General features: G+C 64.7%; 54 protein-coding genes, 1 tRNA gene and 1 pseudogene (1 of these 56 only partly in view). 26 read left to right on the top strand and 30 right to left on the bottom strand.

Going from position 1 to position 55,704, the window contains the following annotated elements; translation table 11 throughout:
- Positions 1-131 precede the first annotated feature (131 nt).
- A complete protein-coding gene (locus tag AC05QJ_RS14520; protein ID WP_476747512.1) occupies positions 132-2,327 on the bottom strand; it encodes an OsmC domain/YcaO domain-containing protein in 2,196 nt (731 codons plus the stop codon).
- Positions 2,328-2,453: 126 nt separating this feature from the next.
- Positions 2,454-2,744, bottom strand: coding sequence for a DUF3144 domain-containing protein (locus tag AC05QJ_RS14515; RefSeq protein WP_476747511.1), 291 nt, complete (start codon positions 2,742-2,744; stop codon positions 2,454-2,456).
- Positions 2,745-2,889: 145 nt separating this feature from the next.
- Between AC05QJ_RS14515 and AC05QJ_RS14510 the strand changes: the two genes are divergently transcribed.
- Complete coding sequence (locus tag AC05QJ_RS14510) at positions 2,890-3,510, top strand: DNA-3-methyladenine glycosylase family protein (protein ID WP_476747510.1); 621 nt, start codon at positions 2,890-2,892, stop codon at positions 3,508-3,510.
- An 83-nt stretch (positions 3,511-3,593) separates the two neighbouring features.
- Positions 3,594-4,664, top strand: a complete 1,071-nt coding sequence (gene ada, locus AC05QJ_RS14505; protein ID WP_476747509.1) for a bifunctional DNA-binding transcriptional regulator/O6-methylguanine-DNA methyltransferase Ada — start codon at positions 3,594-3,596, stop codon at positions 4,662-4,664.
- A 34-nt stretch (positions 4,665-4,698) separates the two neighbouring features.
- Here the strand turns inward: ada and AC05QJ_RS14500 are convergent, their stop codons facing one another.
- The 3 genes from AC05QJ_RS14500 to AC05QJ_RS14490 all read right to left on the bottom strand — a co-directional run bounded on the left by AC05QJ_RS14500 (position 4,699) and on the right by AC05QJ_RS14490 (position 7,635).
- Complete coding sequence (locus AC05QJ_RS14500; protein ID WP_476747508.1) at positions 4,699-6,375, bottom strand: MFS transporter; 1,677 nt, start codon at positions 6,373-6,375, stop codon at positions 4,699-4,701.
- A 239-nt stretch (positions 6,376-6,614) separates the two neighbouring features.
- The gene (locus tag AC05QJ_RS14495) at positions 6,615-6,929 is read right to left on the bottom strand and encodes an AzlD family protein (RefSeq protein ID WP_476747507.1); all 315 of its coding nucleotides are present in this window, start codon (positions 6,927-6,929) and stop codon (positions 6,615-6,617) included.
- Positions 6,919-7,635, bottom strand: a complete 717-nt coding sequence (locus AC05QJ_RS14490) for an AzlC family ABC transporter permease (protein WP_476747506.1) — start codon at positions 7,633-7,635, stop codon at positions 6,919-6,921. The genes AC05QJ_RS14495 and AC05QJ_RS14490 overlap by 11 nt, the downstream gene beginning before the upstream one ends.
- Before the next feature lie 144 nt (positions 7,636-7,779).
- Here AC05QJ_RS14490 and AC05QJ_RS14485 point away from each other — a divergent pair, with 144 nt between their 5' ends.
- Positions 7,780-8,643, top strand: a complete 864-nt coding sequence (locus AC05QJ_RS14485; RefSeq protein WP_476747505.1) for a LysR family transcriptional regulator — start codon at positions 7,780-7,782, stop codon at positions 8,641-8,643.
- 124 nt (positions 8,644-8,767) lie between these two features.
- Here AC05QJ_RS14485 and AC05QJ_RS14480 read toward each other — a convergent pair whose 3' ends face one another.
- Entirely contained in the window at positions 8,768-9,208 is a 441-nt protein-coding gene (locus tag AC05QJ_RS14480) for an NUDIX hydrolase (RefSeq protein WP_476747504.1), read from the bottom strand.
- A gap of 120 nt (positions 9,209-9,328) precedes the next feature.
- Here AC05QJ_RS14480 and AC05QJ_RS14475 point away from each other — a divergent pair, with 120 nt between their 5' ends.
- The gene (locus tag AC05QJ_RS14475; RefSeq protein ID WP_476747503.1) at positions 9,329-10,009 is read left to right on the top strand and encodes a B3/B4 domain-containing protein; all 681 of its coding nucleotides are present in this window, start codon (positions 9,329-9,331) and stop codon (positions 10,007-10,009) included.
- Positions 10,010-10,062: 53 nt separating this feature from the next.
- Here the strand turns inward: AC05QJ_RS14475 and AC05QJ_RS14470 are convergent, their stop codons facing one another.
- The 8 genes from AC05QJ_RS14470 to AC05QJ_RS14435 form a co-directional block, all read right to left on the bottom strand.
- Complete coding sequence (locus AC05QJ_RS14470; RefSeq protein WP_476747502.1) at positions 10,063-11,097, bottom strand: type II asparaginase; 1,035 nt, start codon at positions 11,095-11,097, stop codon at positions 10,063-10,065.
- A gap of 124 nt (positions 11,098-11,221) precedes the next feature.
- Complete coding sequence (locus AC05QJ_RS14465) at positions 11,222-12,634, bottom strand: aspartate ammonia-lyase (RefSeq protein WP_476747501.1); 1,413 nt, start codon at positions 12,632-12,634, stop codon at positions 11,222-11,224.
- Complete coding sequence (locus AC05QJ_RS14460; RefSeq protein ID WP_476747500.1) at positions 12,621-13,610, bottom strand: LysR family transcriptional regulator; 990 nt, start codon at positions 13,608-13,610, stop codon at positions 12,621-12,623. The genes AC05QJ_RS14465 and AC05QJ_RS14460 overlap by 14 nt, the downstream gene beginning before the upstream one ends.
- A 27-nt stretch (positions 13,611-13,637) precedes the next feature.
- Positions 13,638-14,996, bottom strand: coding sequence for an MFS transporter (locus tag AC05QJ_RS14455; RefSeq protein ID WP_476747499.1), 1,359 nt, complete (start codon positions 14,994-14,996; stop codon positions 13,638-13,640).
- 296 nt (positions 14,997-15,292) lie between these two features.
- On the bottom strand, positions 15,293-15,604 hold the full coding sequence (locus AC05QJ_RS14450; RefSeq protein WP_476747498.1) for a hypothetical protein: 312 nt from the start codon (positions 15,602-15,604) through the stop codon (positions 15,293-15,295).
- A 42-nt stretch (positions 15,605-15,646) separates the two neighbouring features.
- On the bottom strand, positions 15,647-16,348 hold the full coding sequence (locus AC05QJ_RS14445) for a helix-turn-helix transcriptional regulator (RefSeq protein ID WP_476747497.1): 702 nt from the start codon (positions 16,346-16,348) through the stop codon (positions 15,647-15,649).
- A gap of 4 nt (positions 16,349-16,352) precedes the next feature.
- On the bottom strand, positions 16,353-17,204 hold the full coding sequence (locus AC05QJ_RS14440) for a TIGR03915 family putative DNA repair protein (protein ID WP_476747496.1): 852 nt from the start codon (positions 17,202-17,204) through the stop codon (positions 16,353-16,355).
- Entirely contained in the window at positions 17,195-18,415 is a 1,221-nt protein-coding gene (locus AC05QJ_RS14435) for a putative DNA modification/repair radical SAM protein (RefSeq protein WP_476747495.1), read from the bottom strand. The genes AC05QJ_RS14440 and AC05QJ_RS14435 overlap by 10 nt, the downstream gene beginning before the upstream one ends.
- A 447-nt stretch (positions 18,416-18,862) precedes the next feature.
- Here AC05QJ_RS14435 and AC05QJ_RS14430 point away from each other — a divergent pair, with 447 nt between their 5' ends.
- Positions 18,863-20,362, top strand: coding sequence for a tail fiber protein (locus AC05QJ_RS14430; RefSeq protein WP_476747494.1), 1,500 nt, complete (start codon positions 18,863-18,865; stop codon positions 20,360-20,362).
- Between the two features lie 82 nt (positions 20,363-20,444).
- On the opposite strand, the gene AC05QJ_RS14425 is transcribed toward AC05QJ_RS14430, so the two are convergent.
- Positions 20,445-21,221, bottom strand: coding sequence for an IclR family transcriptional regulator (locus tag AC05QJ_RS14425; protein WP_476747493.1), 777 nt, complete (start codon positions 21,219-21,221; stop codon positions 20,445-20,447).
- Positions 21,222-21,566: 345 nt separating this feature from the next.
- Here AC05QJ_RS14425 and AC05QJ_RS14420 point away from each other — a divergent pair, with 345 nt between their 5' ends.
- The 8 genes from AC05QJ_RS14420 to AC05QJ_RS14385 all read left to right on the top strand — a co-directional run bounded on the left by AC05QJ_RS14420 (position 21,567) and on the right by AC05QJ_RS14385 (position 31,388).
- Positions 21,567-22,937 (top strand): aminotransferase, encoded by a 1,371-nt coding sequence (locus AC05QJ_RS14420; RefSeq protein WP_476747492.1) that lies wholly within the window; start codon positions 21,567-21,569, stop codon positions 22,935-22,937.
- A complete protein-coding gene (locus AC05QJ_RS14415) occupies positions 22,934-24,088 on the top strand; it encodes an ABC transporter ATP-binding protein (RefSeq protein WP_476747491.1) in 1,155 nt (384 codons plus the stop codon). Before AC05QJ_RS14420 ends, AC05QJ_RS14415 begins: the two co-directional genes overlap by 4 nt.
- A 79-nt stretch (positions 24,089-24,167) precedes the next feature.
- Positions 24,168-25,217 carry an ABC transporter substrate-binding protein gene (locus AC05QJ_RS14410; protein WP_476747490.1) on the top strand — a complete coding sequence of 350 codons (1,050 nt, stop codon included), beginning with the start codon at positions 24,168-24,170 and terminating at the stop codon, positions 25,215-25,217.
- Positions 25,218-25,236: 19 nt separating this feature from the next.
- Positions 25,237-26,454: an ABC transporter permease gene (locus AC05QJ_RS14405; protein WP_476747489.1), complete on the top strand. Its 1,218-nt coding sequence runs from the start codon at positions 25,237-25,239 to the stop codon at positions 26,452-26,454.
- Positions 26,454-27,251 carry an ABC transporter permease gene (locus AC05QJ_RS14400; RefSeq protein WP_476747945.1) on the top strand — a complete coding sequence of 266 codons (798 nt, stop codon included), beginning with the start codon at positions 26,454-26,456 and terminating at the stop codon, positions 27,249-27,251. The genes AC05QJ_RS14405 and AC05QJ_RS14400 overlap by 1 nt, the downstream gene beginning before the upstream one ends.
- 314 nt (positions 27,252-27,565) lie before the next feature.
- Positions 27,566-28,897, top strand: coding sequence for an MFS transporter (locus AC05QJ_RS14395; protein ID WP_476747488.1), 1,332 nt, complete (start codon positions 27,566-27,568; stop codon positions 28,895-28,897).
- A 25-nt stretch (positions 28,898-28,922) separates the two neighbouring features.
- The gene (locus AC05QJ_RS14390; RefSeq protein ID WP_476747487.1) at positions 28,923-30,059 is read left to right on the top strand and encodes a class II histone deacetylase; all 1,137 of its coding nucleotides are present in this window, start codon (positions 28,923-28,925) and stop codon (positions 30,057-30,059) included.
- 108 nt (positions 30,060-30,167) lie between these two features.
- Positions 30,168-31,388 carry an OprD family porin gene (locus AC05QJ_RS14385; RefSeq protein ID WP_476747486.1) on the top strand — a complete coding sequence of 407 codons (1,221 nt, stop codon included), beginning with the start codon at positions 30,168-30,170 and terminating at the stop codon, positions 31,386-31,388.
- A gap of 83 nt (positions 31,389-31,471) precedes the next feature.
- Here the strand turns inward: AC05QJ_RS14385 and AC05QJ_RS14380 are convergent, their stop codons facing one another.
- Together AC05QJ_RS14380 and AC05QJ_RS14375 are read right to left on the bottom strand one after the other, a co-directional pair.
- Positions 31,472-32,659 (bottom strand): NnrS family protein, encoded by a 1,188-nt coding sequence (locus tag AC05QJ_RS14380; RefSeq protein WP_476747485.1) that lies wholly within the window; start codon positions 32,657-32,659, stop codon positions 31,472-31,474.
- Positions 32,660-32,672: 13 nt separating this feature from the next.
- Complete coding sequence (locus AC05QJ_RS14375) at positions 32,673-33,116, bottom strand: CopD family copper resistance protein (RefSeq protein WP_476747484.1); 444 nt, start codon at positions 33,114-33,116, stop codon at positions 32,673-32,675.
- A gap of 144 nt (positions 33,117-33,260) precedes the next feature.
- Between AC05QJ_RS14375 and AC05QJ_RS14370 the strand changes: the two genes are divergently transcribed.
- The 4 genes from AC05QJ_RS14370 (at position 33,261) to AC05QJ_RS14355 (ending at position 36,994) form a co-directional block, all read left to right on the top strand.
- Positions 33,261-33,872: an NAD(P)H-binding protein gene (locus AC05QJ_RS14370; protein WP_476747483.1), complete on the top strand. Its 612-nt coding sequence runs from the start codon at positions 33,261-33,263 to the stop codon at positions 33,870-33,872.
- 3 nt (positions 33,873-33,875) lie between these two features.
- Entirely contained in the window at positions 33,876-34,220 is a 345-nt protein-coding gene (locus AC05QJ_RS14365; RefSeq protein WP_476747482.1) for a hypothetical protein, read from the top strand.
- Positions 34,221-34,634: 414 nt separating this feature from the next.
- Entirely contained in the window at positions 34,635-35,732 is a 1,098-nt protein-coding gene (locus AC05QJ_RS14360; protein WP_476747481.1) for a carboxynorspermidine decarboxylase, read from the top strand.
- A gap of 26 nt (positions 35,733-35,758) precedes the next feature.
- Complete coding sequence (locus AC05QJ_RS14355; protein WP_476747480.1) at positions 35,759-36,994, top strand: saccharopine dehydrogenase family protein; 1,236 nt, start codon at positions 35,759-35,761, stop codon at positions 36,992-36,994.
- A gap of 505 nt (positions 36,995-37,499) precedes the next feature.
- On the opposite strand, the gene AC05QJ_RS14350 is transcribed toward AC05QJ_RS14355, so the two are convergent.
- Entirely contained in the window at positions 37,500-38,000 is a 501-nt protein-coding gene (locus tag AC05QJ_RS14350) for an SRPBCC family protein (protein ID WP_476747479.1), read from the bottom strand.
- A gap of 86 nt (positions 38,001-38,086) precedes the next feature.
- Here AC05QJ_RS14350 and AC05QJ_RS14345 point away from each other — a divergent pair, with 86 nt between their 5' ends.
- Together AC05QJ_RS14345 and AC05QJ_RS14340 are read left to right on the top strand one after the other, a co-directional pair.
- Positions 38,087-39,025 carry a LysR family transcriptional regulator gene (locus AC05QJ_RS14345; protein ID WP_476747478.1) on the top strand — a complete coding sequence of 313 codons (939 nt, stop codon included), beginning with the start codon at positions 38,087-38,089 and terminating at the stop codon, positions 39,023-39,025.
- A 63-nt stretch (positions 39,026-39,088) separates the two neighbouring features.
- Positions 39,089-40,252, top strand: a complete 1,164-nt coding sequence (locus AC05QJ_RS14340; RefSeq protein ID WP_476747477.1) for a GGDEF domain-containing protein — start codon at positions 39,089-39,091, stop codon at positions 40,250-40,252.
- Positions 40,253-40,261: 9 nt separating this feature from the next.
- Here the strand turns inward: AC05QJ_RS14340 and AC05QJ_RS14335 are convergent, their stop codons facing one another.
- The 6 genes from AC05QJ_RS14335 to AC05QJ_RS14310 all read right to left on the bottom strand — a co-directional run bounded on the left by AC05QJ_RS14335 (position 40,262) and on the right by AC05QJ_RS14310 (position 46,171).
- A complete protein-coding gene (locus tag AC05QJ_RS14335) occupies positions 40,262-42,670 on the bottom strand; it encodes a TonB-dependent siderophore receptor (RefSeq protein ID WP_476747476.1) in 2,409 nt (802 codons plus the stop codon).
- 100 nt (positions 42,671-42,770) lie between these two features.
- Entirely contained in the window at positions 42,771-43,604 is an 834-nt protein-coding gene (locus tag AC05QJ_RS14330; RefSeq protein ID WP_476747475.1) for a FecR family protein, read from the bottom strand.
- Positions 43,601-44,134, bottom strand: a complete 534-nt coding sequence (locus tag AC05QJ_RS14325; protein ID WP_476747474.1) for an RNA polymerase sigma factor — start codon at positions 44,132-44,134, stop codon at positions 43,601-43,603. Before AC05QJ_RS14325 ends, AC05QJ_RS14330 begins: the two co-directional genes overlap by 4 nt.
- 90 nt (positions 44,135-44,224) lie before the next feature.
- Positions 44,225-44,845 carry a LysE family translocator gene (locus AC05QJ_RS14320; protein WP_476747473.1) on the bottom strand — a complete coding sequence of 207 codons (621 nt, stop codon included), beginning with the start codon at positions 44,843-44,845 and terminating at the stop codon, positions 44,225-44,227.
- Positions 44,846-44,857: 12 nt separating this feature from the next.
- Positions 44,858-45,265: a DUF2000 family protein gene (locus AC05QJ_RS14315; RefSeq protein WP_476747472.1), complete on the bottom strand. Its 408-nt coding sequence runs from the start codon at positions 45,263-45,265 to the stop codon at positions 44,858-44,860.
- 51 nt (positions 45,266-45,316) lie between these two features.
- Complete coding sequence (locus tag AC05QJ_RS14310; RefSeq protein ID WP_476747471.1) at positions 45,317-46,171, bottom strand: AraC family ligand binding domain-containing protein; 855 nt, start codon at positions 46,169-46,171, stop codon at positions 45,317-45,319.
- 43 nt (positions 46,172-46,214) lie between these two features.
- On the opposite strand from AC05QJ_RS14310, the gene AC05QJ_RS14305 reads away from it, so the two are divergent.
- The 4 genes and pseudogenes from AC05QJ_RS14305 (at position 46,215) to AC05QJ_RS14290 (ending at position 49,337) form a co-directional block, all read left to right on the top strand.
- On the top strand, positions 46,215-46,706 hold the full coding sequence (locus tag AC05QJ_RS14305; protein WP_476747470.1) for a MaoC family dehydratase: 492 nt from the start codon (positions 46,215-46,217) through the stop codon (positions 46,704-46,706).
- Positions 46,707-46,827: 121 nt separating this feature from the next.
- Positions 46,828-47,673: pseudogene (locus AC05QJ_RS14300) on the top strand (LysR family transcriptional regulator); the annotation flags it as partial.
- 66 nt (positions 47,674-47,739) lie between these two features.
- On the top strand, positions 47,740-48,162 hold the full coding sequence (locus AC05QJ_RS14295; protein ID WP_476747944.1) for an NUDIX hydrolase: 423 nt from the start codon (positions 47,740-47,742) through the stop codon (positions 48,160-48,162).
- Positions 48,163-48,296: 134 nt separating this feature from the next.
- A complete protein-coding gene (locus AC05QJ_RS14290) occupies positions 48,297-49,337 on the top strand; it encodes a hypothetical protein (protein ID WP_476747469.1) in 1,041 nt (346 codons plus the stop codon).
- Positions 49,338-49,341: 4 nt separating this feature from the next.
- Here AC05QJ_RS14290 and AC05QJ_RS14285 read toward each other — a convergent pair whose 3' ends face one another.
- A complete protein-coding gene (locus AC05QJ_RS14285; protein ID WP_476747468.1) occupies positions 49,342-49,548 on the bottom strand; it encodes a DUF3079 domain-containing protein in 207 nt (68 codons plus the stop codon).
- A gap of 102 nt (positions 49,549-49,650) precedes the next feature.
- The gene (locus AC05QJ_RS14280; protein WP_476747467.1) at positions 49,651-50,520 is read right to left on the bottom strand and encodes a helix-turn-helix domain-containing protein; all 870 of its coding nucleotides are present in this window, start codon (positions 50,518-50,520) and stop codon (positions 49,651-49,653) included.
- A gap of 286 nt (positions 50,521-50,806) precedes the next feature.
- Between AC05QJ_RS14280 and AC05QJ_RS14275 the strand changes: the two genes are divergently transcribed.
- Positions 50,807-50,881: transfer RNA gene (locus AC05QJ_RS14275), tRNA-Gln, on the top strand.
- Positions 50,882-50,905: 24 nt separating this feature from the next.
- Here AC05QJ_RS14275 and AC05QJ_RS14270 read toward each other — a convergent pair.
- On the bottom strand, positions 50,906-51,181 hold the full coding sequence (locus AC05QJ_RS14270; RefSeq protein WP_476747466.1) for a hypothetical protein: 276 nt from the start codon (positions 51,179-51,181) through the stop codon (positions 50,906-50,908).
- 5 nt (positions 51,182-51,186) lie between these two features.
- Between AC05QJ_RS14270 and AC05QJ_RS14265 the strand changes: the two genes are divergently transcribed.
- Complete coding sequence (locus tag AC05QJ_RS14265; protein ID WP_476747465.1) at positions 51,187-52,890, top strand: amidase; 1,704 nt, start codon at positions 51,187-51,189, stop codon at positions 52,888-52,890.
- A gap of 99 nt (positions 52,891-52,989) precedes the next feature.
- Here the strand turns inward: AC05QJ_RS14265 and AC05QJ_RS14260 are convergent, their stop codons facing one another.
- Entirely contained in the window at positions 52,990-53,253 is a 264-nt protein-coding gene (locus tag AC05QJ_RS14260) for a hypothetical protein (RefSeq protein WP_476747464.1), read from the bottom strand.
- Positions 53,254-53,370: 117 nt separating this feature from the next.
- Complete coding sequence (locus AC05QJ_RS14255) at positions 53,371-54,231, bottom strand: hypothetical protein (protein ID WP_476747463.1); 861 nt, start codon at positions 54,229-54,231, stop codon at positions 53,371-53,373.
- Between the two features lie 97 nt (positions 54,232-54,328).
- Here AC05QJ_RS14255 and AC05QJ_RS14250 point away from each other — a divergent pair, with 97 nt between their 5' ends.
- On the top strand, positions 54,329-55,396 hold the full coding sequence (locus tag AC05QJ_RS14250; RefSeq protein WP_476747462.1) for a helix-turn-helix transcriptional regulator: 1,068 nt from the start codon (positions 54,329-54,331) through the stop codon (positions 55,394-55,396).
- Positions 55,397-55,553: 157 nt separating this feature from the next.
- On the opposite strand, the gene AC05QJ_RS14245 is transcribed toward AC05QJ_RS14250, so the two are convergent.
- On the bottom strand, positions 55,554-55,704 hold the 3' portion of the coding sequence (locus AC05QJ_RS14245; RefSeq protein ID WP_476747461.1) for a hypothetical protein. 866 nt of this gene lie beyond the right edge of the window; 151 of the gene's 1,017 nt are visible here — the last part of the coding sequence; its start codon lies beyond the right edge, outside the window; its stop codon occupies positions 55,554-55,556.

The raw sequence follows: 55,704 nt of genomic DNA, 5'->3' as shown, positions 1-55,704 counted from the left end.
GTGGGGATTCGACGGTTAAGACAGTCTGGACCAGAAACGGTTGAGCGCCAGAATAGCAGGAAGGATCAGGAGGAAATTGCCGCAAGGCAAGGTAACGGTGGTTGGGGCCGCACAGCGGCCCCGGCAGGTACTCAGCCCGCTACCCGAGCCCGCAGCGCATGCAGCTTCTTGTAGCTGTCGACCAGCCGCAGGTGGCGGTCCAGCCCTTCCAGCTTCATGCTGGTCGGCGTCAGGCCGTGGAACCGCACGCTGCCTTCGACCGAACCGATCACTGCGTCCATCCGCTCGTTGCCGAACATGCGGCGGAAGTTGGTTTCGTAGTGCTCCAGCGCAAGCTCGTTGTCCAGCTCCACTTCCAGCACCACGTTGAGCGCCTGGTAGAACAGCCCGCGCTCGACGGTGTTGTCGTTGAACTGCAGGAACATCTCCACCAGTTCCTTGGCATCGTCGAACTTCTTCAACGCCACCTGGATCAGGATCTTCAGCTCGAGAATGGTCAACTGGCCCCAGACGGTGTTGTCGTCGAATTCGACACCGATCAGCGTCTTGATCTCGGTGTACTCGTCCAGCTCGGATTCCAGCAGGCGCTCCAGCAGCGCATCGAGGGCGTCGTCGTCGAGGCGGTGCAGGTTGAGGATGTCCTCGCGGAAGAACAGCGCCTTGTTGGTGTTGTCCCAGACCAGGTCGTCCACCGGGTAGATTTCCGAGTAACCCGGCACCAGGATCCGGCAGGCCGGCGCGCCAAGGTGCTCGTACACGGCCATGTACGCCTCTTTTTCCATACCTTCGAGAATGCCGAACAGGGTCGCGGCTTCCTCGGCGTTGGAGTCTTCGCCCTGGCCGGAGAAGTCCCACTCGACGAAGTCGTAGTCGGCCTTGGCGCTGAAGAAGCGCCACGACACCACACCGCTGGAGTCGATGAAGTGCTCGACGAAGTTGTTCGGTTCCATCAGCGCATGGCTTTCGAAGGTCGGCTGCGGCAGGTCGTTGAGGCCCTCGAAGCTGCGGCCCTGGAGCAGTTCGGTGAGGCTGCGCTCCAGCGCCACTTCGAAGCTTGGGTGTGCACCGAAGGAGGCGAACACGCCGCCGGTGCGCGGGTTCATCAGGGTGACGCACATCACCGGGAATTCACCGCCCAGCGAGGCGTCCTTGACCAGTACCGGGAAGCCCTGCTCTTCCAGGCCCTGGATGCCGGCGACGATGCCGGGGTACTTGGCCAGCACCTCCTGCGGCACATCCGGCAGGGCCAGTTCGCCTTCAAGGATCTCGCGCTTCACTGCCCGCTCGAAAATCTCCGACAGGCACTGCACCTGCGCTTCGGCCAGGGTGTTGCCGGCGCTCATGCCGTTGCTCAGGTAGAGGTTCTCGATCAGATTGGACGGGAAGTACACCACCTCGCCGTCGGACTGGCGCACGAACGGCAGCGAGCAGATACCGCGCTCGACATTGCCGGAGTTGGTGTCGTACAGGTGGGTGCCCAGCAGTTCGCCGTCCGGGTTGTAGATGGCGCGGGTGTAGTCGTCGAGGATTTCCTTCGGCAGCGCGCCCGTGCGGCCCGGCTGGAACCAGCGCTCGTTCGGGTAATGGACGAACTCGGCGTTGGCGATGTCCTCGCCCCAGAACTGGTCGTTGTAGAAGAAGTTGCAGTTCAGGCGCTCGATGAACTCGCCCAGGGCCGAGGCCAGCGCGCCTTCCTTGGTCGCGCCCTTGCCGTTGGTGAAGCACATCGGCGACTGCGCGTCGCGAATGTGCAGCGACCAGACATTGGGCACGATGTTGCGCCACGAAGCGATCTCGATCTTCATCCCCAGGTCCGCGAGGATCGCCGACATATTGGCGATGGTCTCTTCCAGCGGCAGGTCTTTGCCTGGAATGACGGTGCGTGCGCCCTCGGCAGCAGCCGGCATCAGCAGCGCCTGGGCGTCGGCGTCGAGGTTGTCGACTTCCTCGATGATGAACTCGGGGCCGGTCTGCACCACTTTCTTCACGGTGCAGCGGTCGATGGAGCGGAGAATGCCCAGGCGGTCCTTCTCGGAAATGTCCGCCGGCAGTTCGACCTGGATCTTGAAGATCTGGTTGTAGCGGTTCTCCGGGTCGACGATGTTGTTCTGCGACAGGCGGATATTGTCGGTGGGGATGTCGCGGGTCTGGCAGTACAGCTTGACGAAGTAGGCCGCGCACAGCGCCGACGACGCCAGGAAGTAGTCGAAGGGCCCCGGGGCCGAGCCGTCGCCCTTGTAGCGGATCGGCTGATCGGCGATCACCGTGAAGTCATCGAACTTGGCTTCAAGTCGGAGGTTGTCGAGAAAGTTGACCTTGATTTCCATGCGGGGATTACCAGGAGCGAAACGAAATGGCCGCTAGTATCCGGGTTTTTCCGCGCGATGCCAGCGAGATCGGCCCGATGGCCCGGCGCAGTGGCTCGGACCAAGGGGCTGAAATCGCCGTCTGGATCACCGAGGGGCCATGTAGCGTTCGAAGTTCTGGATGTGATCGTCCAGGTTGTCTTCCAGCATCATCCGGTACTGCTCGCAGAAGTACTTCAGCAGTTCCTCCCGCGCTGCGGCCATTTCCTCGCCGGACTTGAAGCTGCGGGCGCTCATCCAGGCGTTGAAGCGGGTAGTGCCGAATGTCATCGAGGCGCTGACCTTGCCGAGGTCCTCGCGCTTTTCGATCTGCTGGTTGGCCAGTTCGATGTGCGCGTCGGCGCGGTCGTAGAATGCCTGGTCGGTGGCTTGGGCCATTGCGGTGTACCTGTGAGGACGATCGGAAAAGGCGGCAAGGATGCCACACCCGGCACAGAATTCGAGCGCAAGAAAGCGAGTGAACGACGCGCCGGCCTTGCGCTATAACTCATCACACTGCCAACAGGAGCCAAAACCGCCTTTCATGCCAGCACACACACCCACCCCGGCCGAAGCCTTCCTCGCCAACCTTGACGATGACTGGGCCCGCCATGTCGCCGCCCTCGGCCCTTGCCTGCACGAGACCAAACCCGCCCGCGAGCCCTACGAGGCGCTGGTGCGGGCCATCGCCTACCAGCAGATCCATGCCCGCGCCGCCGAGGCGATTCTTGGCCGGTTGCTGGCGCTGTACCCGGGCAGCGGCTTTCCCGAGCCCGCGCAACTGCTGGCGACCGACCCCGAGGTCCAGCGCGCCTGCGGCCTGTCCAACGCCAAGCTGACCAGCATTCGTGGTCTTGCCCAGGCCCGGCTCGACGGAGTGATTCCGTCGCTGAGCGAGGCGCGAACGCTTTCGGATGCCGAGCTGATCGAGCGCCTGGTCAGCTTGCGGGGCGTCGGTCGCTGGACCGTGGAGATGTTCCTGATCTACAGCCTGGAGCGCACCGACATCCTGCCGATCGACGACTTCGGCGTGCGCGAGGGCTACCGCCGCCTGAAAGGCCTGGAGAAGGCCCCGACGCCCCGCCAACTGGGCCTCATCGGCGAAGCCTGGAGCCCGCACAGGACCACGGCGGCCTGGTATTTGTGGCGAGTGCCCGCTCGCTGAGAATTCAAGCGCAAGAAGCGGAGTGCTTGCGCCTTGCCAGCCGCCTAACCTGACACCCTCGCCCTTCGAACCGGACCCACGCCATGTCAACCGCCCCGTACCACACTGACGAGCAACGCTGGAGCGCCGTGCAAACCCGCGACAGCGCCGCCGACGGTCACTTCGTCTATGCCGTGCGCACCACTGGCGTGTATGGTCGCCCGAGCACCTGCGCCCGCCTGCCCAAGCGCGAAAACGTACTGTTCTTCCCCAGCGCCGAACAGGCCGAGGCCGCCGGCTTCCGCCCCAGCCGCCGCGCCGCCGCCGATCAGACCCACGCCGGCGAACAGCGGGCCGCCCTGGTGGCCAGCGCCTGCCGCGTGATGGACGAGGCCGAAACCGCTCCGAGTCTGGATGAACTCGCCGCTCATGCGGGCATGAGCCCGTTTCATTTTCACCGCGTGTTCAAGGCCGAAACCGGCCTGACGCCCAAGGCCTACGCCTCGGCGGCCCGGGCCCGGCGTTTGCGCGAAGAACTCGGACAGCCCTCGGCCTCGGTGACCGAAGCCATCTACGGCGCAGGCTTCAACTCCAACAGCCGGTTCTACGAAACCTCCGACCAGTTGCTCGGCATGCGTGCCCGCGACTACCGCGACGGTGGCACCGGTGCGGTGATCCGCTTCGCGGTCGGCGAGTGCTCGCTGGGTTCGATCCTGGTCGCCCAGAGCCAGCGGGGCATCTGCGCCATCCTGCTGGGCGAGGATCCGGACATGCTGGTCACCGACCTGCAGGACCAGTTCCCCAAGGCGCACCTGGTCGGCTGCGACCACGACTTCGAGCAACTGGTGGCGCAGGTGGTGGGCTTTATCGAAGCACCGTCCCTGGGCCTGAACCTGCCGCTGGACGTGCGTGGCACGGCGTTTCAGGAGCGGGTCTGGCAGGCGCTGCGGGAGATTCCGCCGGGCACCACCGCCAGCTATACCGAGATCGCCGAACGCATCGGTTCGCCCACGGCGGTCCGCGCCGTGGCCCAGGCCTGCGGCGCCAACCGCATCGCCGTGGCCATTCCCTGCCATCGGGTGGTGCGCCGCGATGGCGATCTTTCGGGTTATCGCTGGGGCGTGGAGCGCAAGCGCGTGCTGATCGATCGCGAGTCCGCCGAACGGGGCGCCTGATGAACATCAGGCACCCCTGGACGACGCGCCACACTCAGGTGTGAGTGATATCCCGGTCCTTGGTTTCCGGCATGAACAGAATCCCCAGCACCGCCGTCATCACCGCAATGACGATCGGGTACCAGAGCCCGTAGTAGATATCCCCGGTGGCCGCAACCATGGCAAAGGCCACGGTGGGCAGGAAGCCGCCGAACCAGCCGTTGCCGATGTGGTACGGCAGCGACATCGAGGTGTAGCGGATACGCGCCGGGAACAGCTCCACCAGCCAGGCGGCGATCGGCCCGTAGACCATGGTCACGTAGAGCACCAGGATGGTCAGCAGCAACAGCACCATCGGGTAGTTGGTCTTGGCCGGATCGGCCTTTTCCGGATAACCGGCGTCTTTCAGCGCCGTGCCCAGGGTGGCGGTGAAGGCATCGTTGGCGGTCTTGAAGTCCGCGGCCGGCATGCCGGTGCCTTCGAAGCTCGGGATTACCTTGTCGCCGATGCGGATCTGCGCCACCGCGCCCGCTTCGGCTTTCTCGTTGGCGTAAGGGATGGCCTTCTTCGCCAGCAGGCTCTTGGCGATGTCGCAGGAACTGGTGAAGCGCGCCTTGCCCACCGGGTCGAACTGGAACGAACACTGCGCGGGATCGGCGATCACCGTCACCGGGTTCTGCGCCTGGGCACGGTAGATGTCGGGGTTACCGAATTCGGTGAGGCCCTTGAAGATCGGGAAGTAGGTCAGCGCTGCGAGGATACAGCCGGCCATGATGATCTTCTTGCGGCCGATGCGATCGGACAGGCTGCCGAAGAAGATGAAGAACGGCGTGCCGATCAGCAGCGAGCCGGCAATCAGCAGGTTGGCGGTCTGCGGGTCGATCTTGAGCATCTGCAGCAGGAAGAACAGCGCATAGAACTGCCCGGTGTACCAGACCACCGCCTGCCCGGCTGTGCCGCCGAGCAGCGACATGATCACCACCTTGAGGTTGTCCCAGCGGGCGAAGGACTCGGTCAGTGGAGCCTTGGACGCCTTGCCTTCGGCCTTCATCTTGTTGAACACCGGCGACTCGTTGAGCTGCATGCGGATGTACACCGAGACGATCAGCAACAGGATCGACAGCAGGAACGGAATCCGCCAGCCCCAGGCTTCGAAGGCCTCGGTACCGAGGACAGTGCGGCAGGCGAGGATCACCAGCAGCGAGAGAAACAGGCCGAGGGTCGCGGTGGTCTGGATCCACGAGGTGAAGAACCCGCGCTTGCCGGGTGGCGCGTGCTCTGCCACATAGGTCGCGGCACCGCCGTACTCACCGCCCAGGGCCAGACCCTGCAACAGGCGCAGGGTGATCAGGATGATCGGCGCCGCCACGCCGATGGCGGCGTAGCTGGGCAGCAGACCGACCACGGCGGTGGACACGCCCATGATGATGATGGTGATAAGAAAGGTGTGCTTGCGCCCGATCATATCGCCCAGTCGCCCGAAGACGATGGCGCCGAACGGCCGCACGGCGAACCCGGCGGCGAAGGCCAGCAAGGCGAAGATGAACGCGGTGGTTTCGTTGACGCCGGCGAAGAAGTGCTTGGCGATGATCGCCGCGAGGGAGCCATAGAGATAAAAGTCGTACCACTCGAACACCGTACCGAGGGACGAGGCAAAGATGACCTTGCGTTCCTCTCGGGTGATACCGCGCCTGGGCTCGCCGCCCGGGGTCGTACTGTCGACTGCCGCCATGATTGTCTCCGTCTTGTTCTTGTAGGCCGGAGCATCCCGCTATCCTTCCGCACGCACTCTGGCCAATGAGAGGCTGATACATCGGATCACGGAATACGCCGGGCCCAGGACAGGCGGCGGCCTCGCGTTTTCTGCACGCACATTCGAAGCATAATCAGGGTTGGCGAGATATCCAGTCGCCAGTATCGATGGGGCTGCGCCGGTGTCGGTATCGGGTCAGGGCCGGCAGGCGCATGCCCTCACCCCACCCACTGCCGAAACACCGCCGCAGCCACAATCCCCGCCGCAATCGCCGGCAGCGGCTTCTTCACCACCAGCATCACCAGCGCCGTACTGGCGAGGGCGACCCGCGCCCCGTTGTCCCCGCTCACCGCCAGCGGCGTCAACACTGCCACCAGCACCGACCCGGACATCGCCCCGATGAACTGCTGCACCCGGGGGCTGATCGGCACGAAAGACATCACGAACACCCCGCCCCAGCGCGTTGCCAGGGTCACCAGGGCCATGACCAGGATGATGACGAAGGTGCCATGGCCTGCGGTTTCAATGTTCATCTTTCTTCTCCACCCACACCGCCCCGATGATGCCGCCGGCCAGCGCGCCGACCACCACATGGCTGTTCTCCGGCAGGTACCAGTACGCCAGCAGCGCCGATAGCGCGGCCACGGCCCAGATCAGCAGCATGCGCAGGTTCTTCTGCCCGCCCACGACCATCGCCAGCAGGAAGCAGCCCATCACCATGTCCAGACCCCAGCTCACCGGGTCACTGACCAGGTTGCCGAAGTACAGGCCGAACCAGGTGCCGAGCAGCCAGGTGGACCACAGCGCGATGCCGCCACCGAACAGGATGCCCAACCCCGGTTTGCCGGCAGACAGCGCTTGCATCGACATCGCCCAGTTGGCATCCGAGACCACCAGCATGATCCCGTAGCGCCGCGCCAGCGGCAGTTCCCGCAGCCAGGGATAGAGCGTGGCGCCCATCAACAGGTGACGGGCGTTGATGGCGAACACCGTGACCATCAACGGCACCAGCGGCACCTGGGTGCCCCACAGGTCCAGCGCGGCGAACTGCGAAGCGCCAGCGAACACCAGCGCGCTCATCCACAGGATCGAGCTGTCGCCCAACCCGGTCTGCGCGGCGGCCAGACCGAAGGCCAGCCCGAAAATGACGACGAACATGGAGATCGGCAACAGTTGCCTGAACCCGCTCCACACCTCATTGAACCCCAGCTCCGTAGAGCCCTTGGCAACCGACAGCACAACAACCTCCTCATCTGGCGTCCTCTCGATGGAACGCTCGTTCAAGCTTGTACGGACGACAGCCACTATCCACCAGACACAGTTTTGCGAAAAGCGCATATTATTCGCCGCACCCATTCGCTAATCGAATACAACGGAGCGGCCATGCAAGACCTGCAGATCGACTGGTTGAAATGCTTCGTCGCCGTGGTGGATACCGGCTCGCTGTCCAGCGCCGCCCCCGAGGTGCACCGCTCGCAGTCGGCGGTGAGCATGCAACTGAAGAAGCTCGAGGCCGCCGTGGGCCGGCAGTTGCTGGTGCGGGATTCACGCCAGCAGCAACTGACGCCGGACGGCCAGGTGTTGCTCGGCTATGCGCGGCGCATCCTCGATCTGCACAGCGATGCCCAGCACGCCTTCAGCGGCAATGAACTGACCGGACGCATCCGCCTGGGCGTACCCGACGACTATGCCGCCCGCTACCTCACCCCGGTGCTCAAGCGCTTCGCCCTGCGCTACGGCGCGGTGGAAATCGAACTGGACTGCGAGCAGTCCACCTCGTTGATCCCGCGTATCGAACGCGGCGACCTCGACCTGGCGCTGGTGTCCCGCGACCACCCGCGACGCGGTACGCTGCTGTTTCGCGAACCGATGGTGTGGGTGGGATCGCCGCAGTTCGACGTGTGGCGCCGCGACCCGCTTCCCATCGCCACCTACGAAAGCACCAGCCAGGCGCGGCGCTGCGCCATTCACTCGCTGGCGCTGCAGGGGCGTGACTATCGGGTGGTCTACAACAGCTCCAGCCTGGCCGGGCAGATCGCCGCTGTCGAAAGCGGCCTGGCGGTGGCCGTGCTGACCCGCTGCAGCGCGCCGGACCACCTGGAGATCCTCGGTGCCGAACACGGCCTGGGACCGCTGGAGCCGATGGAGGTCGCGGTGTACCGCAGCCGCGCATCGCAAAGCTCGAAACCGGTGGATAGCCTTTACGGATTGTTGATCAAGACCTTGAGGATGGCCTCGGTTTCGTGAGCCGGCCTCATCGCTGGCAAGGCCAGCTCCCACAGATCCTGCGCAGGCTACACCACCAAGGCTCGACTCAAAACCTGTGGGAGCCGGCCTTGCCGGCGATGAGGCCAGTACGAGCACCCACGATCTAGCAGACGCCCAGCATCCCCAGCAATCCCTCGGGATACACCGTCTCCCGGGTCGTGCGCAGCTCCTCCACCGACCACCAGTAATGCGCCGCCATCACCTTCAACTCATGCGCGCTCCAGCCGTCCCGGCTCAGCGCCGACGAAGACGCCTGCACCACGAAATACTGCTCCACCCCGATCACATCCTCGCCGCTGGGCAAGCGCATGACGAAACGCCGATGCCCCACGGGCTCGCCGACATCCTCCACCTCGATCCCGGTTTCTTCGCGCAACTCGCGCACCGCCGCATCGCGGAAGCTTTCGCCCTCCTCCAGCCCGCCACCCGGTGTGGCCCAGTGCGACGAACCGGCGAGGGCGTCGTCGGTGTGCACGAACTTGAACAACAACACCTTTCCTGCGGGGCTGATAACCAGCAACCGCGCCGAGGGTCTCTCACGCATGACGGAATCTTCCTGACTCGTTATTAGTAAAACTGATTTCCCATTCACTCTATTCATCAGCGCTAATGCCGACCCATGGTAAAACGGGCCGGCCCAACGTCCTGAAAGAGTCGAATCCGAATGCTCTGCGTCCTTCCCCAGGTAAGCCCCGACGTCACCCGCCTCGCTCCTGGCTTTCGCGCCTTGAGCATCACCGTCGAAGCTGCGCCGCTGATCCACCCCGAAGCCGCCGACGCGGCCATGGAACGAGCCGCACAAGCGCTTGCGGACAATGGACCGGCCTGGGCCGACGCCCACCTGGCCGCCTGGGCCGAGGTGTTTCGCGGCTTCGGTGCCAAGCCACAACGCACCCCCTGCTCTGCCGACGCACTGCGCAAGCGCTTTCAGCGGGACGGCAAACTGCCGAGCATCGATCCGGTTGTCAATCTGTACAACGCCATCAGCCTGGAATTCGCCATCCCTGTCGGCGGCGAGAACCTTGCGGCCTACAACGGCACGCCGCGTCTGGTGATCGCTGATGGCAGCGAAGCCTTCGATACGGTCAAGGAGGGTCAGCCGAGCCACGAATCCCCGGAACGCGGCGAAGTGATCTGGCGCGACGACAGCGGCGTGACCTGCCGGCGCTGGAACTGGCGCCAGGGCGTGCGCACGCGCCTGGACGCCAGCGCCCGGCATATGTGGTTCGTCCTCGAAAGCCTGCCGCAGATGCCGCTCGATGCCCTGCACGAGGCAGGCGTGCGGCTGGAGGAAGGCTTGCAGGCGATGATGCCGGGCGTGGTGATCGAGCGGGTGATGATCTGAATCGCATTCCAGGGTTTGTCGGCCGGTGCCGCGGGCCTCAATGGCCCGGCGGCTCAGAACCGCCCGAACATCTCCTGGATCCTGGCCTGATCGCTGGTCTGCGTCAGCGCCAGCATCAGCAGTATCCGCGCCTTCTGCGGGTTGAGGCTATCGCCCAGCAGGCCCGGATACGCCTCGTCGGCGGGGATGAAGCCGCTGCCGGCGCGGGAGGAACGCACCACCACCACGCCCTTGTCCATGGCGTTCCGCACCGCCGGCAGGATGTATTTCGACTCGCTGCCCGCGCCGACACCGGCAATCACGATGCCCTTGGCCTGGTGAGCGACGGCGGCGTCGTACATGTAACCGTTGTCGTTCTGGTAACCGTAGATGATGTCGACCTTGGGCAACTCCTCCAGCCGGCTGACATCGAACGGCGTATCAACGGTGTGCTGTTTGCCCACCCGGTTTTCGAAGTGCGGTACCTGGTTGACCAGACTGCCCAGATAACCGCCGCTCGCGGACTTGAAGGTGTCCAGCGCATTGGCATCGGTCTTGGTGGTGAAGCGCGCGGCACCAATGCGGTCGTTGAGCACCACCATCACGCCGCGCCCTTTGGCCTGCGGTGACGCCGCCACGCTGACCGCCTGGAGAATGTTGCTCGGCCCGTCCGCGCCCACCGCAGTAGCGGGACGCATGGCACCGGTGACCACTACCGGCTTGTCGCTCTTGACCACCAGGTTGAGGAAGTAGGCGGTTTCTTCGAGGGTGTCGGTGCCATGGGTGATGACGATGCCGGAAATGTCGTCACGCGCCAGCAGCGCGTTGACCCGCTTGGCCAGCTTCAGCAGCACCGCGTTGTCCATGTTGTCGCTGCCGACATTGGCTACCTGCTCGGTGGTGATGTGCGCCACGCTGTCCAGCGACGGCACCGACGCCACCAGCGCCTCGGCGCTGAGCACACCCGGCTTGTAGCCGGTGGTCTGGCTGGCTTGCGCGGCGGTGCCGGCGATGGTCCCGCCGGTCGCCAGCACGGCGACGTTGGGGCGAGCTGCCGCCGCGCTGTCTTGCGCCATGGCGCTTACCAGCGGGCACAGGGAAAAGATCACGGCCGCGAATCCTGCATTGAGTTTTTTCATCATGGATTTGCCTGGATTAAGAATTGTGTCGTTGGGTTCGTCACGTTTTCATTGCAAGACGAGGCGGCGTTGCACCGCCCCGCTGTTCACTGCTTCAGCCTTCGAATACCGGCCGCGAGGTCTTCTCGATCGCCGCCATCGCCTCGGCCTCGGTCATCACGCCGGACTCGGCCATGATCGTCAGCAGCGAGCGCCCTTCGTTCACCGACTGGCGCGCCAGCTTGCTGACCTGGGCGTAGCCAAGACGCGGTACCAGCGCGGTGGCCACCGCCATGGACTCGGTAAGGTGCTGGAGATTGCGTGCTTCGTCGGCCTGGATGCCGGCGACGCATTTCTCGCGGAACCGCTGGATGCCCTGGGTCAGCAAGGTGATGCTGTCGAACACCCGCGACGCCACCACCGGCTCGAAGTGGTTGATCTCCAGCTCACCGGCCTGCACCGCCTGGGCCACGGCCACGTCGTTGCCGATCACCGCGAAGCTGAGCTGGATCATCGCCATCGGCAGTACCGGGTTGACCTTGCCCGGCATGATCGAGGAGCCCGCCTGGGCCTCCGGCAGTTTCAGCTCGCCAATGCCACCCACCGGGCCCGAGGACAGTTTGGTCAGGTCGGTGGCGATCTTCGCCAGGGCCGCCGAGCAGGTACGCAGCTCGGCGGAGACGCGGGAGAACACGTCCATGTTCTGCATGGCATCGAAGGCGTTGTCTGGCGCCTGGTACTCGACGCCCGTGACCTGCACCAGATGCCGGTAAACCTGCCCACGATAGGCCGCCGGCGCACCGAAGCCGGTGCCGATGGCGGTGCCGCCCAGTGGCAGGGTGCGCAGCTTGTCGCGCACGGTCACCAGCTCCGCCGCCAGGCGATGGGTGAGCGCGGCATAGCCCGAGAACAACTGCCCCAGGCGCATCGGCTGGGCGTCCTGCAGGCAGGTGCGACCAAGGTGGAGGATGTCGGCGAACTGCGCGGCCTTGGCATCGAACTGCGCGCCGAGCTTTTCAACTTCGACGATCAGGCCGCCAAGCATGGCGTGGGTGGCGATCTTCAGCGCCGCCGGGTAGACGTCGTTGGTGGATTGCGAAGCATTGACGTGATCATTGGGGTGGACCACCTCGTAGCTGCCGGCCGGATGCCCCATGAACAACTGCGCGCGGTTGGCCACCACCTCGTTGAAGTTCATGTTGGTGGAGGTACCGCCGGAGCCTTCCAGCAGATCGACGATCAGCGAGTCGTCGCAGTTGCCGGCGATGATGTCCTGGCAGGCCAGGACGATGGCTTCGCTCTGGGCGCCGGCAATCACGCCGCAGTCGAGGTTGGCCAGGGCTGCGGCCCATTTGCACTGGGCGAAGGCATCGCGGAAGGCCGGGTAATGGGCCACGGTCAGCGGCGACACGCTCAGGTTGTCGAAGCCACGCACGGTGTTGACACCATAGAGCTTCCCGGTCGGGATGCTCACCTGGCCAACATAGTCCTGCTCGACCCTGACGTCGGCGCGATCAAAAGTACTCACGGGAATCTTCCTCATCGAAGTTGACTAGTGTTTCGACGCCTTTGCCCAGGGCGGCAAGCCGTGGCAGGAAGGCGTCCTTGATGACTGTTCGCGCCGTCTCGCAGGCATCGGCGAAGAAAGCGCTGTATTCGTTGCGCCTGGCCACCAGGTACAGGGACCGCTCAAGCCCCAGTTCCGGCACCAGGTGCGCGTTGACGTTTTCCACCCAGGTGCAGGCCTGGAGAAAACACATCGGGCTGGTCACGGCCCAGCCGATGCCCTCGGCGACCATCGCGGTCAGGGCGTCGGCGTTGTCCAGTTCCAGCCGGATGGGCACGCGGATGTTCAACCCGCGCAGGTGGCGCTCGATCTGCAGTCCCACCTGGGACAAACGGTTGAAACGCACTACCGGCAGCACGTTGGCCAATGCGCGGACGTCATCCAGGCTGCCCAGCGATTTGCCCAGCGCCTTCGGCGTGATGACGAAATAGCGCTCGGAAAACAGCCGGTAGCGGATGACGTCGTTGGCATCCATCAGCGGATCGCTGGTGACGATCAGGTCCAGGTCGCGGCGCAGCAACGACTCGCCCTGCTGCGGGCTGAGGCCGGTGCGCACCGACAGTTGCGAAACCCGCTGGAGCATCTGCCGGGTGAACGCCGAACCGCAGGTGGCGGCAAAGGAATCCACCAGGCCGATGCGCAGGTCGGGCTTGACCCCGCGTCCGGCATCCAGCACCTGAGCCTTGAGGTTGCACAGCTCCTCGCTGAGGATCGCGCCGCGGTTGCGCAGGGCGAGGCCGAAAGGCGTCAGGGTCAGTGGACGGGTCGCCCGGTCCACCAGCACCACGCCCAGCTCTTCCTCCAATTGCCGGACCATCTGCGACACCCCCGACTGGGAAATCCCCATGCGCGCCGCCGCACCCGACATGCTGCCTTCCTCGGCGACGGCGACGAACACCTGCACCGCGTACATATCGATGAGCTTGCTGGATGACATGGGAATTCTCCTTTAGGGGTTCAGCCGTTACTTGCGTCCGGCCAGGGCGACACTCGCCGCCTCGGCATTGCCCTCGCCTTCCGGCGCCACGGCGGCGAGGTCTTCCTTGCTGGTTTCAGGTGCGAACAGGTGGCAGAACACACCACCGACCAGCAACACGCCGACGCAGACGCCCAGGGCGGTGTGGATGCCCAGGTGCTGCACGGCGATCGGCAGCAGGAAGGTGGCAAAGGCCGAGCCGAAACGGCTGGCGGCGACGGCCATGCCGATGCCGGAGGCACGCAGGTGAGTCGGGAACAGCTCCGGCGGATAGACGAATTCCAGGTTCACCGCCGCCGCCAGAACACAGGCGAAGAAGCCGAAGGCGAGGATGGTGCCCAGCGGCCCGAAACCTCCGTAGGCCAGCACCGCCAGGCCGATGGCGCTGAGGTAGAAGGTGCCCACCAGGAAAGCCCGGCGCGAGATACGGTCGATGATCAGCAGGCCCAGCAACGCACCCAGCATCAGCAGCACGTTGTAGACCAGGCCACCGACGAACTTGTCCTGCACGTTCAGGGCTTCCAGCACCTTGGGCGAGAAGGTGCCGAGGGCGAAGAACGGGATCACCTGGCAGGTGTAGAACACGCAACCGACCAGGGTGTTCTTGCGCCAGCGCGGGCTGAACAGTTCGCTGAAGTTGCCGCGTTTCTTCGGCGCGGCAGGTGCCACGGCCGGCAAGGTGACGTGGGGACCGAATTTGGCGTGGACGATGGCCAGCGCCTCGGCACTGCGCCCCTTGGCCATCAGCCAGATCGGCGACTCCGGCACGCCCAGGCGCAACGGCAGGATCAGCAAGGCCGGCACGCCGCTGAGGGCGAGCATCAGACGCCAGGCGTCCGGGCCGATATCACGGATGGCGAAGCCCACCAGGTACGCTGCCACATAACCCGCCGCCCAGGCCGCCGCCAGCACGCTGAGCAGACGCCCGCGATAACGCCGTGGCGCAAACTCGGTCACCAATGATTTGCTGACCACGTAATCGAAGCCCAACACCAGGCCAAGCAGCAGGCGCAGGGCCAGGAGCTGCTCCGGGGAGGTGACGAAGAACTGCGACGCGGAGATCACCGCGAACAGCAGCATGTCCCACGCGAAGATGGTGCGGCGACCGAACTTGTCGGCCAGGGGACCGGCGAACAGGCTGCCGAGAAACAGCCCCGCCAGCGAGGCGGCGCCGAGCAGCCCCATCCACAGTGCGGTCAGTTGCAGGGGGCCGGCCGCCATGCTGACGGCAATACCGATAATGCCAAGCACGAATCCGTCGCTGAACTGTCCTCCTGTTCCGCTGAATACCGTCCGGATATGAAAACGGCTCAACGGAAGATCTTCGAACGACACTGGCTTACTCATTCGTATCTCCACTTGTTCTTGTATGTTGTGGACCGGCGCACGTTTGTTTTTCTGCCGGAGTACGATCGAGTGTACGGCTGCTTGATCACGAAAACAGGGTGTGTTTAAGGAGTATCAGGATTCTTGATACTAGCTGTCAGAAAGCCTGATAACAGGGGGTTTTGCGGAAAATTTCACGCCGTTTGTCCGGTGTGGGGCGAGGTAAGTTCGTTGCGAATTAAAGCGGGCTTTTATATGAGTCAACGCTATTTCAGGACGGCGCAACAACGGATTGATGCGCCATCGCAAGACGCACCTTATTGCGTGAACTCAGGCACGAAATGGTTCATGAACGACAGACTTTCAATGGCCGCCATATATGCGGAAAAACGCGGGTCGCCTTCATTGAAGGCCCTGGCGACATCGGCGGCATGTTCATAGGTTTGCCACTCGGCGATATCGACGAAGGTGCGCTGGTCGGCCATCGGGCAGTAGCCGCGGTAGGCGATCAGGCCGGGGAAGCTTTTCAGTGCTTCGCGCAGGCCGTCGCGTAGTTCGGGCATCTGCGCGATGTACTCCGGCTTGACGGTGAAGATGGCGAGTTCGAGTACATGATCTGGATGAGGCATACGGGACTTCCCTGGGTGTGAGGAAGCGCCAGTGTGCAGGGGTCATCCTGACAGCGTGCTGTCAGTACGCCCGTTGCCGGATTGATGGCGCATGTAGGTGCGCAGGGCAATATGCGGGCTGTCGCGCCACGGCTCGTCGCTGGTGAAAATGGACGCGATGCGGTCAACCCGGAAATCGCGGTAGGCCGCACGGGTATTGCACCAGCTGCCGACCGTCCACTTGCCACCCCAGTAGAACAGACCGATGGGCTGGATCGTTCGCCGCGAAACCTCGCCGTCGAGACTGGTGTAGGTGATCTGCAACACCCGCTTGTGCTCGATGGCCTGGCGCAGTGTGCTGAGGTGACCGCGGGTCGTGACACTGGTGGTGCCCAGGGCCCGGATCGGACTCTGCTGCGGATCGACGGCCTGCTGCGGCGAGCTGGCGGACACCTTGCTCAGCAGCGTGCGGGCGGCACCGGCCAGTTCGTTGTCGGCATTGCCGGCGAGCATTTCCATGCCCAGCATCAGCGCATCCACCTCGATGCGGCTCAGGCGCAGTGGCGGCATCTCGAAGCCGGCATCCAGGGCGTAGCCGACCCCGGTGGTGCCATAGACCGGCACCCCACTCAGGGACAGGTCGTCGATGTAGCGGTAGATCGAGCGGACCGATACCCCGATGCGCTCGGCCAGCCGCTCGGCGGTGATGGGCTGGTGCACCCGGATCAGGTTGACCAACTGGAACAGACGGTCGGCTTTGTGCATGGGCTTACCTCTCAGTTGAAACCGCAGCGAGGATCTTCTTGCCGCTGCGTTCGGCCACTTCCTGGGCCTGTCCATCGCGCTGCTTGCCTTGGCGGGCCTGCCCCACCAGGCGCGGAATCAGGTCGCCTTCGGGCAGGTTGCGCCAGAAGCGCCCCGGCATGTGCTGGCGCAGGGCATCGGGATTGACCCGCGCCGGGTTGAACGTATGCCGGTAGTAGGTGCGCCAGAGTTCGGCGTCAGGGTCGTCGGCGTGTTGCGCCCATTGGCGCCAGTCTTCGGGACACTGGCGGCGATGGTCCAGCGCCTCGCCATCGAAACGGATACCGTCCCGGGGCGTGGCGATCAGCCAGCGCTGCCGGCCGAGGCGGTCGGCGAAATGGCCGCTGGCACTGTCGAGGATGTCGTGGGCCGGCTCATGCCAGGCCACCAGGTCCAGTTGCAGCCTTTCCGCCAGCGCTGGTGGCAACGGCACGAAACGCACGAAGGCATGCAGGTGATGAGCCTCACGGGTGACCTGCTTGATCCGCCGCTGCAACTCGCTGCCCAGGCGGTCACCCGCGAGCATGGCCGTCCGATCGCCATGGGCCACCCGCCACAGCACCTCGTAAAGCAGGCTCCAGCGCTGCTCGCCGCGATACCGGCCAGCCAGCTGCAACTGCGCCAGCAACTCCGCCGGCACCCTGGCCTTGAACGGACCGGGGCCTTCGGGCAAACCCTCGGGCGTGGCCAGCAAGTCGTGAATCGGGCCCTGGCTCCAGGTCACTTCTGCGGGGTCGATGCCATGGCCGAGCAAGGTCCGCGCCTGCTCGCGCCAAGTCTCGAAGCGGTCGTCGCAATCCAGCGCGATCATCCCCACAACCCCATCTGCACGGGCGCCTGGGGTTCACGCAGGCGCGCCCGCAGCAGGCCGCTGCGCACCTCCGCCAACGCCGGTCGGTAGTCGCTGGTGACGATGAACGGCCGCGCCTTGTCCAGCACGCAACGCAAGTGGATCAGGTCGTCGTAGCGCACCCGCCGCTCGCGGCGCAGCGCCACCAGACGCTGCACGCTGCGCAGGCCGATACCCGGCACCCGCGCCAGCAATGCCGGTTCGGCGCGGTTGATATCGACCGGGAAGACCTCGCGATTGGACAGCGCCCAGGCCAGCTTGGGGTCGATGTCCAGCGCCAGGTTGCTCGCCTCGCTGAGCAGCTCGCCCGCCTTGTAGCCGTAGCCGCGCATGAGGAAATCGGCCTGGTACAGGCGGTGCTCGCGCAGCAGCGGCGGTGCCGCCAGGGGCACGCTGTCGGGGCTGTCGGGGATCGGGCTGAACGCCGAGTAGTAGACGCGCTTGAGGCCGTAGCCCTGATACAGCGACTCGGCATTGCGCAGGATGGTGCGGTCATCGGAGGCATCGGCGCCGACGATCATCTGGGTGCTCTGCCCTGCCGGCGTGAAGCGCGGCGCCCTCGCCTCGCCAGCGACTGCCAGTTGCCCCTGGCGAATGGTGCCCATGGCCTGGCGGATGGTGGTGATCTGTTTTTCCGGCGCCAGGCGCTTGAGGCTGGCGTCGCTGGGCAGCTCGATGTTGACGCTGAGCCGGTCGGCCAGGCGCCCGGCTTCCTCGATCAGCAGCGGGTCGGCGTCGGGAATGGTCTTGAGGTGGATGTAGCCGCGGAAGTTGTGTTCTTCGCGCAGCAGCCGCGCCACCCGCACCAGTTGCTCCATGGTGTAGTCCGCCGAACGGATGATACCGGAGCTCAGGAACAGCCCGCTGATGCAGTTGCGACGGTAGAAGTCCAGGGTCAGGCGCACCACTTCCTCGGGCGAGAAGCGCGCCCGGGGCACATTGCTGGAGCGGCGGTTGACGCAGTACTGGCAGTCGTACAGGCAGAAATTGGTCAGCAGCACCTTGAGCAGCGATACGCAACGGCCGTCGGGGGTGTAGCTGTGGCAGATGCCCATGCCGTTGGTGGCGCCCAGCCCGTCACGGCCCTTCGAGCTGCGCTTGGGCGCACCGCTGCTGGCGCAGGAGGCGTCGTATTTGGCGGCATCGGCAAGGATGCCGAGCTTGGCGATGAGTTGCATGGGCCGCGCCCTCGAAACACTGAATATCCATACAGTATTTCGGCAACGAGCAGGATGCAAGCCTCTCATGACCCATTCGGATGAAGTGGCGCTCGATTACCTGATTCCAGTGATATTCAAGTGCCACTACGCCATGCCAGACTGATCTCGCTTACTCAGGGCAATGCAGTGACACGCACCGTCGGGATGCCCGATGCGGCCAACACGGCTGCGCGTGTCGAAGTGCAACGAGAGAGTGCTGTTCCGGCCTGAAATGGATCAATCCGGAACACCGCCTCAATCGTTACTGCAACTATGCCCGGCATTACGTTCGATCGAATTTCGGATCTGGAAAGATCAACTTTCAGAAGTTGGCTATTGACCCAGCGCGTCCGCTCGAACCTGAAACTTCGGGTGGTTCGCTTTGACGTAACGGGCGGCCAGTGCCGTCCTCAAGAGGAGCAACATATGAGTAACCAGGGACTTTCCGTGCCGGTCGGCACCGTTCCTCCATATGCCGGCAAGCTGGACAACGCTCAACTCGCCGAACTGGGCTGGTCGATATGTGATGGCAGCGAGTTATCGACCTCATCATATCCCGAACTGTTCGCGGCGCTCGGTACTTGCAACGGCGGCAATGGCAACAGCTACTTCAATATCCCGGACTACCAGGGCTATTTCCTGCGCGGCGTCGACCCGGCCGGCACGGTCGACAAGAACGCGGCCAACCGCACAGCACCCCTCAGCGGTGCCGCTACAGGGGCGCGTGTCGGCAGTGTGCAGTCCTTTGCCACGGCCACCCCGAACACGCCGTTCAATGCCCTGGTGCCCCACGTCCCCACCGATGACCACGATGCCTACAGCGGGACGAACGCGGACATGCTCGAACCCGGTGGCGCCGAGACCTTTTCGTCCAACGGGGGTGGCGACGCCGAAACGAGGCCGGTCAACGCTTACGTCAATTTCATTATCAAGCTGGTCGACACTGCCGCGCTGCCGACCGGCGCTGTCGTGGCCTTCGCCGGCACGGATGGCTCGGGCAGCCCGAACCTGGCGGCCTTCGCCTCATGTAACGGCAAGTACTATTTCAATGCCATGTTCCCGGACCTGTTCGAGGCTATCGGAATAACCCACGGCGGCAGCAACATCGGCTACTGCGTGCCTGACTATCGGGGGCGCTTCCTGCGAGGCGTGGACAACGGAGCCGGGCGCGACCCCGAAGCACAGTCGCGAACGGCGATGGCCACGGGCGGCGCAACAGGAAACGCCGTGGGATCGATCCAGGACTGGGCGACTGCAGCCCCCGTCAACCCGTTCACGATCACCGTCAACCTAGGCAACTCGGAAAAAACTTCGGATCACTGCGCGGGGCACGATAACGCCGAGTGGAACCAGAACAGCACCCCTGTGTCGTTCACCGCCAGTGGTGGCGACCCGGAGTCACGCCCGGTGAACATCGCCGTCGATTACTACGTACTGGGCACTGCCGACAAAAACGACGGAGACATATTCCCTATCGGCGCGGTCATCGGGTTCCCGGGAAATGTCCCTCCGTCAGGCCTGCAGTGGCTTCTGTGTGACGGAGCCAGCGTCCAGAGCGCTCTGTATCCCGAACTCGCAATGGCCATCACCGACGGCATGAACGAGTCCTTCAACATTCCTGATTACCGGGGTTATTTCCTCAGGGGCGCCGATCACGGTGCCAACCGCGACCCGGTTGGCGCGGCGCGCGCCGTAGGCTCATTGCAAGGCTATGCCACGGGACGCCCCAAAACCGGCGACATCACCGGCCCCATCGACCACATGCCGACGGACGATGCGGATAACGCCGCGGCCATCTGGTGCAGCAGCGTGGCGGAATGGGATGGTGCCCAGGCGCCTGTAGTAGGCGGCGGGGATGTCGAAACGCGGCCGATCAACGCCAACATCCTGTTCTACATCAAATACGCGCCGACGCCAGCAGCCTGACCCTTCGCTGAACCTGGCCCCGGACCGTGGCAGACGTTTGTCGCGGTCCGGGGCTCCCTCCCCGGCGCATCTGGCATGCGGATCAGAACTCGCCCTTGAAACCCATGTTCCATGAGGTCCGCAGCGCCGCCTTCTTCAGCGCCCGCACCTGCTCCGGATCGACCTCGCGCCTGATGTCCTGCACGGTCGCCACCAGCGCCAGGGTGCCAATCAGCTCGCCGTTGATGCCCATGATCGGCGCGGCGATGGCCGAGATGCCCTGGGTCTCTTCCTCGATCGCCGCCGCCCAGCCCTGTTCGCGGGCCTGCTCCACTTGCTGCGCCAGTTGCCGTGGGTCGGTGAGGGTGAACGGCGTCACTGCCGGTAACGGCGCGCCCAGTTGCTCGACCTTCAAGTGCCGGGCGAACGCCAGCGCCACCTTGCCCTGGGCATTGCAGTGCAGTTGCAGTTCGGTGCCGTGGCGCACGCCGATTTCAAGGGTGGACTTGCCCAGCTGGGTTTCCACCACCATCAGGCGACGGCCCTGCAGCACTGAAAGCACCACCGACAGCCCCAGCTCGTCGCGCAGATCACGAATGGCATCGGCCGAAGCGCTCAGTACATCCACCCCGCTCGCCGCCACCCGCCCCAGCACATAGGCCTGGATGCCCAGGCGGTAGCGCGAGTTCTGCGGGTTCTGGCTCAGATAGCCGCGATCGACCAGGGTTTTCAGGTGGCGGAACACCGAGCCCTTGGTCGTGCCCAGTTGCACCGCCAGCTCGCTGACACCGATTTCATCATCGGCACCGGCCACCCGTTCGAGCACATCCAGTGCCAGTTGCACCGATCTGACGCCACCTTGTCTTGCTTCTTCGCTCATCGAAGGTCCTTGCTGTGGTTCATGGGGAAGAGAGTAGCCGGAAGCGGTGCTCAGATAAAGCCTCTGTTCGCACAGGCGAAACAGATGTTTTCCATGGACTGTTTTTTGCAGTTTGGTTCCTGAAGGGTTTCTGGTGATTTTTCACCAGCCAGTCAGGTGCACGCCAGCACATTCTCAAGCGCCTGAAGATCAAGCGTCCAGCCACGCTGGAAGCATGTCCCCATCAACAATAGAGAAACACTGTTCCTTTCTGCGAAACACAAAACATTTGACGACCCGTGAAAATGGTCGTAGAAATAGAACCGTGTAACGCATACGCATACAGCACAACGAGAGGAAGACGTCATGATTGCTCGCGGTTCGGATCTGGCCCAACGAGATATCGCCCACCATCTCCACCCCCAGACCAACCTTCGCCTGCACGAACAGGTAGGCCCGCTGGTGATGGAGCGCGGTGAGGGGATCTATGTGTTCGACGAGCACGGCCAGCGCTTCATCGAGGGGATGTCGGGCCTGTGGTGCGCCACCCTGGGCTTCAGTCAGCCGCGCCTGGCGCAGGCCGGTTACGAGCAACTGCTCAAGCTGCCCTACCAGCAGACCTTCGCCCACCGCAGCCACGGCCCGGCCGCCGACCTGGCCCAGGCGCTGATCGCCCGCGCCCCCGCCGGGCTGGACAAGGTGGTGTTCCAGAGTTCCGGCTCCGAAGCGGTGGACACCGCCATCAAGTTCGTCCGCTATTACCACAACGCCATCGGCAAGCCCGGCAAGCACCGCCTGATCGCCCGCCAGCGCAGCTACCACGGCACCACCCTGGCTGCCGCCAGCCTTACCGGCCTGCCCAACATGCACAACGGTTGGGGCGAGCCACTGGCCGACGTGATCCACGTGCGCTGCCCGCACCTGTATCGTCAGGGCCTGCCGGGCGAAAGCGAGGAGGCCTTCGCTACCCGCCTCGCCGAAGAACTGGAACAGACCATCCTCGACGCCGGCCCCGACACCATCGGTGCCTTCTTCGCAGAGCCGGTGATGGGTACCGGTGGCGTGATCCTGCCGCCGGCCGGCTACTTCGCCAAAGTCCAGGCGGTGCTGCGCAAGTACGACATCCTGCTGGTGGCCGACGAAGTGATCTGTGGTTTCGGTCGCACGGGGCACTACTGGGGCTGCCAGGCCATGGGCATCGAGCCGGACATGCTGACCTGCGCCAAGGGGCTGTCCGCCGCCTTCCAGCCGATTTCCGCACTGTTGATCAGCGACCGCCTCTACCAGGTGATCGCCGACCAGAGCCAGGCCCTCGGCGGGCTCGGCCACGGCTACACCTACGGCGGCCATCCGGTGACGGCGGCGGTAGCGCTGGAAACCCTGCGCCTGTACGACGAACTGGACATCGTCGCCCAGGTGCGCGAAGTCGCCCCCGCCTTCCAGGCCGGCATCCAGGCCCTGGCCAGTCACCCGCTGGTGGGCGACGCCCGTGGCATCGGGCTGATGGCGGCGCTGGAGTTCGTTGCCGACAAGGACACCCGCCAACCCTTCGCCCCCGAACTGAAGATCGCCCAGCAGGTCAGCAACGTGCTGCAGCGCAACGGCATTCTCCTGCGCGCCCTGGGTGACACCCTGGTCATGGCTCCGCCGCTGATCATCGATGCCGACCAGATCCAGACTATTCTCAAAGCGTTGAGCGAGGCGCTGGACGAAGTGCTGGCAGGTATCCGTCCATGAACCTCCAGACCCTTCGTCCACTGCCAGAGGCCGATATGCCTCCGCCCGCCATCGTTGACCCGAACCCGTCCAACGCCCCGGTGCTGGTGCGTTTCGAGCAGGTCCACAAGACCTACGACGAACGTTCCTGGGTGGTCAACGACCTGCACCTGGATATCCGCCAGGGCGAGTTCCTGTCGCTGCTGGGCCCCAGCGGCTCGGGCAAGACCACCACGCTGATGATGCTGGCCGGCTTCGATGCCCCGGACCGCGGCCGCATCCTCATGGACGGCAACGACATCAGCAAACTGCCCGCCTACAAACGCGACATGGGCGTGGTGTTCCAGAGCTACGCGCTGTTCCCGCACATGAGCGTGGCGCAGAACGTCGCCTTCCCGCTGAACCTGCGCAAGGTCCCGGCCGCCGAAGCCCGTGCCCGGGTCGAGGAAGCCCTGGCCCTGGCACGCCTGGACGGCTTCGCCGATCGCCGGCCCGGCCAGTTGTCCGGCGGCCAGCAACAACGGGTGGCACTGGCCCGGGCGCTGGTGTACCGGCCGCGGGTGCTGCTGATGGACGAACCGCTGGGCGCACTGGACAAGGCGTTGCGCGAGCACATGCAACTGGAACTGAAGGCCATCCATAAACAGTTGGGCATCACCTTCGTCTATGTCACCCACGACCAGGACGAAGCCATGACCCTGTCCGACCGGGTGGCCGTGTTCAACGAAGGCAAGATCGCCCAGATCGATCGCCCGCAGGTGCTCTACAGCCGCCCGGCAACGCGCTTCGTCGCCAACTTCCTCGGCGAGACCAATCTGCTGGAGGGCACCGTCGTTTCCCGCGCTGCCGGCACGGCACTGGTGCGCCTGGATGAAAGCGGCACCCTGCACGAAGCGGCCTGCACCGACGACACGCTGGCCATCGGCGAGGCCGCTGCGCTGGCGATCCGCCCGGAAAACCTGCACCTGGCGACAACGGCGGACGCTTCAGTCAACGCCTGCGTGATCGACAGCATCTTCCATGGTGCCCACTGCAAATTGCGCCTGCGCATGCCCCGCGGCACCGAGCTGGCGATGACCTACAACCCCGGCAGCCTCGGACGCGCGGCGCCCCTGCCCGGCGAGACGGTCGCGCTGGCATTGCCGGCGGCACACACCCTGATTCTGCGCTGATCGAACACCACAACAACAAGCGCCCCGAGTTTCTCTGAACTGCCAACGAACAATCATTCCAAAGGCTTGGAGTCACATCATGAATACACCCCGTAGCGTCCGCGGTTTTACCCTGGCCCTGTGCGGCCTCGCCCTGCTCGCCGGCACCGCCCAGGCCCGCGACCTGACTGTCGCCTCCTGGGGCGGCGCCTATCAGGACGTACAGCGCAAGATCTTCTTCCAGCCCTATAGCCAGGCCAGCGGCAACAAGGTAGTGGAGGACAGCTGGGAGGGCGGTATCGGCCTGTTGCGCACCCGCGCCGAGGGCGCCGACAGCGGCTGGGACCTGGTTCAGGTAGAAGCCGAGGACCTGCAACTGGGCTGCGGTGAAGGGCTGTTCGTGCCACTGGACTACAAGCGCATCGGCGGCAAGGACAACTACATTCCCAGCGCGGTGAGCGAATGCGGCGTGGGCAACGCCGTCTACAACTTCGTTCTCGGCTACGACACCAGCAAGGTCGCCCGCGCCCCGACCGGCTGGGCAGATTTCTTCGACACCAAGACCTTGCCCGGCAAGCGCGCCCTGCGCCAGGGCCCCAAAGGCAATCTGGAAATCGCCCTGATGGCCGACGGCGTGGCACCCGCCGATGTGTACAAGACCCTCAACACCCCCGGCGGCGTGGAGCGCGCCTTCAAGAAGCTCGACAGCATCAAGGGCCAGTTGCTGTTCTGGAAGGCCGGCGGCCAGCCCATGCAACTGCTGGCGTCCGGTGAAGTGGCCATGACCACCTCCTACAACGGCCGGGTGACCAATGCCATCCGCCAGGACCACAAGCCCTTCGGCCTGGTCTGGAACCAGTCGCTGCAGACCATGGACAGCTGGGTGATCCTCGCCAACTCGCCGAATGTCGATCAGGCCTACGGCCTGCTGGACGTGATGGGCAAGGGCGAACACCAGAAAGCCTGGCCGGCGCTGCAGCCTACCGGTATCACCTCGGTGCAGGGCATTGCCGACACCGACCCCGCCGCACTGGCCGACTCGCCAAGCGCACCGCAGAACGCCGCCAACGTGCTGGTGCTGAACGACGGCTTCTGGGTCGACCGCATCGACGAACTGAACGCCAAGTGGACCGCCTGGGCGGCCCGCTGATCCCGAGCGAGGACTGGACATGAGTGCAATCGCCCTCGACACCCCGCACGCCGTGGTCGCGCGCAAGGACCGCGCCGCCCTGTGGCGGGCTTACGGGCTGCTGGCGCCGCTGGTGGTGTTCCTGCTGCTGACCTTTGTCGGCCCGATCGGCACGCTGCTGTGGCGCGCCGTGGCCGATACCGAACTGCCCCAGGCCCTGCCGGCCACCGCCCAGGCGGTCGCCGCCTGGGACGGCACCTCGGCGCCGGACGAGCGTCTGTTCGGGCCGCTGGTCGACGACCTGCGCAGCGTCAGCCCGCGCGACCTGGCCGCCGCCGCCCGGCGCCTGGCCTATGAAGCACCAGCCTTGCGCCCGCTGCTGATGACCGCCAAGCGCGAGGCCGGGCGCCTCGACGGCAGCGCCGCCTCCCTCGGCGCGCTGGACCCGCGCTGGCTGGACAACGCCACCTGGCAGACCTTCAAGCGCGCCGCCGGCCCCGTGGGCAGCTACCACCTGCTGTCGGCCCTGGATGTGAAGTACGACTACCAGCAGGGGCTCGTGGCCAAGGATGAAGCGGGCCTGTACCGCTCGATCCTCGGCCGCACCTTCGGCATCGCCGCGATGACCACCCTGCTTTGCGTATTGCTGGCATTTCCGCTGTGCGTATTTCTCGACCGACGCACGCCGCGCACCCGCAACATCCTGCTGCTGATGATCCTGCTGCCGTTCTGGACCTCGATCCTGGTGCGCACCACCGCCTGGATGGTGCTGCTGCAGGACGAAGGCATGGTCAACGCCCTGCTGCTGCGCCTGGGCCTGATCGACAGCCCCGTGCACCTGCTCTACAACCGCTTCGGCGTGATCCTCGCGCTGGTGCATGTGATGCTGCCGTTCATGGTGTTCCCGCTGCTGGCGGCCATGGCCGGCTGCAACCGCTTGCTGGTGCAGGCGGCCTACTCCATGGGGGCGCGGCCGTTGCGGGTGTTCTTCCAGGTCTACCTGCCGCAGGTGCTGCCGGGGCTGGCAGCGGGGGCGCTGATGGTGTTCATCGTCACCCTCGGCTTCTACATCACCCCGGCGCTGCTGGGCGGTCCGGCCGACCAGATGATCAGCTTCTACATCGCCCAGTTCACCACCGGCACCCTCAACTGGGGCCTGGCCTCGGCCCTCGGCCTGGTGCTGCTGGTGGCGACCACCCTGCTCTACCTGATCCAGTCCCACCTGGCCCGTCGCGGCAGCGAAGGAGTGAACCGATGATCCGCAATCCCAATCGCGGGCCGCTGGCCTGGTTCGGCAACCTCGGCCTGTCCCTCGGCGGCTGGCTGGTGCTGGCGTTCCTGCTGCTGCCGATTCTGGTGGTGCTGCCGCTGTCGTTCAGTGACAGCCGCTATATGTCGCTGCCCCTGGGGCAGTTCACCCTGCACTGGTACGAGGCGTTCTTCACCTCGCCGCAGTGGCTGGGTGCGCTGTTCAACAGTTTCGCCATCGCCGTCACCAGCACCGTCCTCGCGGTGGTGCTGGGTGGCCTGGCGGCGCTGGGGCTGCGACACCCGTCGATGCCCGGCAAACGGCTGATCGAGGTGCTGCTGATCGCGCCAATGATCGTGCCGGCGGTGATCGTCGGGGTGGGCATGTACTTCGTGTTCTCCAGCGCCGGCCTCACCCGCACCTTCCCCGGCCTGGTCCTGGCCCACACCACCCTGGCGGTGCCCTTCGTGGTGGTCAACGTCGGTTCGGCGCTGGGCGGATTGAACCAGCGCCTGTTGTGGGCCGCGGCGAGCATGGGCGCAACGCCCTGGATGACCCTGCGCAAGGTGACCTTGCCGCTGATCTCGCCAGGGCTGATTTCCGGCGGGTTGTTCGCCTTCGCCACCTCGCTGGACGAGGTGGTGGTCACCCTGTTCCTCGCCGGCCCTGACCAGCGCACTTTGCCGCGGGAGATGTTCACCACCGCCCGCGAAGCCTTGAGCCCGGTGCTGCTGTCGGCGGCGACGATCATGGTGGTGTTCGCCTCGCTGTTGCTGCTGTTGTCGCGGTCGCTGACCAGGCGCTGAACCCTTCGCTCGTCAGAAGCACCCGCAGCGTTGGCGCCGCGCTGCCGCGCAGAGTACTGGTCACTGTGGGAGCAAGCTCCCACAGGTCCGGCCACATCGAATCGTGATGCTTTGCTCCACGAAAGCGGGTGCCAAAAAATGAAGAGGCACGCCTTGACAGCGCTTCCCTCACCTCACTAGCATCGACCAACCAAAGAAACAGTGTTTCTATAAAAAGAACAAAGAAACACCCGACCGCTCCACCGCTCACTGCCAACAACACGCGCATCCTCTCCACTGACGGAGCGGCTGCCCCATAACTCCAGAGAGCCACAATGAACCTCATTTCCCGCTCGACCTTCAGCAACGATGCCGATTGCGTGCTCTACAACCGCATCGCCTGGCGCATCCTGCCGTTCCTCTTCGTGCTCTACGTGGTCGCCTTCCTCGACCGGGTCAACGTCGGCTTCGCCAAGCTGCAGATGGCCGCCGACATCGGCCTCAGCGACATGGCCTTCGGCTTCGGCGCCGGGGTGTTCTTCATCGGTTACTGCCTGTTCGAGATCCCCAGCAACATGATGCTGCAGAAGGTCGGCGCACGGCTGTGGATCACCCGCATCATGGTGGTCTGGGGCCTGATCTCCACCTCGATGATGTTCGTCTCCAGCCCCACGTCGTTCTACATCCTGCGCTTTCTGCTCGGGGTGGCCGAGGCCGGGTTCTACCCTGGCGTGGTGCTCTACCTGACCTACTGGCTGCCGTCCTACGCCCAGTCCCAGGGCCTTGCCTGCCTGAGCCTGGGCGTGGGTATCGCCGGCGTGCTGGGCGGGCCGCTGTCGGGCTGGATCATGCAGACCTTCGCCGGCATGGCCGGGCTGGCCGGCTGGCAATGGCTGTTTCTGCTGGAAGGCCTGCCGGCGGTGTTCCTCGGCATCGCCGTGTTCTTCTACCTCGACGACCGTCCTGGCAAGGCCCACTGGCTGACGCCGCAACAGAACGCCAAGGTGGTCGCCGACCTCGAGCGCCAGCGCCAGAGCCACGAGCAGGCCGGCGCCACCCACACCTTCGCCAGCGCCTTCCGTCATCGCGGGGTGTGGAGCCTGGTGTTCGTCAACTTCGCCCTGCTCTGCGGCACCTACGGTGTGTCGTTCTGGCTGCCGCAGATCAATCGCAGCCTGGGCGAGCAATCGCTGCTGCAGACCGGGCTGATCTCCGCCCTGCCCTTCGCCGTGGCCTCGGTGTGCATGCTGATCGTCGGCAAGCATTCGGACCGCACCCGCGAACGTCGCTGGCATGCGTCGCTGTCGATCCTCGCCGCCTGTCTCGGCCTGGTGCTCAGTGCCGCGCTGCATGACTCACCCTTCCTCTGCCTGTTCAGCCTGTGCATTGCCATGGCCGGCAGCCTGTCGGCGTTCAACGTGCTGTGGGCGATCCCCGGCACCCTGCTGACCGGCAGTGCCACCGCCGCCGGTATCGCCCTGATGACCACCGTCGGCAACCTCGGCGGCTACGCCAGTCCGTTCATGATGGGCTGGGTCAAGCAGGCCAGCGGCCACCTGGAATACGGCCTGTACATCCTCGCCGCGCTGACCTTCGTCGCCGCTCTGGTGATGGCGCGGGTTCGTCCCGGCCCCCAGTCCCTGCCCCATGCGCCGCTGGCGTCCTGATTGATTGTCCCGACAAGGAAAGACCATGACCCGCACCCGATTTTTCTACGACGAACACTGCTTCTGGCACAGCGGCGGCCTGTTCGCCCTGACCCTGCCGGTGGGCGGCTGGGTCGAGCCGCCGTCCGGTTCGGCCCACGCCGAATCGCCGGAATCCAAGCGCCGCCTGAAAAACCTGATGGACGTGTCCGGACTGAGCCGCTCGCTGACCCTGCTGGGTGGCGAACCGGCCTCCATGGAACAGATGCTCCGCGTCCACACCGGTGAATACCTGCAGCGCTTCAAGGCCCTGTGCGAACGCGGCGGCGGCCCGCTCGCCCCGAGCGCGCCGGTCGGCCCGGCCACCTACGACATCGCCCGGGTTTCGGCCGGGCTGGTATGCGCGGCGATGCAACAGGTGCTGCAGGGCGATTGCGACAACGCCTATGTGCTGAGCCGTCCACCCGGCCACCATGCCCTGCCGGACCAGGCCATGGGCTTCTGCTACCTGAACAACATCGCCATCGCCATCGAGGACGCCCGCGCGCGCTTCGGCCTGCGCCGCGTCGCCGTGCTGGACTGGGACGTGCACCACGGCAACGGTACCCAGGCGATCTATTACGAGCGCAGCGACGTGCTGACGATCTCGATCCATCAGCAACGCGCCTACCCGCGCGGCTACACCGGCGAGCAGGACACCGGCAGCGGCGAAGGCCGTGGCTACAACCGCAATATCGCCCTGCCGCCGGGCAGCGGCCACGACGCCTACTTGCATGCGATGGAGCGCATCGTCCTCCCCGAGCTCGAGGCCTTTGCGCCGGAACTGATCCTGGTCGCCTGCGGCTACGACGCCAACGGTGTGGATCCGCTGGGACGCATGCTGTTGCACAGCGACAGCTACCGCGAAATGACCCACTTGGTGAAGGACGCCGCCCAACGCCTGTGCCAGGGCAGGCTGGTGCTGGTTCACGAAGGCGGTTACGCCGAGGCCTATGTGCCGTTCTGCGGCCTGGCAACGATCGAGGCCTTGAGCGGCGTGCGCACGGCAGTGGTGGACCCGATGCTGGAGATGATCGTGGCCCAGCAGCCGGACGCCGAGAGCCTGGCATTCCAGAAAAGCCTGATCGACCGCACCGCCGCCCTGTTCACCGAACAAAACCCACCCCGCGAGGTAACTGCCTGACCGTCCGACGCCCCAGCAAAACCCGTCTGCCGTAACCCCTTGACCCCTGAACCGCGCACCCGCTCTCGACAGCCGGGCGGAAGGCGCGCATCTGCATGGAACACAATAATGAAAATGAAAAACCTGTTTGCAGTGGCCTGTGTCATCCCGTTGAGCGCCCAGGCCGCCGAGAGCGGCGGCTTCATCGAAGACGCGCATTTCTCCATCAAGGCGCGCAACTTCTACATGAACCGAAACTTCCTCGATGATCGCACTGCGCAGAACTATTCCGAAGAATGGGCCCAGGGTTTCATCGGCACCTTCGAGTCCGGCTTCACCCAGGGCACGGTCGGATTCGGCGTCGATGCCATCGGCCTGCTGGGGGTCAAGCTGGACACCGGCAACGGCCGCAAGGGTGGCGGCACGCTGCTGCTGGAAGAAGACAGCGACGGCGCCAAGGACAGCTATTCCAAGGGCGGCGCGGCGATCAAGGCGCGCTTCTCGGCCACCGAACTGAAGTACGGCGAACAGATGACCAACCTGCCGGTGCTGGCCATCAGCGACAACCGCCTGCTGCCGGAGACCACCCAGGGCTGGCTGCTGACCAGCAAGGAGATCACCGGCCTGACCGTGCATGCCGGCCACTTCACCGCCCTGCGCAGCCGGGACCAGAGCGAGCATGACAGCGGCCGCCTGACCGCCCTGGACCTGATCGGCGCCGACTATCAGATCAACCGCAACCTCAACGTGCGCGCCTATCACTCGGATGTCGATGACTACTGGCGCAAGTACTACCTCGGCGCCACGGCGGTGATGCCGCTGTCGGAGGGCTATGCCTTCAAGCTCGACTTCAACGGCTACGACACCCGCAGCCAGGGCCAGGCCCGCGGCGGCGACCTGGACAACCGGATCTGGAGCCTGGCAGCGTCGCTGAGTGCCGGCCCCCACGGTTTCCTGATTGCCCACCAGCGGGTCAGCGGACGCGGCAACTACACCTATGGGGTGGATGGCAACAGCACCGTGTTCCTGGCCAACTCGGTGCAATACTCGGACTTCAACTACGAGAACGAGCGCTCCTGGCAGGCGCGCTACGACTTCAACTTCGCCGGCCTGGGCATCCCGGGGCTGACCTTCATGACCCGCTACCTGCGCGGCACCGACTTCCACACCGCGCAGACCGACAACGGCCGCGCCTGGGAGCGGGATATCGACGTGAAGTACGTGGTGCAGTCGGGCAGTGCCAAAGACCTGTCGTTCCGGGTGCGCCAGGCAAGCTTCCGCAGTCCGGACCGGGGGTTGAACTTCAATGAAGTGCGGTTGATTACCGAGTACCCACTGAATCTGTTCTGATCCCTCGCCCCGCAATAATCACCACAGCGTCAGGCGCCGCGTGAGCGGCGCATCGAACAGCGCAGGAGAAGACGGAGCCCGCCCTACCCCGGCTGCCCATCCACCCGCCCGCGCATCAACATCGCCCCATACCCGAGGACGAACAGCGCAAACGCCAGCGCCCAGCACAGCGCTGCCAGCCCCAGGCCGGCATGGGTATTCCACGGCACCAGGAACACCCGCGTCAGCCCGGCCACATTCACCAGGACGAATGCCAGCGCCATGCCCGCCGGCGGCTGCAGCGGCCGGCCGGTATGGCCGAGGCTGACTCGGGCGATCATCGCCAGGATCAACCCGGCCATGGCACCGACCGTCAGGCAATGCACAGCCAGACTCGGATTCAGCGCCACGCCGAAATGCCACAGCCCCATGCCCAGGCACGCCGGCACCAGCCAGGCGTAGGCCAGGTGCAGTGACCACAGCAACGGCACCCGCCACAGCCTGCGGTCCTGCCAGCGCGCCAGGCGAATGCCGTGGCCCAGTGCCAGGCCGGTGAACAGCACACCGATCCCCAACGACGGCAACAGCGCGGGCCCCGTCGCGTACAGCAACGCCACCAGCGCCGAAACGCTCGGCAACAGCCAGTCCAGCCACGGCCAGGGCTTGACCGCTTCGGTGCGGCCCAGGCCGCGCTGGGTGAAGAACGGGATCACCCGTCCGCCGATCAGGCCCATCATCGCCGCCACCAGCCACAGTCCGCCGAACACACCCTGACGCTGCCAGCCGTCGTTGCCGGTGAGCATGCCAGCCAGGGCAATGGCATCCACGCCGCTCAACAGCAGCAACAACGCCACCAGCGGGTAATTGCGCCGTTGCCGCGCCCGCCAAAGGGTGCGGCCCATAAGCCACGCCAGCAGCAACGGAAAGCCCAGTTCCAGCACCACCAACAAGGGCAGCGGCAGATCGGCCAGCCAGGCGATGCGCCCCGCCAGCCACACCAGCACCAGCGCTGCGAGCGGTTTGCCACTTAGCCCGGGCTGGCCGGTCCAGGTCTGCACGGCGGTGAGCAGGAAGCCGCCGACGATCGCCAGGCCAAAGCCGAACAGCAGTTCATGCCGGTGCCACGCCAGCCAGCCGCCCGCCGGTTGCCAGCCAAGTCCGCCATCCAGGGCGATCAGCCACAAGGGCACCGCCACCAGCGCCAGCAGGCTGCCACCGAGGAAGAACGGCCGGAACGCCAGGCGCAGCAACGGTGTGATGGCCAGCGCCTTGTTGCGGTCGATCACTTGCATGGTGCCCTCCGCGCTACCAGTTCAGAAAGAACATGCCCTTGGCCAGCAACACGATCACCAGCAGATGGGTGAAGACGCTGGCGTGAATGAACGTCACCGCTCGCGCTGTCATCCGTCCGCTGCGAAACAGCCAGAGCGCGGTGAGAAAGTGCCCCAGCACGCTGACACCGAGGGTGATCTTCAACGCCAGCAAGGTGCCGAACGACGACTCCCAGGGTGCCTTCAGCAACGGCAGATAACGCTCGCGGACCATCCCGATACCGGCGCCGAACAACACCAGCAGCACCCAGGGCATCACCTGCCGGGCGCGCTGACCGATGGCATGCTCGAGGATCATCATCAGCCGGTCGGGCAGTTGCCGGCGTATTCCGCCGAGAAACAGCACCTCGAAAAATACCGTGCCGATAAACACCAGCGCAGCGAACAGGTGCAGGGTCAGTAACAAGGGATAGGTCATGGGGCCCCGATGGTCAGGCATTGTTGTGCGCGCAAGCCTAACGCCACGCCCGCCCCGCCCCCTTGACGCCAATCAAGCCGTTGGAACTCACCGGTCACGACGCCTTCGATATGTATATCTCTTGCTGCTCGCCAGGAGGCAGCCATGCACAACCTCGAAACCCCGCGGTTGAAACTGGGGGTCTTCCAGCCGCTGGACAGCTTCGGCCAGGCCTTGATCGCCGCCGCGCTGCACCGCCAGCACGAAGTCACTGCGCTGCTCGACGACCTCAACCGGATCACTGCCCGCCCCGGCCTGCGCTGCAAGCTCGGCAGCCTCGATTCGGTGCCGACGGTCAACCGTGCCATCGCCGGACTCGACGTGGTATTCGCCTGCCTTGGCGACGAGCTCAAGGAAGACCTGCCCGTGCAATGTGGCTGCCTGATCGACGGCGCCCTGAGCCTGGGCAGCGTCGGCGTACCGAGGTTGTTCCTGATCGGTCAGTGGCAGTGGCTGGTGGACTCCGACGATGCCGAGGACGAAGCCCTCGGCGCCGGCCTGCGTCGTAGCCTCGACGCCAGCGGACTGGACTGGACGCTGGTGGAAGCGCCAGCGCTGGCGGACGGTCTGCGTGTCGACGACTTCAGCGGTACTGCCGCGGGTGCCAGCCCGGAGGCGCAGCGGGGCCTGGTATTCGCCGAAGCGCTGCTGGATGAAGTCAACCTCGGCCTGCACCGGCATCAGTGCCTGCGCCTGCGCGAGCGACAGGAGGACTGAGCCATGAGCGGCCCTGATGCGTTCAGCCAGACCTTCGGCACCGTGCTGCTGGCCCTGGCCTTCAGCGCCTTCATCCTGTTCGTACGCGGGTATCGGCCGATGGGTGTCAGCGGCCTGTGGTACGACCTGACGCTGGGGTTCATCGCACTGTGGCTGGCGCTGTGGCCTGAAGTCAGCCACTTCGTCGAGCGGCAGGACCTGATCAGCGGCCTTGGCCTGCTGCTGCAGATCATCGCCACTGCCGGCGGCTGCGTCCTCGGCGCCTTGCTGGCGAAGACCCTGAGGCTCTTGCTGCTGGAGCGACGGCGCCCGAAGGGGTTCAATCGCCGGGGCAAGCGCCGCGCCTGAGGAACGGGCACCTGCCAGTGTCAAACGCTGCTTATGATAGTGATTCCTATTTGCGCATTGATCGCAGGATCATTATCCTCCCGTCACCCGCTGGAGCCCCGGCTGGCGGTACGGACTGTCGGTCAGCATGAACTGGAATCGAATCGACCTGTGCTGGGGCCTATTGACCTCCAACAACTGGGGCGGCCTGTACTACGGCGATCCTCGTAACTTCGCGGTCACACTTCGCTATCAGTATTGATTTGCCTGACCGCCAGGATCCGGTGGGAGCGCCCCTTCGCGGATGAATCCGCTCCCGCCAGACCTTCAACCGCCCCCCTTGCCTCAGCTAAATCCGCTCACTGCCCTTTCGATATGTATCGAGTACGGGCACAATGCGGCTCTTTTTTTGGCTGGCCTACCCGGAGCCTCGAAGTGATCAAGACACCGTACTACCTCATCGACAAACAAAAGCTGCTGGGCAACATGGAGAAGATCGCCTACGTGCGCGAGCAATCCGGCGCCAAGGCCCTGCTGGCACTGAAGTGTTTCGCGACCTGGTCGGTGTTCGACCTGATGCAGCAATACATGGACGGCACCACCTCGTCCTCGCTCTACGAACTCAAGCTCGGCCGCCAGAAGTTTGCCGGCGAAACCCATGCCTACAGCGTGGCCTGGGCCGACGACGAGATCGAGGAAATGCTCGATAACTGCGACAAGATCATCTTCAACTCCATCGGTCAGTTGCAGCGTTTCGCCGACGCCTCCAAGGACAAGGTCCGCGGCCTGCGCGTCAACCCGCAGGTGAGCAGTTCCGACTACCTGCTGGCCGACCCGGCCCGTCCATTCAGCCGTCTCGGTGAGTGGGACCCGGTCAAGGTCGAAGGCGTGATCGAGCAGATCTCCGGCTTCATGTTCCACAACAACTGCGAAAACGGCGACTTCGGCCTGTTCGACAACATGCTCGGCACCATCGAGGAACGCTTCGGCCACCTGCTGCACAAGGTCGAATGGGTCAGCCTCGGCGGCGGCATCCACTTCACCGGCGAAGACTACGCGATCGACGCTTTCTGCGAACGCCTCAAGTCGTTCTCCGAAACCTACGGCGTGCAGGTCTACCTGGAGCCGGGCGAAGCGGCCATCACCCAGAGCGCGTCGCTGGAAGTCACCGTGCTCGACACCCTGTTCAACGGCAAGCACCTTGCCGTGGTCGACAGCTCCATCGAAGCGCACATGCTCGACCTGCTGATCTACCGCCTCAACGCCAAGATGGCCCCCAACGACGGTGAACACACCTACATGGTGTGCGGCAAGTCGTGCCTGGCCGGTGACATCTTCGGCGAGTACCCATTCGATCGTCCGCTGGCCATCGGCGATCGGCTGTCGTTCGTCGACGCCGCGGGTTACACCATGGTCAAGAAAAACTGGTTCAACGGCCTGAAAATGCCGTCCATCGTAGTGAAACAACTCGACGGTAGCGTCGAGCTGGTTCGTGAGTTCGGTTTCGAAGACTACCTGTCCAGCCTTTCCTGAGCTGGCAGATAAGGAGAGATAGAGAATTGAAGAAGAACGTTCTTATCATTGGTGCAGGAGGTGTCGCCAAGGTGGTGGCCCACAAGTGCGCGCAGCACAACGACGAGCTCGGTCGTATTGCGATTGCGTCGCGGAACATCTCCAAATGCCAGGCCATCATCGACAGCGTCAAGGCCAAGGGTAGCCTCAAGGTACCCGCCGACATCCAGGCCTTCTCGCTCAATGCACTCGATGTCGAGGCGACCAAGGCACTGATCCGCGAGACCGAATCGCAGATCGTGATCAACGTCGGGTCCGCCTTCCTCAACATGTCGGTGCTGCGTGCCTGCATCGATACCGGCGTGGCCTACCTGGACACCGCCATTCACGAAGAACCGGGCAAGATCTGCGAGACGCCGCCGTGGTACGGCAACTACGAGTGGAAACACCTCGAAGAGTGTCAGCAGAAGAACGTCACCGCCATCCTTGGCGTGGGCTTCGACCCGGGCGTGGTCAACGCCTATGCGGCCCTGGCCAAACAACAGTATTTCGACCGCATTGATTCGATCGACATCCTCGACGTCAATGCCGGCTCCCATGGCAAGTATTTCGCCACCAACTTCGACCCGGAAATCAACTTCCGCGAGTTCACCGGACAGGTGTGGAGCTGGCAGAACAGCCAGTGGACCAGCAACACCATGTTCGAAGTCAAGCGCACCGACGACCTGCCGGTCGTGGGCTCGCAAAACCTGTACCTGACCGGCCACGACGAAGTGCACTCGCTGTCGAAGAACCTCGACGTGCCGAACGTGCGGTTCTGGATGAGCTTCGGCGAGCACTACATCAACGTCTTCACCGTCCTGAAGAACCTGGGCCTGCTCTCCGAGCAGCCGGTGAAAACCGCGGAAGGCCTGGAAGTGGTGCCGTTGAAAGTGGTCAAGGCCGTGCTGCCTGACCCGGCCTCGCTGGCGCCTGGCTACACCGGCAAGACCTGCATCGGTGACCTGGTCAAGGGCACCAAGGATGGCCAGCCGCGCGAAGTCTTCATCTACAACGTGGCCGACCACGAAGAAGCCTACGCCGAGACCGACAGCCAGGGCATCTCCTACACCGCCGGCGTACCGCCGGTTGCCGCGGCCCTGCTGGTCGCCCGTGGCGAGTGGGACGTACAGCGCATGGTCAACGTCGAGGAACTGCCGGCCGAGCCGTTCCTCCACGCCCTCGACGTCATGGGTCTGCCGACCCGCGTCAAGGACGAAAACGGCGATCGCCCCTGGGCTTGATCACCGTTGACTGCTGAACACGAAGGGCGCCATTGAGGCGCCCTTCGTCGTTTTCGGGGTGTCCTGTCTGAGCGATGAGGTCAGCACAAATAATGATGGTATCTGCAATGACGCCATCGTCGGCAAGGCCGACTCCCACAGGTAGCGAGCTCTGCCTTGGACAGTGCGGCGGGCCCAGAACCTTGTGGGAGCTGGCCTTGCCAGCGATGAGGCCATCACAGGCAATGATGGTATCTGCAATGACGCCATCGTCGGCAAGGCCGACTCCCACAGGTAGCGAGCTCTGCCTTGGACAGTGCGGCGGGCCCAGAACCTTGTGGGAGCTGGCCTTGCCAGCAATGAGGCCATCACAGGCAATGATGGTATCTGCAATGACGCCATCGTCGGCAAGGCCGACTCCCACAGGTAGCGCGCTCTGCCTTGGACAGTGCGGCGGGCCCAGAACCTTGTGGGAGCTGGCCTTGCCAGCGATGAGGCCGGCACCGGCAATGATGCAGCAATGGCCTCAGCCCCGTGCCGCCCTGACCAACCCGTCCAGCCAGTCCTGATGCCCGTTGATCATCGGGTTGGGCCGTGCCCGCGCCAGTTCTTCAGCCGGTTTGCCCTTCTGCGTTTCCTGGGTGAGGATCCGCACCCGACCACCCTCCAGGTCTTCGATAAGCCAGGCGTGATGCACATCCAGCCGCGTCTCGCCCTCGCCCGCCCAGCCATGCCAGGCGATACGCCCCGGCTGGCCGTCACGGGGCGGGACGAACTCGGTGCACCGCGCCTCCACCGGAAAGCCGAAGGTCTCGAAGTAGAAGCGCACACCTTCGTCCAGTTCCGGCCCCTTGCCGTCGTAGAAGCGGACATTCGCCGAGTTGGCGTAGTATTCCGGCCAGGCCGTGGCGCGGCTCAGCAGCGGCCACACCCGTGCGGCCGCCAGGCCCGCGACAATGACTTCATTGGACGCGAAGTTTTCGGTAAAGCCCGGCACGAAGCCCTCAGGCCAGATGATCTGGTTCATGTTCAGCACCTCATTTGAATGAATTGCGCAAAAGCATGATCCCCAGGCTGAAATAAGACCAATCGTCATTTAGAATTCAGCACATCATGAAAACTGATATCAGACAGTTGGACTTCAACCTGCTCAAGGCCCTCGATGCGCTACTCGACGAACGCAGTGTCACCCGCGCCGCCGAGCGTCTGTCGCTGACCCAGCCTGCGGTCAGTGGCATGCTCACGCGCCTGCGCGACAGCTTTGGCGACCCGCTGTTCGTCCGCGCCCAGCGCGGCATGGTGCCGACACCGAGGGCGCTGGAACTGGCCGCGCCGGTCAAACGGCTGCTGGCCGATATCGAACACCTGCTGCAGCCCGAGGCATTCGACCCGGCCAGCGCCGCCCTGACCGTCCACCTCGCCGCCACCGACTACGCCCTGCAAGCCGTGGTACTGCCCTTCCTCGCCGTGCTGCGCCAGCAGGCGCCGAACATCCGCATCGCCATCCACCCGGCCAGTGCGCAGGATCTGCTGGAACACCTGGAACGGGGCGACCTGGACCTGGCGCTGGTCACCCCGGACAGCGAGGGGCCCGGTCTGCACAGCACAGCCTTGTTCGACGAAGACTACGTCTGCATGCTGCGCTCCGGCCACCCCAATGCCCATGGCACGACACTGCCCCTGGAGCGGTTCTGTGCCCTCGACCATGTGCTGGTGTCTACCGCTGGCAATCCGTTTCACGGCGTCACCGACGAAGCACTGCGGCAGATCGGCCGGGCGCGACGGGTAACGGTTTCGGTAGGCAGCTTCCTGGCGGTACCGCAGATCCTGCGTGACAGCGACCTGATTGCCGTGGTGCCGCGCCGCCTGGCACTGCACAGCGAGGGACTGGCGATCCTCGAACCGCCCCTGAGGATCCGCGGCTTTCGCAAGGTACTGGCCTGGCACGAACGTACCCGGCATGATCCAGGCCTGAACTGGGTGCGCGCGCTGTTACTGGAGACCTGTCGGCAACGCGACCCGCGACCACCGAACGCACGGGAAGTGCTCTGAAAAAACGTTTCAACCGCTTACAATCGATTCTTTTTTTTGCTCATTTACAAGGCCAGTCCATCCATGGCGCTCGATCCCCCCACCATGTTGATGCTTACCACCGTCCTCGCCGCAGCCGCCGCGCTGTACCTGGCGATCGAATGGGGTAGCGTCCGTGAGTCTTCCCTGCTGTTCTGGAGCGGCGGTTTCGCCACCATCACCGTCGGCTGCGTGCTGTCGCTGATGCGCATCAACGGCTACCTGGTAGTCGGCATCTGGTTCGCCAACGGCCTGCTGATCGTTGCCCACTGGCTGTTTCTGCTGGGCGTGGCGCGGTTCACCGAGACTCGGCTGTCCCGCGCCTGGTACCTGATCTTCGCGTCCTGGGTGGCGATGCTGGCGCTACCGAGCACACCGTCCTGGTCGAGCCTGATGATGTTCATCCAGTCGTCCATGATCGGTCTGCTGGCGTTGCGCGCCAGCTTGCTGCTGCGGCCCCACGGCAAGTCGATCAGCGTCGGTGCGGTGCAACTGCGCTATGTGATGCTGCTGCACGGGCTGTTCTACCTGATCAAGGCCGGCCTGGCCGTGGTGCCGGGCACACTGATCGACCTCGCCTCCTTCCGCGGCGAGATCATCCAGATTTCCCTGGTCGAAGGGGCGATGGCGATCATGCTGATCGCCCTGTCGATGACCGGCAGCGAGCGTTACCGCCGCGAGCAGCGCATCGCCCGCCTGGCCGCCCGCGACCCGCTGACCGCCCTGTACAACCGCCGCGCCCTGGAAGTCCGTGCACCGCGCCTGCTGGACGAGGTCTCCCCGGCACGGCCGGGTGCGCTGCTGCTGATCGACATCGACAATTTCAAACTGGTCAACGACCTCTACGGCCACTCCGCCGGCGACCGCCTGCTGGTGGCGCTGAGCGAGATGATCCGCACCGCCCTGCCCCAGGACGCGCTGGCGGCACGGCTGGGGGGCGACGAATTCGTGATCCTGCTGGGCAACGCCTCCCGCGAGCGCATCGTCGGCCTGGGCAGCGTGCTGCGCGAGCAGTTCCAGACCACCGCCACCAAGACCTTCGAGACGCCGGAAGCGGTGACCCTGAGCATCGGCGCCAACCTGTTCGAACAGCCGCCCGCGAGCCTGGAGGCCCTGATCGAACAGAGCGATGCGGCGCTGTACGAGTCCAAGCGCGGCGGACGGGACAGCATCCGGCTGGTGGACCGGACTGCGGGAAGCCCGGTCTGAGCCGGCGCCTTAGAAGCGGTACCTGGCCGTCAGCATGTAGTTGCGTGGATCGCCGACGAAGTTGCCGCCGGTGGTCGTGATGATGCTGGAGTAATAGTCGCGGTCGAAGAGGTTGTTGGCGTTGACGCTGACCGTGAGGTGGTTGTCGACGTCGTAGCTGGCGAACAGGTCCGTTACCGCGTAGCCGCCCTGCTCGATCCCTTCGCTGGAGTAGATGCCGCTCTGCACATGCAGGCCGCCACCGACTTTCCAGCGGTTCAACGCTCCTGGCAGGCGGTAGCTGGTCGCCAGCTTGAACAGGTTCAGCGGCAGGTTGGTGGCGTAGCGCTTGCCGCTCGAGGTGGTGCCGATCGGCGCGTACTCCGAGGCTTTCAGGTGTTCGGCGTAGTTGTAGGTGTAACCCGCCGACACCTGCCAGTCCGGCAACACTTCGCCGCTCAGCTCCACATCGATCCCACGGCTGCGGACCTCGCCAGACGCCACGTAGCAGCCGTCGGCGCGGTCGCAGGTGACCGGCATCGGCAGGTTCTCCAGGTCGATCTGGAACAGCGCGATGCTGGCGTTGAGGCGGCCGCCGAAGTATTCGCCTTTCAGGCCGACCTCATAATTGCTGCCCTCCTGCGGCTCCAGGAGCCCCCCGGATGGCAGGGCGTAGTTCTGCGGGCTGAAGATCCGTGTCCAGCTGGCATAGGCGGTGTAGGTGTCGTCGAGGTCGTAGGTGAACCCCAGGTACGGCGTGGACTTACGGGTGGCCTTGTAGCCGTCGTTGCCAGTCCAGCTGCCGGAGTGGGTGGTGACCTGGTACGCATACCAGTCCATCCGCCCACCCACTGCCATTTTCAGCGCCTCGGTCAGGCTGAAACGCGCGGTGACGTACGCGCTCTTCTGGTCAATCCGGCCATCGCGCGACCAGGCATCGACGATCTGCGGCCGGGGCACCGACTTGCCGTCGAAAGCCAGTGGATCGAACTCGTACTCGAAGCCCAGCGGCCAGCCGCCGGGGCCGTCGTCGATGTCCTGCTTGCGGTAACTGCCACCGACCACCAGCTCATGCGTGCGACCGAACAGGCTGAACGGCCCGCTCGCATAGCCGTCGAAGCTGCTCTGGGTGTTTTCGTAGTGATAGGCACCGATGCCGAAGCCCATGACCCGCGAGGCCGGATCGGGGCGATAGAGGTAGCTGCCGAGCATGTCCATTTCACTCTTCACCGCGCTGGCCGCCAGACGCGCCGTCCAGTCGTTGGCGAAATGGTGGGTGAGGTCGGCAAAGACCGTGGTGCTTTCCTTGTCCCAGTACGACCAGTCCGGACTCATGCGCCGGGAGCGCGGGATATCGAGGAAGCTGCCGTCGGCGTTGGTCCCCCGGCCGTTCCAGTCGGCACCGGGATTGTTGTCCTGGCTCCAGCTGGCGCCGACGCTGAGGGTGGTGTCCTCGTCCAGGTCCGCCTCCAGTACACCGTAGACCAGGTTGCGCTCGGTCTTGTAGCTGTCGATGAACGAATGCTTGTCCTGGACCGACACCACCCCGCGCCCGCGCAACGTGCCGCTTTCATTCAGCGGCCCGCTGAGGTCCAGTTCGGTGCGGTAGTTGTCCCAACTGCCGGCACCTGCGGTGATCGAGCCCTGGAAGTCGGCGGTGGGCCGCTTGCGGATCAGGTTGATCGAGCCACCCGGCGAGCCAGCCCCCTCCATCAGGCCAGCGGCGCCGCGCACGACCTCCACCCGGTCGTACATCGATAACAGGCCGGTGGACAGGCTGGCTTCCTCGTACTGCACGGGAATGCCATCGATCATCAGGTTACTGAGCTGGAAACCGCGGGAGTTGAAGCGCTCGCGCTCACCGCCCCACTTGGTCAGGGTCAGGCCCGGCGAATACTTCACCGCGTCGCCCAGCGTGGTCATGGCCTGGTCTTCGATGCGCTGGCGGCTGACGACGCTGACCGACTGCGGCGTTTCCCGCGAAGACAGGGCCAGTTTGGTCCCGCTGCTCATGCTGCCGGTGGTGTAGGAGCCGGTGTTCTCGCTGATCGCACCGAGGCCGCTGGCGTTGACACTGGTGGCGCCCAACTCTACCGCACGGCTGTTGCCGGACGCAGGACTGGAGACCAGGTAGCTGCCGTCGCCGGTCTTCTGGACGTTCAGCGCGGTGCCGCGCAGCAGACGCTGCAGCGCCTGCTCCACCGTCAACTCGCCGTTCAGGCCTGGCGAACGCAGACCGTCGGCGCTATCGGTGGCGAACAGGATGCGTGCGCCGGTCTGCCCGGCCAGCGCGTTCAGCGCCTGGTCCAGCGGCTGTGGCGGCAGGCTCAGCGCATGACGGGCTTCCTGGGCATGCAACGCCGACGCCAGGGTGATACCGGCGGCCAGTAGCGAAAGACGGCTCAACCGCGCACGGTGCGAAGCGGGTGTGGTGCTCATGTGACTCCCCAATGACAGCAGTGAAAATGACGTTCACAGGGAGTGGCGAATGGGCGTCGAAAAATGTTGAGGTCAGAAATGAAAAATATTCTCTTTTCCGCTAACGGGCCTTGATCGATATGCTTCCGTCAGCGGCGCGGCTGAGGCTGATCGGCAGAATCGACGGCAACAGCGCCAACAGCGGCTCCACCGCATCGCTGTCGAATTCGCCGGACAAGCGCAACTGGCCGAGCCGCGGATCGACCAGGCGAATCGGCGCCTGGCGGTAGCGCTGCAGATCGGCGACCACATCCTGCAAGGGCGTACCGTCGAAGCGCAGTTTGCCCTGTTGCCAGGCCGTGACCCGCCCCGGGTCAGCCGTCGTGACCGGTCCGGCGTGGCGCTCGCTGGCAAGCAGTTGCTGGCCGCCCTGCAGACGCTGTGGCGCCAGTGCCGGGCTGGAAACCTCCACTTCACCTTGCACCACGGTCACCGCGACCCCGCGGCTGTCGCTGCGCACATTGAACACCGTGCCGATATCCCGCACCGCGACGCCCTGACTGCGCACGATGAACGGCTCCGGACCATGGGCGACGGTGAAGGTCGCCTCGCCCTCCAGCAGTTCGAACTGACGGCTGCGAAAGCGATGCTCGATGCGCAGGTGTGTCGCGCTGTTCAGCATCAGCTGGCTGCCATCGGCCAGTTCCACACGCTCGCGGCCACCCACGGCAACGTGCAGGTCATCGCTGTAGTAGGCAGGATCGAGGATCCACAGCGCACCCGCCAGCAACAACGCCGACACCGTCCCGCCCAGCACCTGCCTGCGCTGACGCTCACGGCGAAGCTGCGCCCGGGCTTCGGCCAGCAATGCCTCGCGGGAAGGCACGCGCTCGCGCAAGGCCTGCTCGAATGGGGTAAGGGCGTCGGGGGGCGTGTGCTTCTCCGGTGGTTTCATTTTCCTGCCAGCGCCCGGCGCGCGGGTTCCCAGTCGCGCACGATGGCCTGCATCGCCCGACCAAAATGCTGGGTGACCATGTTCAGGGAAATGCCCAGGTCGCTGGCGATCTCCCGCTGTGCCATGCCGTGGATACGGTGCAACAGGAACACCTGTCGGGCCCGGGCGGGCAACGCCTCGATGATCGCCAGCAAGGCTTCGAGCTGCTGCTCCAGGTCCAGGCTGGCGGCACCGTCCTGTTCGTGGACGTGCCAGTCCGGTACCTCGGAGGTGAACTCGATGAAGCTGCCGCGCGTGTTATCGGCGCGCCGGCGGTCGATGGCCTTGTTGAAGGACACCTTGCGCAGGAAGGCGAACGGCAGCTTCACCGGTTGCTGCGGTGGTTTCTCCAGTAGCTGTACGCAGACGTCATGCACCACCTCACGCGCAAACTGCGAACCCTGGAAGCGACGGCGGATGTACTCCACCAGGTCGTCATAATGCAGGGCCAGCGCCCCGATCAACTCGGGATTGGAGGAGGACTTGGTCATGGTGTGCAGGCATGCGAATGAAAGTGAATCGCATTATAGACACGTCATCCCGCGATCCGGTAGGCGCGGGCCCGCCCCTTCCCCTCACACTCAGGTCCACACCAGCTCGGCCAGCAGGCCCGCTGCCAGCACGATCATCACCGCCCCCGACAGCCGCCCCATCAGCCGCGCAGCCGCCGGGCGGGTCTTCAGCGCCGCACTCGCTCCCAGCCCCACCATCGAATACACCACCGCGCAACTGGCGGTGTACACCAGCCCGAGCACGGCGATCTGGGTGGACAGGCTCCAGCTCGCCTGAGCGCTGGTCCAGGGCGGTACGAAGGCGAGGAAGAACAACAAGCCCTTGGGGTTCAGCCCGCTGACCAGGGTGCCGCGCAGGAACTGCCCGGTGCGGGTCACACCCCCTGTCTGATGCTCGCCGGCCTTCGGCACCGGCGGATTGCGCAGCAGGCCGACGCCCAGCCAGCCCAGGTAGCACGCGCCCACCAGGGTCAGACCGGTAATGAAGGCCGGGTTGCTGCCGCCTACCACGGCAAAGCCCGTCGCCACCGCCAGGGTCAGGCCGATATAGCCCACCAGCAAGCCGGATACCGCCGCCATCACGCCCCGTCCGCGCACGCCGGCGGCGATGGCGTAGGCCCAGTCCGGCCCCGGGATCACCACGAAAATCATCGAGAAAGCCCAGAAGGCCCACACCGTTGCACTGCTCATCCGTCCGCTTCCTTATCCGTGCAACGCCAGGCCTTTGATGGCTTTGTCCACCGCTTTCTTCGGGCCACGCAGGGCCAGGCCCACCAGGTTCAGGTTGGCCGGATCCTCGGCCAGGAAGACCTCGCGGTTGGCGGCATCGTGGCCGGTGGAGAACATGGCGAAGACGTAGGGCGACAGCGTCAGTTCCCGCTCCAGGCCAACCCGGTGGGCCTTCTGCAGGCCGGCCAGATCGGCCTCGAAGATCATCATCGGCTGGCCGAACAGGTTGCCGTACTGGCGACCGGCGGCGTCCACGTACGGCTCGCCCATCACCTCGGGGGCCGCTGAGGCGATGCCGGTGGAAAGAAAGGCGACCACGTTCAGGCGCTGCCAGGTGGCAAGGTCGTTGCGCACGACAATGGCGACTTTGGTATCGAACATCTTGAACTCCCATTCATGGCTGAGGCGCCATGATCGGAGCAGGAGGCGGGATCAGTCTGTAAGGTTTGTGCACTGCTTCCGATAAGCCGCCGGCGTCATGCGGAACGCCCGGCGAAACCACAGCCCCAGGTGACTCTGGTCGGCGAAGCCCACCTCGGCGGCGACTTCCACCGGCGCCATGCCACGGGCGAGCAAGGCCCGTGCGGCGCGCAGGCGCAGGCGCACCAGATAGGCGTGGGGCGATTGGCCGAAGGCTTTCTTGAACTGTCGGGTGAGGCGGAAACGATCTACGCCCGAGTAAGTGGCCAGCTCTTCGAGGCTGATGTCATGGGCCATCTGCGCATGCAGGAAATCCCGCGCCCGCTGCAGTTCCAGCGGCGAATCGCGGCGCAGCGACGGCGCCTTCAGGTACAGGTGGCGCGACAGCAGGTTCAGCAACTGGTCCAGGCACTGGTCGCGGGCCAACCGGCCCTCGTTCTGGTGCACGGCGACAAACGCCTGCTGGATCGCGCCGATCAGTTGCGCATCGTCGGTGAGGGTACTGTGGAACGCCGCCTGCAAGGCCGAAGCGTCACCCAAGCCCAGTCGTTCGGTCATGCCCGAGACGTAGGCCTGCGGCAGGTAGAGCATGGCGTAGGTGAAGCCTTCCGCCTCCGGCGCATGGCCGTCGTGCACCGCCCCCGGCTCGATCAGGATCGCCCGGCCCGGCGTGCTGACGTGCAGCGAGCGGTTGCAACTGAACTGCTGCACGCCCTGCTGGGTAATGCCCACCAGCATCTCGTCGTGGTCGTGGGGATCGTAGGCGTGGCCCTGGAAATGCGCGTGCACGCTTTCGATGCCGGTTTCCTGGTCACGGCGCATGCGAATCCAGTCGCTGTCGGGGGTGTCGCGGGCATCAACGCTCATAACGACTCGTCGGGGGTTGAATGTCGGCTCGGGAGTCAGGACGATGAACCTCGACCAGACCCTATCGGAGGAAAACAAAATGGAAGCAGGAAAAATCCGAGAACCACTCTATCTGGATGACCTGGCGGTTGGCGATGTTTTTGTCAGCGACCGTTATCTGCTGACCGCCGAAGAAATCATCCGCTTCGCCGGCCAGTTCGACCCACAGCCGTTCCACATCGACCCGGAAGCGGCGAAAGACACCTTCTTCCAGGGCCTCGCCGCCAGTGGCTGGCACACTGCGGCCTTGACCATGAAGCTGCTGGTGACCAGCTTTCCCCTGGGCCGTGGCGTCATCGGTGCGGGCGGTGAAATCAGTTGGCCGCAGGCGACCCGGCCAGGGGACGAACTCAAGGTCACCAGCACCCTTCTGGAGATCAAACCGTCGCGCTCAAAACCGGACCGGGACATGGTGCTGGTGCAGTCGATCACCACCAATCAGCGGGACGAGGTGTTGCAGAAACTCACGTCGAAGGTGTTGTGCTTCCGCAAATAGGCACCGCACCGGACATGGACGCTAACGCCCGGTCATGAGTCAGGCGATGGCTTGACCCGTCCGACTTATGCCTTACATTTGTGCACCTGGATGGTCGACACACTGAGCATTGATTGCACCTATGAAACGCCTTGAATGGGACAACCTGCATGTGCTGCTGGCGGTAGTGCGCAGCGGCAACCTGAAACGTGCGGCCCAGCGCCTGCGCCTGAGTACCGCGACGCTGTCGCGGCGGCTCGATGCCCTGGAGGAACAACTGGGCGGGCAGTTACTGGAGCGCACCTCCACCGGCTGCTTCCCCACCGCTTTCGGCCAGCGCATCGCCGGCTGGGCTGAGCAGATGGAAGGCGCAGCCAACGAAATCCTGCGCGAGGCCGACTCGCCGGAAACGGTGGAAGGCACGGTACGGGTGAACGCCGATGAGTGGCTGTCATTCCTGGTCACCGCCCTGCTCGCGCCGATCCGTACCCGCTACCCGCAGTTGGACATGGAAATCCTCACCACGCCTTTCCCGGTCAACCTGGCCCGGCGCGAAGCCGACCTGTCGCTGCGCTACACCCGCCCGGAGTCCAGCGACCTGATCGCCGAACCCCTGGGTGAAATCGAATTCGCCCTCTACGCCTCCAGCCCCTATGCGGCACAAAAACGCCAGGCGCTGACGGAGCGCAACTGGGCGGCGCTGGACTTCGTCGGCCTCGACGAGTCACGCATGGACCAGACCATGGAAGCCTGGTGGGAACGTCTGGACGGCGCACCGGCGCCCTGGCTGCGCTGCAACCACACACTCGGGATCTACGATGGCGTGATTGCCGGCGGCGGCGTGGGCATCGTGGAAAAGCGCACCGCCCGCCTCACCCCCAGCCTGGAACTGGTGATGGACGTGCCGGAGCTGAGCCGCGAAGTCTGGCTGTGCACCCACCGTTCCATGCGCGAAAGCGCGCGGATCAAGTCGGTGCGGGACTTTCTGGTGGAAACCTGGCCGCATCAGGAAGCCGTGCCGCTGTGCGGCAATCCCTTTGCGCCCCTCTCCACCCTGTCAGCCACCAAGGCCTGCCCGATCGTGCTGCTGCCCGGCCAGCCGCCCCGCATCCTGCTGTTTCGCCACCCACAGGCCGGCGTACAACTGGTCAAGGGCAGCATCGAGCCTGGCGAAACGCCGGCCCAGGCGGCGCTGCGGGAGCTGAAGGAAGAGTCGGGAATCGGCAACGCCAGGGTGGTGACGGATCTTGGCACCTGGGATGCCGGGCATCAGGGGCAGGTCTGGTCGTTCCACCTTTGCGAAGCCGAGGCGCCGTTGCCGGAGCAGTGGAGCCACCAGACCGAGGACGACCACGGGCACCGCTTCAGCTTCTTCTGGGCGGCGCTGGATGAGCTGCCGTGGGAAGAGTGCCATCCGCTGTTTCAGCGGGCGCTACGCTTTTTGCTCGACGGTCGCCTCGGCTCGACAACACGGTAGCCGCTCGATGCAGACGCCCGCTCGCAACAGACTGGCGTTGCCCTCTCCCGGTGTCGCCCTGCCCATGCCGGAAGGTAGACGGCAATGATGGCATTTCAGTAGCATCCACGCTTCGACTCACTCAAGGACGATCCGTGAACATGCCTGTTCTCTCGCCGCTGCGTCTGTTCACCCTGGCCGCGGTCAGCCTGCTGGCCGGCGGCTGCAGCATCCATGGCAACTACCAGGACCCCGTACAGGCCGACGCGGCCAAACTGCGCTTCATTACCAAGGTCGACAGCACCTCTCTCAGCCTGTTCGACACCGAGCATTGCCAGGGTCGAACTGCCGGCCTGCTCAACAACCTGCTCACGGCCGATACCGTGCGTCGGGCCGACATGAAGGCCCCTGCGCCAGATAACGCCGGACCTTACATCGAGGTTCGGCTCGCGCCCGGAAAGGAACAGTTGCTGCAGACCAACACCATCACCACCGGCTACGCGGTCTGCACCACGTACATCAACCTCACGCCACAACCCGGATCGGAGTATGAACTGACCCTGGTCCGTGAAGGCAATCGCTGTGTGACCTCACTCACCACACTGCACCAGCTCAACGGGAAAACGGCACGGCGAGTATTGCCGATCAGGGGCGAAACACTGCCCGCCTGCGCCGGCACATCCCCGCTTTTCCCGCGCTTCGACCCGCAACCCGATACACCTGAACGCACGGCGATGATCGACAAGATCATCAGCGATAGCATCACCCCCGCCATGAGAGCGCCCGATCCCATCAGGGATCCGGCCGCGGTGGCAACGCGGGTGGTTGCCGAGGTCGACCAGCGCAAAGCACTGCTGGAGTTCTCCATGCCCGACAGCTATTGGGCCGAGTACCGGGAAAACTGGGCCACCTTCATCGACGCCCTGGAGACACGAAAGCCGCAGCTACTGGGACACTACCAGGACGACTCGCGCAAGCGCCTGCGCTCGCTGCAGACCGACGAACTGACGGCCCTGGCGAAGTTCAGCAGGCCGGATCAGCCGAACGCGAAACTCTTCAGGCCCTACCTCCCTTCGTACGACTACATGATGGGTGACATCCTGAAAGACGAGTACGGCAAGCTCAACACCCGCCTGGCCGAGCTGGACAAGCGCTACGACGTCTGCTCGCGCTCCGTCGACTGCTGGAAGAACTGATGCCTCAGGCCGAGGGCGACGGGTCCTCGGCCTGCGGTGCAGCCAGCCCCCAGTCGCCCTGCTCATGCCAGTCTTCGCCAAAGGTCTCAGCCGGGTGCATGGTCCGGTCCGCGCCATTGCCGCAGTCCAGCTTGCTCGCGGCGCAGTAGCGATCGCAGCCCCAGCAGACGCGTTCGGGGTGCTTGGGGTTGAGGGGAAAAGGCTTGGCCATGACAGGCGTCCTTGTTGCGCAGTGATGGAGCTTCACCCTACCCCGCGCCGGTTCGCACGGGCTTGATCGGGGTCAATCCGGGCCTTGCCGGCAATGAGGCCATCACGACCGCTTCAAGGTCGCCTTGGGATACTCCCCGAACAACGCAAAATACGCCTGGGAAAAGCGCCCCAGGTGCCAGAACGACCAGCGCATCGCCACCTCGGCCACGGTCACCCGGGCCGGATCAGAAGCCAGCAGGTCGCGCCGGACGGCGTTCAGGCGGCGATTCCTCAGCCACACCGTCGGCGGCATATCGGCGTAGTGCATGAACGATTGCTGAAGATGACGCACCGACACCCCAGCGGCGCTCGCCAGGTCCAGAACCCCGAAGCTGTCCTGCGGGCAATCGTTGACCAGCGCCTTGACCCGCTCCACCACCCGCCGTGCCTGGCACTCGGCACGCCCGCGCCGGCCGACGTCCATTGCCTGGTCCAGCAGGGCGAAGCAACCATCGGCGATCTGTCGGGCGAAGCCGGGCGCCGCGACATCCACCTGCCCCTCGACCACTTCCGCCAGCACGCTGCTCAAGGAGCTGGCGAACGAGCGGCAGCCGCTGGAGCGCAGCGGCTGCAACACCAACGGGTGGAAGTCCGCCGCCGATCGGTTCCAGGCCGCGGGCTGCTTCAGCACCACAGCCACTTCGCGGTAATTCTCGGGGGTGACCCAGCCATTGCGGGTCTGACCGTCCAGCAAATAGAGCGCGTCGTCGCTCATGTCGAAGCTGAACACCAGGGCATCGGCCGGCGCGTGGAATTCCTGCTCAACCCGCAGGTTCATGTGTTCTTCGTAGAGCTCGAGGGCATCGCTTTCAGCGTGGACCAGCCGGCCATGGAAATGGCCGGACGACATCTGCGTGTACTGCTCCTGCCAACCGGGCAGCGCCACCCGGTGCTCGTTCACCTCGTGAGCTTCCAGCACTTTGATGGTCATGCACGCACCCTTTGCTCTTGTTGGTTTCGTTGCGTCAAACGTCGTCAAGAATAATAAACACGGTCTGTCGGCGTCAAAGGTCGTACGGGCGCCGATCGCCTACGCGAGGGCCTCGCAAAACTAAGTCGCTGTTTAAAAACGCTTTATTTGCAAAACAGGGCTTCACAGACGTAACAAAAGTTGTTAAATTGCCGCCCATCCTGCAGCGAGCCACACCGCTCAAGGCGAAATTCCTTTTCGCACGCCGCAGGATTCAGCAATCGGATGGTTCTTCATCCATCGCTACAGGGGCGTCGCCAAGCGGTAAGGCAGCAGGTTTTGATCCTGCCATGCGTTGGTTCGAATCCAGCCGCCCCTGCCATTTTCCCTTCCAGGTCTCCTTCTCTCATCCGTTTCCGATGCCTCGGCCTTCGGCGATTGTCCGTTCATATTTTTCTACACGCTCGTCGCCTGAAATGCCCTTGGCTGGTGAAAACACCGGGCTTTGTGCTGTCCCCCATTCCCTTGTGACGCGCCAAGTGTTAAAAATATCGCCCGCTTTAGGCCATGCCTGTTGTGTAAAACCGTACAACGGCGGATCGAACGAGAAAACAATTTGAAAAGCGTGATGTCCCTGCGTGAGGGAAGTACCTTCCCTGTTACCTGTCAGCCACCGGAGCAAGCTGCATGATCGAGGTTACCGAAGTTTCCATTGCCCAACTGCGTGCCGCGCTCGAGTCCGGCCAGACCACCGCGGTCGAGCTGGTCAAGGCCTACCTCGCCCGGATCGATGCCTACGACGGTGCCGATACCGCCACGGCGCTGAATGCCGTGGTCGTGCGCAACCCCGAAGCCCTCGCGGAAGCCGAAGCCTCCGATGCCCGTCGCGCCCGTGGCGAAACCCTCGGCCCGCTGGACGGCATTCCCTATACCGCCAAAGACAGTTACCTGGTCAAGGGCCTGACCGCGGCTTCCGGCAGCCCGGCCTTTGCCGAACTGGTCGCCCATCGCGACGCCTTCACCATCGAGCGTCTGCGCGCGGCCGGCGCCATCTGCCTGGGCAAGACCAATATGCCACCGATGGCCAACGGCGGCATGCAGCGCGGCGTCTATGGCCGGGCCGAGAGCCCGTATAACGCCGCCTACCTCACCGCCCCCTTCGCCTCCGGCTCGTCCAACGGCGCCGGTACCGGCACCGCCGCCAGCTACTCGGCGTTCGGCCTGGCCGAGGAAACCTGGTCCAGCGGTCGCGGCCCGGCCTCGAACAACGGTCTGTGCGCCTACACCCCATCGCGCGGGGTGATTTCGGTACGCGGCAACTGGCCGCTGACCCCGACCATGGACGTGGTGGTGCCCTACGCCCGGACCATGGCCGACCTGCTGGAAGTGCTGGACGTGGTGGTCGCCGAAGACAAGGACACCCGTGGTGACCTGTGGCGCCTGCAACCCTGGGTGCCGATCCCGAGTGTCGATTCGGTGCGTCCGGCCTCCTACCTGGAACTGGCGGTGGACGCCAAGGCCCTGGCCGGCAAGCGCCTGGGCGTACCGCGCATGTACATCAATGCCGACGAGCTGGCAGGCACCTCCGAAGCCCCGGGCATCGGCGGTCCGACCGGCCAGCGCATCAACACCCGCGCCTCGGTCATCGACCTGTGGAAACAGGCCCGCGCTGCGCTGGAGGCTGCTGGCGCTGAAGTCATCGAAGTGGATTTCCCGCTGGTGTCCAACTGCGAGGGCGACCGTCCGGGCGCGCCGACCGTGTTCAACCGCGGCATCGTCTCGCCGGAGTTCCTCCACCATGAACTGTGGGATCTGACCGCCTGGGCCTTCGACGACTTCCTGCAGGCCAATGGCGATCCGAAGCTGAACCGCCTGAAAGACGTCGATGGTCCGAAGATCTTCCCGCACGATCCGGGCACCCTGCCCAACCGCGAAGGCGACCTCGCCGCGGGCATGGACGAATACGTGAGGATGGCCGAACGCGGCATCACCCCGTGGAACGAGATCAGCACCGTGCCGGACGGCCTGCGCGCGCTGGAGAAGACCCGCAAGCTCGATCTGGAAGACTGGATGGACGCGCAGAAGCTGGACGCCGTACTGTTCCCCACCGTGGCCGATGTCGGCCCGGCGGATGCGGACGTCAACCCGGAATCGGCGGATATCGCCTGGAGCAACGGTATCTGGGTGGCCAACGGCAACCTGGCGATCCGTCACCTGGGCGTGCCCACCGTCACCGTGCCAATGGGCGTAATGGCCGATATCGGCATGCCGGTGGGCCTGACCTTCGCCGGTCGTGCCTATGACGACTCCAACCTGCTGCGCCTGGGTGCGGCGTTCGAAGCCACCGGCAACCGGCGGATGATTCCACCGCGTACGCCGGCGCTGGGCTGAGCGACTGCCAATGGCCTGACAAGCCAGCTTCCACAGAGTCATCGGGGCCAGACTCGATACCTGTGGGAGCCAGCTTGCCGGCGATGGGCCCGTTGAAGGCTAAGAAGCCGGACTCCCCTCCTCCAGCTGCCGGGCCGCTTCAACCCCGGCGCTGGTCAACTTGATCGGAAACACCACCGACGGCTCATGTTCCTCCACCGTCACCGGGTTGCCCTGAATCAGGTTGCGTTCCTGCAACGTCTTCAACATCCCCGCCACGGCTTTCTCACCGCGGTAGTTGTCGAGAATCTCCTTGCCCAGTCCCTGCGGATGCGCGTGCAGCAACCGGGTCAGGACTTCACGCTCCAGTTCATCGTTACTCATGCATACCTCTCTGCCCAAAAGGGCCGTGCGGGTGGTCGATGAAGCTGTGACCCACCGGGCCGGGCAGAGATTCATTCGGGATGCCGTGCCAGGCCCTGCAGTCCTGTACCGCCCTTATTACTTGCCCAGGTCATAGCCGATCATGAAGCACGCCGCTTCCAGCGCCCGCAGTGGCGTGACCGGACCAGTGACGCGGTTGAAACGGCTGTCATTGGCCGCCGGATGCGCCAGCACTGCACTCAGCAGCCAGCTGGCCCGCAGGTTCCAAAGGGCGTGATGGTGACCGGCACGCAGACGCTTGAACTGCCACGGGCCTTGACCCGGATTGCGCCGCTTCGGCGTGGTGCTGGTGCTGGCCTCCTTGGCCGCCGCCCACGGGAAGCACAGCTCCGGCGGCACCCAGCCCAGCGTGTTCGCCTCGCAATACTTCACCACCAGCCAGCCCAGCGCGGCCGCCACACGGCTGTCGTAGATCAGAAAGTCATCGCAGATCAGCGAGTAGACCTTGGTCATGCCCGAATTGAAGCGCAACCCCTTGGCCCGCAGCACCGGTACCTGCGGATCGCCAGCATCCAGGGCCGCCTTGACCTGCCACAGGGTGTCCGCCAGGCCCTTGCCATTGGTTTCGAGCCATTCGTTGTTGCGCGCCGTGACGCCACCCCAGGCCATCACCTCCTTTGCACCTTGCAACACACGGCCGTCATCGCCTTTCGCCGCCAGCAGGTCAAGGCGCAGCGCCTCCAGCGCCAGGCCATTGCTGCGCGGGCAATCGCCGGCGGCGTAGGCCAGCCGCTCGTTACCCGGATGATTCCAGCGGTACCGCTCGAAGGCGTCGAACAGGCTGTCGCACTGCCACGACTGGCCACCGCGACGCTGCACATAGTGGTGGCGGAACAACGAATCCGACTCAAGCTCGGCCGCCAACCAGTCGATAAAGCCGGCAACGTGAGTAACTGCGAGGTAGGACTGACGCTTCATGTAATGCTCCTGTGGGCTGGTGCAGGCCCTATCGCCTGTCAGCCCGGGTATGAAAACAGCCAGCCTTGCCACTTTCTGTCCAGGTCCATCCGATTCGATGAAAAATTTTGAAATTCGCCGTGAGCGCCTGATCCAGGTGCTGGGCCGTCAGCAACACGCGCTCCCTGCCTCCAGACTGTACGAACTGATGCGCGGAGGGGATACGGAATGGTCGGGCTCGTTGAAATCCATCACCCGTGACCTCGATTACCTCGAATCCGAAGTGCTGGTGCAGCGCGAGGACCAGGGCGACGGCCTGCCCATCCTGTGGCGAATCAGCAAGTACCAGCACGAGCTCAAGCTGCTGCCCATCGAAGCCATGACCCTGTCGGCGATCTTCGACCACGCCGAACGCTTCGGCCTCAAGGCCCACACCGAACAGCTCACCGACCTGCGCAAGTTTGCCACCCGTGCAATGAACCACCAGACCCGGCGCGGCATCGACCTGGGCCGGCGCATCACCTCCGGCACCCGCTTCACCCTGCTCAAGCCGGGCCGCTACGCCCCCGCGCTGCTGCACCGCATCCAGTTGGCGATCTACCAGGACGAACCCCTGGCCGTGACCTACCGCCCGCGGGATGCGGACGATGCGCTGTGCGTCTACCAGCTCAAGCCACTGGCGCTGTCTCACCAGGACTCCAACACCTACCTGTCGGCGCTGGTGGCCGAGGAACACTGGCTCGACGGCTACCAGCCCGACCCCGACAGACCGCGAGGCAAATACGGCAGCAACGGCCCCGGCGAACTGTGCGCGCTGATGTTGCACCGCATCGTCAAGGTCGACACCGGAAGGCTGAACATCCCCGACCCGGACAATTACGACGTGCATTCGCTGGAGGCCCAGCGGCACCTGATGACCATTCACGGCGACCGCGAAATCCGCCTGGAACTGCGCCTGAGCGCCAACCTGTACAACCGGTTGTGGGAAAACCCGCTGGCCGACGACCAGACGCTGGAGCCGGAGGGTGGCGAGCATTGGCGGTTGAGCTGCGGCATCCTCGACAGCCAGGGGTTGCGGCTGTTCCTGATGAGCAATGCGGCGGATATCGAAGTGATCGGGCCGCTGGAGTTGCGCGAGCATGTGCGGGATCAGCTGCTCAAGGCAGTGGCGCTGTATCGGCAGTGATGGCATCGCGCAAGCAAGCGAAAAGCCAGGTCGGGACAACTGTCTTGTGCAGAATCCTGGCCCGGCCCTTCGTGGGAGCGGCTTCAGCCGCGATTGGCACCCGCCATCGTCCTTAAGGTTGAATCGGCAACTGATTCAATCGACGTCTGAGCAGGGATTAGTAGCTCAACCCGTCTTCGCTATCACCGCGCCGCCGATAAAACCCAAACAACACCACCCCCTCCACCGGCTCATAAAACATCATCACCCGATCCGCCCCCGCACTCTGATAGTGATACCCCGGCACACTTGCCACATGATGAAACACC

The organism is Pseudomonas sp. TUM25319 (assembly GCF_056388475.1).
Note: the sequence above shows the minus strand (reverse complement) of the source record. Positions and strands in the feature narration are given on the sequence as shown.

Bases quoted from the DNA above. Each gene is read 5' to 3' on its own strand.
- AC05QJ_RS14450 (WP_476747498.1), bottom strand. From the start codon at position 15,604: ATGCCTCATCCAGATCATGTACTCGAACTCGCCATCTTCACCGTCAAG.
- ada (WP_476747509.1), top strand. From the start codon at position 3,594: ATGTCAACCGCCCCGTACCACACTGACGAGCAACGCTGGAGCGCCGTG.
- AC05QJ_RS14480 (WP_476747504.1), bottom strand. From the start codon at position 9,208: ATGCGTGAGAGACCCTCGGCGCGGTTGCTGGTTATCAGCCCCGCAGGA.
- AC05QJ_RS14370 (WP_476747483.1), top strand. From the start codon at position 33,261: ATGCACAACCTCGAAACCCCGCGGTTGAAACTGGGGGTCTTCCAGCCG.
- AC05QJ_RS14250 (WP_476747462.1), top strand. From the start codon at position 54,329: ATGAAAAATTTTGAAATTCGCCGTGAGCGCCTGATCCAGGTGCTGGGC.
- AC05QJ_RS14405 (WP_476747489.1), top strand. From the start codon at position 25,237: ATGAGTGCAATCGCCCTCGACACCCCGCACGCCGTGGTCGCGCGCAAG.
- AC05QJ_RS14415 (WP_476747491.1), top strand. From the start codon at position 22,934: ATGAACCTCCAGACCCTTCGTCCACTGCCAGAGGCCGATATGCCTCCG.
- AC05QJ_RS14410 (WP_476747490.1), top strand. From the start codon at position 24,168: ATGAATACACCCCGTAGCGTCCGCGGTTTTACCCTGGCCCTGTGCGGC.
- AC05QJ_RS14315 (WP_476747472.1), bottom strand. From the start codon at position 45,265: ATGTTCGATACCAAAGTCGCCATTGTCGTGCGCAACGACCTTGCCACC.
- AC05QJ_RS14475 (WP_476747503.1), top strand. From the start codon at position 9,329: ATGCTCTGCGTCCTTCCCCAGGTAAGCCCCGACGTCACCCGCCTCGCT.
- AC05QJ_RS14285 (WP_476747468.1), bottom strand. From the start codon at position 49,548: ATGGCCAAGCCTTTTCCCCTCAACCCCAAGCACCCCGAACGCGTCTGC.
- AC05QJ_RS14455 (WP_476747499.1), bottom strand. From the start codon at position 14,996: ATGAGTAAGCCAGTGTCGTTCGAAGATCTTCCGTTGAGCCGTTTTCAT.
- AC05QJ_RS14500 (WP_476747508.1), bottom strand. From the start codon at position 6,375: ATGGCGGCAGTCGACAGTACGACCCCGGGCGGCGAGCCCAGGCGCGGT.
- AC05QJ_RS14495 (WP_476747507.1), bottom strand. From the start codon at position 6,929: ATGAACATTGAAACCGCAGGCCATGGCACCTTCGTCATCATCCTGGTC.
- AC05QJ_RS14520 (WP_476747512.1), bottom strand. From the start codon at position 2,327: ATGGAAATCAAGGTCAACTTTCTCGACAACCTCCGACTTGAAGCCAAG.
- AC05QJ_RS14260 (WP_476747464.1), bottom strand. From the start codon at position 53,253: ATGAGTAACGATGAACTGGAGCGTGAAGTCCTGACCCGGTTGCTGCAC.
- AC05QJ_RS14365 (WP_476747482.1), top strand. From the start codon at position 33,876: ATGAGCGGCCCTGATGCGTTCAGCCAGACCTTCGGCACCGTGCTGCTG.
- AC05QJ_RS14385 (WP_476747486.1), top strand. From the start codon at position 30,168: ATGAAAATGAAAAACCTGTTTGCAGTGGCCTGTGTCATCCCGTTGAGC.
- AC05QJ_RS14265 (WP_476747465.1), top strand. From the start codon at position 51,187: ATGATCGAGGTTACCGAAGTTTCCATTGCCCAACTGCGTGCCGCGCTC.
- AC05QJ_RS14330 (WP_476747475.1), bottom strand. From the start codon at position 43,604: ATGAAACCACCGGAGAAGCACACGCCCCCCGACGCCCTTACCCCATTC.
- AC05QJ_RS14395 (WP_476747488.1), top strand. From the start codon at position 27,566: ATGAACCTCATTTCCCGCTCGACCTTCAGCAACGATGCCGATTGCGTG.
- AC05QJ_RS14420 (WP_476747492.1), top strand. From the start codon at position 21,567: ATGATTGCTCGCGGTTCGGATCTGGCCCAACGAGATATCGCCCACCAT.
- AC05QJ_RS14515 (WP_476747511.1), bottom strand. From the start codon at position 2,744: ATGGCCCAAGCCACCGACCAGGCATTCTACGACCGCGCCGACGCGCAC.
- AC05QJ_RS14435 (WP_476747495.1), bottom strand. From the start codon at position 18,415: ATGCAACTCATCGCCAAGCTCGGCATCCTTGCCGATGCCGCCAAATAC.
- AC05QJ_RS14425 (WP_476747493.1), bottom strand. From the start codon at position 21,221: ATGAGCGAAGAAGCAAGACAAGGTGGCGTCAGATCGGTGCAACTGGCA.
- AC05QJ_RS14320 (WP_476747473.1), bottom strand. From the start codon at position 44,845: ATGAGCAGTGCAACGGTGTGGGCCTTCTGGGCTTTCTCGATGATTTTC.
- AC05QJ_RS14345 (WP_476747478.1), top strand. From the start codon at position 38,087: ATGAAAACTGATATCAGACAGTTGGACTTCAACCTGCTCAAGGCCCTC.
- AC05QJ_RS14340 (WP_476747477.1), top strand. From the start codon at position 39,089: ATGGCGCTCGATCCCCCCACCATGTTGATGCTTACCACCGTCCTCGCC.
- AC05QJ_RS14255 (WP_476747463.1), bottom strand. From the start codon at position 54,231: ATGAAGCGTCAGTCCTACCTCGCAGTTACTCACGTTGCCGGCTTTATC.
- AC05QJ_RS14445 (WP_476747497.1), bottom strand. From the start codon at position 16,348: ATGCACAAAGCCGACCGTCTGTTCCAGTTGGTCAACCTGATCCGGGTG.
- AC05QJ_RS14310 (WP_476747471.1), bottom strand. From the start codon at position 46,171: ATGAGCGTTGATGCCCGCGACACCCCCGACAGCGACTGGATTCGCATG.
- AC05QJ_RS14350 (WP_476747479.1), bottom strand. From the start codon at position 38,000: ATGAACCAGATCATCTGGCCTGAGGGCTTCGTGCCGGGCTTTACCGAA.
- AC05QJ_RS14280 (WP_476747467.1), bottom strand. From the start codon at position 50,520: ATGACCATCAAAGTGCTGGAAGCTCACGAGGTGAACGAGCACCGGGTG.
- AC05QJ_RS14460 (WP_476747500.1), bottom strand. From the start codon at position 13,610: ATGTCATCCAGCAAGCTCATCGATATGTACGCGGTGCAGGTGTTCGTC.
- AC05QJ_RS14335 (WP_476747476.1), bottom strand. From the start codon at position 42,670: ATGAGCACCACACCCGCTTCGCACCGTGCGCGGTTGAGCCGTCTTTCG.
- AC05QJ_RS14430 (WP_476747494.1), top strand. From the start codon at position 18,863: ATGAGTAACCAGGGACTTTCCGTGCCGGTCGGCACCGTTCCTCCATAT.
- AC05QJ_RS14390 (WP_476747487.1), top strand. From the start codon at position 28,923: ATGACCCGCACCCGATTTTTCTACGACGAACACTGCTTCTGGCACAGC.
- AC05QJ_RS14375 (WP_476747484.1), bottom strand. From the start codon at position 33,116: ATGACCTATCCCTTGTTACTGACCCTGCACCTGTTCGCTGCGCTGGTG.
- AC05QJ_RS14510 (WP_476747510.1), top strand. From the start codon at position 2,890: ATGCCAGCACACACACCCACCCCGGCCGAAGCCTTCCTCGCCAACCTT.
- AC05QJ_RS14325 (WP_476747474.1), bottom strand. From the start codon at position 44,134: ATGACCAAGTCCTCCTCCAATCCCGAGTTGATCGGGGCGCTGGCCCTG.
- AC05QJ_RS14305 (WP_476747470.1), top strand. From the start codon at position 46,215: ATGAACCTCGACCAGACCCTATCGGAGGAAAACAAAATGGAAGCAGGA.
- AC05QJ_RS14485 (WP_476747505.1), top strand. From the start codon at position 7,780: ATGCAAGACCTGCAGATCGACTGGTTGAAATGCTTCGTCGCCGTGGTG.
- AC05QJ_RS14380 (WP_476747485.1), bottom strand. From the start codon at position 32,659: ATGCAAGTGATCGACCGCAACAAGGCGCTGGCCATCACACCGTTGCTG.